We start from the raw sequence: 55872 nt of genomic DNA, 5'->3' as shown, positions 1-55872 counted from the left end.
GCGCGAGAGACGCGGCTTTTCATCGTACCGAGCGCGCAGTCGCAGATGCTGGCGGCTTCCTCGTAGGACAGTCCGCCGGCGCCGACGAGGATCAGCGCCTCGCGCTGGTCCTGCGGCAATTCCATGAGCCCGCGCTGGAGGTCGGCCATCTCGCCGCTGTCTTCCTGGCTGGCGGGGGTCGACATCGTGCGCTCGACCGCGGTCTCGTCATATTCGCCGACAAATTTATTGCGGCGCATCTGCGACAGAAAGGTGTTGCGCAGGATGACGAAGGTCCACGCCTTGATCGAGGTGCCGCGTTCGAACCGCTCGCGCGAGGCCCACGCCTTGACCATCGTGTCCTGCGTCAGATCGTCGGCGAGGTCGGGGTTGCCCGACAGGCTGCGGCCATAGGCGCGCAGGTGGGGGATGACACCGGCAAGCAGCGTCTTGAATTCGCTGTCGGACAGGGTTTCGGCCTGCGGCTGCGAAGCAGCGGCGGTGGGTCCGGTCATTATTGCTTCGGGCTTTTCTGATCGAGCTGAGAAAGAAGGTCGAGCATATTGTCGGGCAGCTTTTCGGCGACGACATTGCCATAGATCATGCGCAGCTTCGCGCTCACCGGCTCGGGCGCCTGCCGCCCGGTCAAGGTGCGATGCCACTGGTCGCCCGTCGTGCCGGGAAAGCTTCCCGGCGTGCGACGTGCATCGGCGCCGGGGGGGAGGGGGCCCTTGCCGTTCATCCTGTTGTTGCCTTGCGTAGCCATGCCGGAGCAACGACGAAAACGGCCGGGGGTTCCCCGCTTGCTGGTTTTTTCGACGAACGGTGTTGCGATAAAAGCACAATGTCAGGCCCGGCCGGCGTCGGTTACTGCCTCTTTGGGTGCGCTTTTGGTTCCCATAAGGGATTCAACCCGCTAAGCCCCTGGTCCATTCAGCGGTGCTTCAGGGCGCCCAAGCGATCAGGATTGTGTGACTAGCGACGAAACGCCTCAGCCGCTCGACGATGCCAGCTTCAAGCGTGAACTCGCGGCGATGTTGCCGCATCTGCGCGCATTCGGGCGCAGCCTGACGGGTAACGCCGACCTTGCCGATGACCTGGTGCAGGAAACGATGCTGAAGGCGTGGAAGGCGCGCGCGCAATATGTGCCGGGGCCCGCCAGCATGAAGAGCTGGGCGTTCGTCATCCTGCGCAATTGTTTCCTGTCGCAGATGCGGCGCAAGAAATTCACCGCCGAATATGACGAGCTCGCCGCCGAGCGGTTGCTCGTCGCGCCCGACGATCAGGACGACAGCCTGCACCTGGCCGACGTGCAGCGCGCGCTGATGATGCTGCCGGTCGACCAGCGCGAGGCGCTCGTGCTGATCGGGGCCGGGCAATTATCCTATGAGGAAGGTGCGGCGATCTGCGGCTGCGCGGTGGGCACGATGAAGAGCCGCGTATCGCGCGGCCGTACCGCGCTGCAAGCGATATTGGAGAGCGGCGAAATGCCGCGGCGCAGTACCGACGTCATGCCATCGAGCGAGGCGTTTCGCACGATCATGGACAATGTCGATCAGCTGACCGCGAACGGTCCCGCCGGCGATTGACGAAAATTGCCGTCATTCCCGCGAAGGCGGGAATCCCGCTCCTTGTGCCGCGTCTGGTAGGACGGCTACCCGTGTCGCAGGCAGGATAAAGCGGGATTCCCGCCTTCGCGGGAATGACGAATTGGGAGAAATGGGGCCTTTACGCCGCGAGCTGCGGGGTGAAGAGCAGGCTCTGGCTGATCGCCGCGCGCACGGTGTTTTCGCGGAACGGCTTTGAAATCAGGAAGGTCGGCTCGACGCGGCCGCCCGTGAGCAATTTTTCGGGAAAGGCGGTGATGAAGATCGCCGGGACCGGCGCGATCGCCAAAATGTCCTGCACCGCGTCGATCCCCGACGATCCGTCGGCAAGCTGGATATCGGCGAGAACGAGGCCTGCGTCGGTCCGTTCGAACGCGGCGACCGCATCCTCATGCGTCGTCGCGATGCCCGCGACGCGGTGGCCGAGATCGCGCACGATCTGTTCGAGCTCCATCGCGATCAGCGGCTCGTCTTCGATGATCAGCACCGAGGTTTGCGATTCGCGGTCGAGTTCGCCGACCGCATCGGCGAGCAATGTTTCGACCGTCGGCCCGTCGGTTCCGGTGATCAGCCCGGCCTCCTCGACCGAAAAGCCCTCGAGCGCGGTGAGCAACAGGATCTGCCGGCCGAGCGGCGTGATCTGGACGAGGCGCCGATGCGCGGCGCGGACGAGCGGGTGCTCGCCCTCATCGCTGTCTTCGCCCTCGTCGATATAGGCGCTTTCCCAGATGCGGTGAAAATTGCGGTAAAGGTCGATCCGGGTGCCGTCGCCGCTGTGGAATTCGTCGGGGGCAGCGACGATGACTTCGAGCGTCGTGTGGACGAAATTGTCGCCATGCTGCTGGCTGCCCGTCAACGCGCGCGCGTAGCGGCGCAGGAAAGGCAGGTGCCCGCGAAGTTCCTCACCCAATGTCATCAAAATTGCTCCCTCTTGTGACCAGTCATACGCCTCCCGGCGCGGGTCGGTTCCGCCTGGCGGCGCAAAGAGCGACGCCGGCCGTTGCAACTTGTCGCGCCCCAATGCGTAGAGTCAGCCGGGACGCGATAAAAATGCGGCGTAAGTAAGTGGAATATCACCGCTTTCCTGTATCGCCGCAAGCATGCTTTTGTAGGGACCATTTTCATGGCAGAGCGGCGCCCCGAGGATATGAGCGATGCGGGGCCATCAGCATCGCAGGGCAGCGAGGGACGAGGTTTGGCGGAAGGGGGAGACGAAGCTGCAGCACGCGCCGAAAGGCTGCGTCTCGACACGCTTCGCGAATATCGCATCATGGACACTCCGCCCGAACAGGCGTTCGATCGTGTGACGAAAATGGTCGCCGACCTGTATGGCGTGCCGATCGCGCTGGTCTCGCTGGTCGACGATTGCCGCCAATGGTTCAAGTCGGCCTATGGCCTCGATACCCCCGAAACGCCGCGCGAGTGGAGCTTTTGCCAATATGTCATCGCCGACGACCGGCCGGTGATGGTGACCGACGTGCTGGGCGATCCGCGCTTTCGCGACAATCCGCTGGTGACCGGCGAACCGCACATCCGCTTCTATGCCGGGGTGCCGCTGCGCGCTTATAACGGCGCGATCCTCGGCAGCCTTTGCGTGATCGACCGCGATGAGCGCAAAGCGCTCACCGATATCGAGCTCGAACGGCTCGAGGATTTCGCCGGGATCATCATGGCCGAAGCCGACCTGCGCCGGATCGGCGCCGAGCGCGACGAGGCGCGCCGCACGCTCGAACGCGCGCTCGATTTTTCGGGAATCGCGTCGTGGCAATATGATCCGCGGACCGACCGGCTGCGCACGCAGGGCGCCGGCGCCGAACTATGGGGTTCCGAATTCCAGGCGATGCTGGCGACCGGCAACGGATTTTTCGACCTGGTGCATCCCGACGACCGCGCCGCGTTGCGCGAGATATTGAAGGAAGCGATCGCGAACGGCACGCCCTATGCGGCCGAATATCGCGTCCTCAATCCCGAGCGCGGGCTGCGCTGGAATGCCGTGCGCGGCGACTGGGACGTGCGGGCGGACGATGCGATGCTGACCGGGGTGAGCATCGACATCACCGAACAGAAAAGCCGGCAGGAAAATGCCAATCTGCTGATGCGCGAACTGCACCACCGGATGCGCAACCTGTTCGCGACGGTCAGCGCGATCATCTCGTTGACCCGCCACGCCGCGCGTGACGTCGACGATTATGTCGAACGGATCAGCAGCCGGCTCGACGCGCTCAACCGCGCACAGAATGTGCTGCTCGGCGCCAATTTCATGACCGGGTCGATGCACGCGCTGATGCGCGAGGTCGAGGCGGCCTTTCCGCGCATCCGCTGGTCGGGCCCCGACCTGCTGCTGCCCGAAAATGCGCTGGTCGCGATGGCGCTGGTGTTCAACGAACTCGCGACCAATGCGGTCAAGCATGGCGCACTGATGAACGACGGAGGACGCGTCGAGATCCACTGGTCGCAGGACCCGGAAGGCAACGAGTCGCGGATGTTTCGCCTGACCTGGACCGAAACCGGAACGCAGGGGTTGGTCGGGCCGCCCGACCGTACCAGTTTCGGCACGTTGCTGATGGAACGCAGCGTGCGCAACAATCTGGGCGGCTCGATCGCGCGCCACTGGGAGCCGACCGGGCTGGTGGTCGACATCGCGCTGCCCGCAAAGTGGCGCGAGGCCTAAACGCGCCGAACCGATTTGTTCTCTCTATGTTCTCATGCTAAACATGGGACATGTCCGCTAAACCGATTCTGGAAAAGCTGGCCGTGCTGGCCGATGCGGCGAAATATGACGCGTCGTGCGCGTCGTCAGGGACGGTAAAGCGCGACTCTGTCGCGAGCAAGGGCATCGGGTCGACCGAGGGCATGGGCATCTGCCACAGCTATGCTCCCGATGGCCGATGCATTTCGCTGCTCAAGATCTTGCTAACCAACTTCTGCATTTACGACTGCCGTTTTTGCATCAACCGCGCGTCGAGCAATGTCGAGCGCGCGCGCTTCAGTCCGCAGGAGGTCGTGCGGCTGACGCTCGATTTCTACAAGCGCAACTATATCGAAGGGCTGTTCCTGTCGTCGGGGATCATCCGTTCAGAAGATTATACGATGGAGCAGCTTGTCGAAGTCGCGCGTATCTTGCGCGAGGAGCATCGCTTTGGCGGCTATATCCATCTGAAGACGATCGCGGGCGCCGATCCCGGACTGATCGCGCTAGCGGGACTCTATGCCGACCGGCTGTCGACCAATGTCGAATTGCCGACCGAGGCGGGCCTGTCGAGCTTCGCGCCCGAGAAAAAGCCCGAGACGATCCGCAAGACGATGGCATCGGTGCGCGTCGGCGCCGAGGATGCGATCGAGGCGGCGAAGAGCCGGCTGATCGGTAAGGCGACCCCGCCGCGCTTCGCGCCCGCCGGGCAATCGACGCAGATGATCGTCGGCGCCGACGCATCGCGCGACGACGATATTTTGAAGACCGCGACGAACCTCTATTCGGGGTATCAGCTTCGCCGCGTCTATTATTCGGCGTACAGTCCGATCCCCGATGCGAGCAGCGACCTGCCGCCGGTGCGTCCGCCGTTGATGCGCGAGCACCGCTTATACCAGGCTGACTGGCTGCTGCGTTTCTATGGCTTCGAGCGCGCCGAGATCATGGAGGGTGCGAGCGGCGGCATGCTCGACCTCGCGATCGATCCCAAGCTCGCGTGGGCGCTGATGCGGCGCGAGGCGTTTCCGGTCGATATCAATCGTGCGCCGCGCGAGCTTCTGCTCCGCGTGCCGGGGCTCGGCACGCGGGCGGTCGACCGAATCGTCGCGGCGCGGCGGCTGGGCAAACTGCGGCTTGGCGATCTCGCGAAGCTCACAGCATCGGTAAAGAAGTTGCTGCCCTTCATCGTTGCGCTCGATTGGCGGCCGGGAATGCTCACCGATAGCGCCGACCTGCGCGCCCGTTTTGCGCCGCCGCCGGAACAGCTGGCGTTTGCGCTGTGAGGGAGGTGGTGCTGGCCGAGCCGGGCGATTTTGCCGAATGGCGGAGCGCCGCGCGCGGACTTCTTGCGGGCGGCGTGGCGCCCGAGAATGTGAGCTGGCGCGGGGCCGAGGATGGCGCGTCGTTGTTTGGCGATGCGGGTGCTGCGCCGCCCGGAGGCGCCGTGTCGCTGCCGCGCGAACTGCTGGAGATCGCCGAGCGCGTGATCTGCCATCGCGATCCCGAGGTCCCGGCGCGGCTTTATCGCATCATCTGGCGCGCGGCGCGTGATCGGCAATTGCTTGCGCGAACGACCGATGCCGAGGTCGACTGGCTGCGCAAGGCCGACAAGGCGATCCGCCGCGATGTGCATAAGATGCACGCGTTCGTTCGCTTTCGTCGCTTGGGTGAGGAGGGCGGCCGCGAGAGTTTCGCGGCGTGGTTCGAACCGTCGCACCGCATCCTGCGGCTGACCGCTCCCTTCTTCCAGCGCCGCTTTTACGGTATGGACTGGGCGATCTTGACGCCCGACGCGCGCGCGATCTGGCGGGAGGAAACACTGGTTTACGGCCCCGGCGGGACGAAGGACGAGGTGCCCGACAGCGATGTGGTCGAGGATCAATGGCGCACCTATTATGGCGCGATCTTCAACCCCGCGCGGGTGAAGATCGACGCGATGCGCGCCGAAATGCCCAAGAAATATTGGAAGAACCTTCCCGAGGCGCAGGATATCGCGCCGTTGCTCGCGGGCGTCGGGGCGCGGGTGGAACGCATGCGCGAAGCGGCCGTTTCCATGGCGAACCCTCTGACCGACAAATGGCGGACGCGCGTGCCCGACGAATTGGCCCTCGACGACGATGTGAAGACGCTGAGTGACGTCGCGCGCGCGGTTGATCGCTGCACGCGCTGCCCGCTCTATTGCAACGCGACGCAAGGCGTGGCGGGCGAGGGGCCGAAGGATGCACGCATCATGCTCGTCGGCGAGCAGCCGGGCGATCAGGAGGATTTGCAGGGGCGGCCGTTTGTAGGACCCGCGGGGCAAGTGTTGAACGAGGTGCTGGAGGAGGCGGGGCTCGACCGCGCGCGGCTGTTCCTGACCAACGCGGTCAAGCATTTCAAGTTCGAGCCACGCGGCAAGCGCCGCCTGCACCAGAATCCGACGACGGGCGAGATCGATATCTGCCGCTGGTGGCTCGACAAGGAACGCGCATTTGTTCAGCCTGACCTGATCGTGACACTGGGCGCGAGCGCGCTGCGCGGGGTGACGGGCAAGAGCGCGAGTATCAAGTCGATGCGCGGTGCGGTGCATGAACTGGAGGGAGGCGGCAAGCTGGTCGCGACGATCCATCCCTCGTTCCTGCTACGCCTGCCCGACCGCGAGCGCGCCGCCGAGGAACGCGCGGCGTTCGTCGCCGACCTGATCCGCGCGCGGAAACTCGCCGCCTGATGGCGAAGGTCAAATCCTGGATCGAGCCGCATCCGGGCGGCATCTATGTAAAGCCCGCCGACCTGTGGATCGACCCGTCGCGCCCCGTCGAGCGCGCCGCCGTGACGCATGGCCATGCCGATCATGCGCGAAGCGGCCATGGCGCGGTGTTCGCCACGCCCGAGACGCTCGCGATTATGGCGCTGCGTTACGGCGTCGATGCCGAGGCGAGCCATAATCAGGCGTATGAATATGGCGACGGGTTCGAGAGCGGGGGAGTGCAGTTCAGCTTTCATCCGGCGGGGCATGTGCTCGGCAGCGCGCAGATCTTGATGGAGTATGCCGGCGAGCGGATCGTTGTGACCGGCGATTACAAGCGCCGCCCCGACCCGACCTGCACGCCGTTCGAGGTTGTGCCCTGCGATATCTTCATCACCGAGGCGACCTTTGGCCTGCCGGTGTTCCGCCACCCGCCGACCGCCGACGAGATCGCCAAGCTGATCGGCGCGGTGCGCGCCGAGCCCGACCGCTCGGTGCTCGTCGGCGCCTATGCGCTCGGCAAGGCGCAGCGCGTGATCGCCGAACTGCGCGGTGCCGGGTGGGACGCGCCGATCTATATCCACGGCGCGCTTGAGAAGATGTGCGAGCTCTATGCGGTGCATGGCGTCGATCTTGGCGAGCTCCGGCTCGTTTCCGAAACCGACAAGGCCGAGATGGCGGGGCAGATCGTCCTCGCGCCGCCCTCGGCGCTGAATGATCGCTGGTCGCGGCGGCTGCCCGATCCGGTGACCGCGATGGCCTCGGGCTGGATGCGCGTGCGCCAGCGCGCTCGGCAGCGGATGGTCGAACTGCCGCTGGTGATTTCGGACCATGCCGACTGGGATGAACTGACGACGACGATTTCGGAGGTGAACCCAAAGGAAAGCTGGATCACGCACGGCAGCGAGGACGGGCTGCTGCGGTGGTGCGAGCTGCATCAACGCAAGGCGCGCGCGCTGCACCTCGTCGGCCGCGATCTGGAGGAGGAGGCGTGAAGCGCTTCGCGGCCCTGATCGACCGGCTGATCTACACGCGCTCGCGCAATACGAAGCTCGCGCTGATCGTCGATTATCTGCGGCATACGCCCGATCCCGACCGCGGGTGGGCAATCGCCGCGCTGACCGAGAGCCTCGATTTCCCGGCGGTGAAAGCGGGGACGGTGCGGATGTTGCTGGCGACCCGCGTCGACGAGGAATTGTTTCGTCTGTCGCGGCACTTTGTGGGGGATACGGCGGAGACAGCGGCATTGCTCTGGCCCGATGCGCCGGGGAAGAAGGAAGACCTCACAGTTTCGGCGGCGGTCGACGCGCTGTCGGCCGCGAGCCGCAGCGATGCGCCTGCGGTCGTCGCCTCGCTCCTCGACCGCCTCGACGCCGACGGGCGCTATGCGCTGCTGAAACTGGCCTTGGGCGGGATGCGCGTCGGGGTGTCGGCGCGGCTTGCGAAACAGGCGTTCGCGCAGGCGTTCGACGTGCCCGTCGACGATGTCGAGGAGCTGTGGCACGCGATCCCGCCGCCCTATGCGCCGCTGTTTGCGTGGGGCGAGGGACGGGCGGAGCGGCCCGACCTTGCCGACGTCGCCTTCTTCCGTCCTTTCATGCTCGCGCATCCATTGGAAGAAGAAAGCGTCGACCTCGCCGACTATGCCGCCGAATGGAAATGGGACGGCATCCGCGTCCAGATCGTGCGCGGTGGCGGTGAGACGCGGATCTATAGCCGCGGCGGCGAGGAGATCAGCGGCGCGTTCCCCGAACTGGTTTCGGCGTTCGATCAGGATGCGGTGATCGACGGTGAACTGCTTGTGCGCGGCGAGGTGCAGGGCGGCGAAGCCGCGAGCTTCAACGCGCTGCAACAGCGGCTCGGGCGAAAGACGGTCTCGAAGAAGATGCTCGCCGATTATCCGGCGTTCGTGCGCGTGTACGATCTGCTTGCGGTCGACGGCAATGATCTGCGCGGGCTGCCGTGGACCGAACGGCGGCGGCAGCTCGAAGCGTTCGTCCCGCGGCTCGCCGACAGCCATTTCGACCTGTCGCAAGTAATCGATGCCGCCGATTTCGGCGACCTCGCCGAGCGCCGCGCGGGCGCGCGCGATGCGGCGATCGAGGGGGTGATGCTCAAGCGCCGCGACGCGCCCTATGTGGCGGGGCGCCGCGCGGGGCTCTGGTATAAATGGAAGCGCGACCCGCTCACCGCCGATTGCGTGATGATGTACGCCCAAAGGGGCAATGGACGCCGCGCGAGCTTCTATTCGGACTATACCTTCGGTTGCTGGTCCGACGCGGGCGAGTTGCTACCCGTCGGCAAGGCCTATTCGGGCTTCACCGACGAGGAATTGAAGTGGCTCGACAAGTTCGTGCGCGACAACACGCTGAACCGCTTCGGCCCGGTGCGCGAGGTTGAAAAGTCGCTCGTGCTCGAAGTCGCCTTCGATTCGATTCACGCGTCCAAGCGCCACAAGTCGGGGCTCGCGATGCGCTTTCCGCGTATTTCGCGCATCCGCCGCGACAAGCCCGCCGAAGAGGCCGACCGGATCGCGACGTTGCAGGCAATGGTGACGTAATTCTCCCCTCCCTTTTAGGGAGGGGGTGTTGCGAGGCACGTGACTCGCAGCACGGGTGGGTAGGCGGCCAAGGAAGAACGCCTGCGGCGACCCACCCCTATCCCCTCCCTAAAAGGGAGGGGAGCAATAGGAAAATTTGCGGTCACAGGGTTGCAACCCGCGGCCGCGATACCGAGTTTAAGGCCGCAAACCCCCTCGATAATAAAATGGAGACTGCCATGACGATCGCCCATCCTCCCCTGCCGTACGCCCAGGACGCGCTCGAGCCGCATATCTCGGCCGACACGCTGGCGACGCACCATGGCAAGCATCACAAAGCCTATGTCGACAAGACCAACGCCGCGATCGAAGGCACCGAGCTGGCGTCGAAGCCGCTCGAAGAAATCGTCCACCACGCCGAAGGATCGGGCAACAAGGGCCTGTTCAACAATGCCGCGCAGGCGTGGAACCACGCTTTCTATTGGGAAAGCCTGAGCCCGTCGAAGACCGCGCCGAAGGATGATCTGCTCGCCGCGATCGAGCGTGATTTCGGTTCGCTCGATGACCTGAAAAAGAAGCTCAAGGAAACCGCGGTCAACCATTTCGCGTCGGGCTGGGCGTGGCTCGTCTCGCGCGACGGCACGCTGTCGGTCACCGACACGCACGACGCGGGCACCGAGCTGGTTGCGGGTATCAAGCCCTTGCTCGTGATCGACGTGTGGGAGCATGCCTATTATATCGACCGCAAGAACCTGCGTCCGGCCTATGTCGACGCGGTGGTCGACGACCTGCTCAACTGGGATTTCGCGGCGGAGAATTTCGCGCGCGATACGACCTGGACCTATCCGGCCTGATCTGATGATCCTCCCTGTGGCGAAGCGATGGGGAGGTGGCGGCGCGAAGCGCTGACGGAGGGGCAATGACGCACCGTCGCTGCCCCTCCACCACCTTCGGTGGTCCCCCTCCCCATCGCTGCGCGACAGGGAGGATTTATTGCAAGCCGTAACGAAAATTGGCCCGCGTGGGCCTATCGGGATCGTCCGCCTTCTCCTATAGCGCCGCCATGACGATCAGCCTGTTCGAACTCTTCAAAATCGGTGTTGGACCCTCCAGCTCGCATACCGTGGGCCCGATGGTTGCCGCCCGGCGTTTCACCGTCTGGCTCGACGAGGCCGGGCTTCTTGGCAAGACGGTGCATGTCGAAGCCGACCTTTATGGCTCGCTCGCGTTGACCGGCAAGGGCCACGCCGCCGACACCGCGATCGTTGCAGGTCTCGCCGGCGAAATCCCCGCATCGACCAGCCTCGCCGCGATCAAGGCGCATTGGGACCGGGCGGAGAGCGAAGGCTTTATCTACCTGCTCGGCCGCCAGCGCGCGCGCTTTCAACCAAAAAGCGACCTGCATTTCCAGATGCGCCAGCGCCAACCGTTTCACAGCAATGCCATGAGTTTCACCGCGCGCGACGGCGATGGCGAAATCCTCGCCAAGCGCATGTATTTTTCGATCGGCGGCGGCTTCGTCGTCGATGAGGATGAGGCCGGGCGCAACAGCCGCGGTGCCGAGGATGAGGTCGAGCTGCCTTTCGCTTTCACTTCAGGCGCTGATCTGCTCGACATGGGCGCGGCGTCGGGCAAGAGCTTTGCCGAAATGATGCTCGAGAATGAGCTCGCGCATCGCAGCCTCGACGAGGTGAACGCGGGGCTCGATGCGATCGCGGCGGCGATGGACGCGTCGATCGATGCGGGCTGCTGCAGCACGGGGGTCCTGCCCGGCGGGCTGAAGGTCAAGCGCCGCGCGCCGCAGATCGCCGACGACATTCGCAACCGCCACGAGGCGAATCTGACCGACCCGCTCGCGATGATGGACTGGATCAATCTGTGGGCGATGGCGGTGAACGAGGAAAATGCCGCGGGCGGCAAGGTCGTCACCGCGCCGACCAATGGCGCGGCGGGGATCATTCCGGCGGTGATCCGCTTCTACCGGCGCGGCTATCGCGGCGACGATGCGGGGGTGCGCACCTTCCTGCTCGCCGCGGGCGCGGTCGGCGCGCTCTACAAGCGCAACGCCAGCATCTCGGGCGCCGAGGTCGGCTGCCAGGGTGAGGTCGGCGTCGCCTGCTCGATGGCGGCGGCGGGGCTGACCGCGGCTTTGGGGGGCACCAACGCACAGGTCGAAAATGCCGCCGAAATCGGCATGGAGCATAATCTCGGCCTGACCTGCGACCCGATCGGGGGGCTCGTCCAGATCCCGTGCATCGAGCGCAACGCGATGGGGTCGATCAAGGCGATCGACGCGAGCCGCATCGCGATGATCGGCGACGGCACGCATGTCGTCAGCCTCGACACGGTGATCGCGACGATGCTGCAGACCGGACGCGACATGCGCGACAAATATAAGGAAACGTCGAAGGGCGGGCTCGCGGTCAGCGTGGTGGAGTGCTGACGCGCTGATCTTCTGACAGCGATGCCATAGCTATGTTTCCGCGGGCTTGCTCTTGCATTGCGGCGGCGTTTGCGGGATGGGAACGCGCGAAAGGGAGATACGCCATGAAGACCCGTGCCGCCGTTGCGTTCGAAGCGAAGAAGCCGCTCGAGATCGTCGAGCTGGACCTCGAAGGCCCCAAGGCGGGCGAGGTGCTGGTCGAGATCATGGCGACGGGGATCTGCCACACCGACGCGTACACGCTCGACGGCTTTGACAGCGAGGGCATCTTCCCGAGCGTGCTGGGGCATGAGGGCGCGGGCGTCGTGCGCGAGGTCGGCGCGGGCGTTACATCGGTGAAGCCCGGCGACCATGTGATCCCGCTCTACACCCCCGAATGCCGCCAGTGCAAAAGCTGCCTGTCGGGCAAGACCAACCTCTGCACCGCGATCCGCGCGACGCAGGGCAAGGGGCTTATGCCCGACGGCACGACGCGCTTTTCCTACAAGGGCCAGCCGATCTTCCATTATATGGGCTGCTCGACCTTCTCGAACTTCACCGTGCTGCCCGAGATCGCGGTCGCGAAGATCCGCGAGGACGCGCCGTTCCAGTCGAGCTGCTACATCGGCTGCGGCGTCACCACGGGCGTTGGCGCGGTGATCAATACCGCGAAGGTGCAGGTCGGCGACAATGTCGTCGTCTTCGGGCTCGGCGGCATCGGGCTCAACGTGATCCAGGGCGCACGGCTTGCCGGTGCCGACAAGATCATCGGCGTCGACATCAACCCCGCGCGCGAGGAATGGGGCCGCAAGTTCGGCATGACCGACTTCCTCAACACCAAGGGTATGAGCCGCGAAGACACGGTCGCCGCGATCGTGCAGCTGACCGACGGCGGCGCCGATTACACCTTCGACGCCACGGGCAATACCGAAGTGATGCGCACCGCGCTCGAAGCCTGCCACCGCGGCTGGGGCACCTCGATCATCATCGGCGTCGCCGAGGCGGGCAAGGAAATCGCGACGCGGCCGTTCCAGCTCGTCACCGGGCGCAACTGGCGCGGCACCGCGTTCGGCGGCGCAAAGGGCCGCACCGACGTGCCGAAGATCGTCGACATGTATATGACTGGCAAGATCGAGATCGACCCGATGATCACGCACGTTATGGGGCTCGAAGAGATCAACAAGGGCTTTGACCTGATGCATGCGGGTGAGAGCATTCGTTCGGTCGTGGTGTTCTGAGGTCGGCATGTTCAGCCATGTGGCGCTGGGCGCCGACGATATCGAAGCCGCGCGCCGTTTCTATGACGCGGCGCTGGGCGCGCTCGGGGTGTCGCCGGGCGTCGTCGACGAATGGGGCCGGCTCATCTATTCGCACGCCGGCGGGCGCTTTTTGCTGACGAAGCCGCTCAATGGCGAAACCGCGAGCGGGGCCAATGGCGGAACGCTGGGTTTCGTCGCGGCGTCGACCGGGGCGGTCGATGCCTGGCACGCCGCGGGCGCGGCGAACGGCGGCACGATGATCGAGGACCCGCCGGGCATTCGTCAGGTCACCGCAGGACGGACGGTCTATCTCGCCTATCTGCGCGATCCCGCCGGGAACAAGCTGTGCGCGACGCACCGGCTGGCGTGATGGAAATGGACCAGCCCGCCTTTGTCCTGACTTTCAGCTGCGTCGATGCGGTCGGTATCGTCGCGGCGGTGACCGGGCTGCTCGCGGAACGCGACGGCTTCATCCTCGACAGCCAGCAATATGCCGACCTCGATTCGGGGCGCTTTTTCATGCGCGTCGAGTTCCGCGGCGCGGGGCCGCGCTTTCCGGGCGAGCTGGCCGCGGTACAGGAAGCCTTCGCGCCGATCGTCGATCGTTTCGCGATGGACGCGCGGATCAGCGACCGACGCATTAAGCCGCGCTTCGTCATCGCGGTGTCGCAGGGCAGCCATTGCCTCAACGACCTGCTCCACCGCTGGTCGACGGGCAATCTCGCGATCGACATCGCCGCGGTGGTGTCGAACCACGAGCATCAGCGGCGGCTGACCGAATGGCACGGCGTGCCCTTCCATCACCTGCCGGTCAGCGACGCCAATCGCGCCGAGCAGGAAGCGGCGATCCTGCAGATCATGGCCGATGCGGGCGCCGAGCATCTGGTGCTCGCGCGCTATATGCAGGTGCTGTCGCAGGATCTGTCGGCGAAGCTGTCGGGGCGCTGCATCAACATCCACCACAGCTTCCTGCCGGGCTTCAAGGGCGCCAAACCCTATCACCGCGCGCACGAGCGCGGGGTCAAGCTGATCGGCGCGACCGCGCATTTCGTGACGAGCGACCTCGACGAGGGGCCGATCATCGAACAGGCGGTCGAGCGCGTCGATCACCGCGATTCGGTGGACGAACTGATCCGCATCGGCCGGGATACCGAGGCGCAGGTGCTGGCGCGCGCGGTGCGCTGGGTCGCCGAACAGCGCGTGCTGATCGATGGCCGCAAGACGGTGGTTTTCCGTTAGGAGCCCCGGTTCATCATTTTTGACGAATCCCGGACAGAATGGCGGCTGGTCCTGCCCGGCGGGACAGCGTAGGTATCGATTCGCAACCAAAATCAGGAGGAGCAAAAGGCGATGTACAGTCACAATATGGTCGGGGCGAACGACCTCGAAGCCGCCAAGAAATTCTATGACGCGACCTTTCAGGCGATCGGCGGCAAGCCCGCGATCACCGACGACAAGGGCCGCCTGATCTATATGTACAATGGCGGGCTGTTCCTCGTCGGTGCGCCGATCGACGGCGAACCCGCGACCGCGGGCAACGGCTGCACGATCGGCTTTGCGATGGAAGGTCCCGAGCAGGCCAAGGCGTGGCACGACGCCGGCGTCGCCAACGGCGGCACTTCGATCGAAGATCCGCCGGGCGTGCGCGAAGGCGGGTTCGGCCAGCTCTATCTCGCTTACCTGCGCGATCCGTCGGGCAACAAGCTCTGCGCGCTCCACCGCGTCGTCTGAGCCGATAATATGATGCGAGGCGAAGCGGGATTGCTGGCCGATTTGGGCGTGCTCGCGATCCCCTTTGCCGCGCACGAACATGAAGCGGTGTTCACCGTTGCCGAGAGCGACGCGGTGCACGCCGCGATGCCGGGGGCGCACACCAAGAATCTGTTCCTGAAGGACAAAAGCGGCGCCTTCTGGCTCGTCACCGTGCCGTCCGACGCGCGCGTCAATCTGAAGGCACTGCCCGGCGCGATCGGGTGCAAGCATGTGAGCTTCGGCAAGGCCGAGGATATGGAGCGATTGCTCGGCATTTCGCCGGGGTCGGTGACGCCGCTCGCGGCGATCAATGCGGTGCCCGGAAGCATCACCATCGTGCTCGACGAAGTGCTGGCGATAGCGGAAACGGTCAACGTCCATCCGCTGCGCAACACCGCGACGCTCGGGCTGCCGGGCGCAACGATCCTCGACCTGCTGCGTCATTGGGGGCATCAGCCACTTGTCGCCGCCATCCCTGTGCAGGAAGAATCATGACCCTCGAAACCCTCTCCACCGTTCGCAGCCATGGCGGCACGCAGGCCGTGTACAAGCATGCGAGCACGACCACCGGCACCGACATGATTTTTGCGGTCTTCGTTCCCGACCATGCGGAAGGCGCGAAGCTTCCGGTTCTCTGGTATCTGTCGGGGCTGACCTGCACCCACGCCAATGTGATGGAAAAGGGCGAATATCGCGCTGCGTGCGCCGAACATGGCGTGATCTTCATCGCGCCCGACACCAGCCCGCGCGGCGAGGGTGTTCCCGACGATCCCGATGCCGCATGGGATTTCGGGCTGGGCGCGGGTTTCTATGTCGATGCGACCGAAGAGCCGTGGGCGAAGAATTACCGCATGCGCTCGTACATCGAGGATGAGCTGCCTTCGCTGGTGCTGCGCAATTTTGCGGCCGCGGACCTGACGCGGCAGGCGATCACCGGCCACTCGATGGGCGGGCATGGCGCATTGACAATTGGTCTCCGCAATCAGGATCGCTTTCGTTCGGTCTCGGCCTTCTCGCCGATCGTCGCGCCGCTGCAATGCCCGTGGGGCGAGAAGGCGCTCGGCAATTATCTCGGGAACAACCGCGAGGACTGGCACGCCTATGATGCGTGCGCGCTGCTCGATCAGGGGCTGCGCGTGCCCGACCTGCTCGTCGATCAGGGTGACGCCGATAATTTCCTCGCCGAGCAGCTCAAGACCGAATTGCTGGTCGCGGCGTGCGAACGCGCGGGGCAGAAGGCCGAGATCCGGATGCAGCCGGGATATGACCACAGCTATTACTTCATCTCGACCTTTCTGGCCGAGCATGTCGCGTGGCATGCGGAGCGGTTGAAGGCGTAACGTCGCCCCCCGCGAAGGCGGGGGCCGCTATCGGCCTTTTGCTACATCTCCAGCGGCCCCCGCCTTCGCGGGGGCGACGGTTAGGAATGCTCCGGAATCAACAGCGTCGACCCCGTCGTGCGCCCGGCCTGCAAATCGGCGTGGGCGCGCGCGGCGTCCTGTAGCGAATAGCGCTGGCCGACGGTGATCTGCACCGCGCCGCTTTCGATCATCTCGAACACACGCGCGGCGCCCGCGGCGCGCTCGCCAGGAAGGTGGTAATAATCGAACAGCGTCGGGCGCGTGACGAACTGCGATCCGTGCTGTGCGAGGACGCCGAGATTGACGCCGGTCACCGGGCCGCCGGCATTGCCGTAGCTGACGATCAGCCCGCGCCGCGCGGTGGCCTTTAGCGACACCTCCCACGTCGCCATGCCGATGCCGTCGAAGGTCACCGGCACCCCTTGACCGTCGGTGATCTCGCGGACATGCGCCGCGACGTCGTCGCTCTTGTACATCAGCACATGGTCGGCGCCGGCTTCGCGCGCGGTGTGCGCCTTGGCCTCGGTGCTGACGGTGCCGATCACCGTTGCGCCGATCGCCTTCAGCCACTGGACGAGGATGAGCCCGACCCCGCCCGCGGCGGCGTGGACGAGCACGGGCGAGCCGGCCTGAACCTTCGCGCAGCGTTCGACGAGCATTTCGACGGTGCAGGCTTTCAGCAGCGCGGCGGCGGCGGTTTCATCGTCGATGTCGGCGGGGAGCTTGAACAGCGAGGCCGCGCCGACGATCCGCGCGCTGGCATAGGCGGTGCGTTCGGGGCCGAAGGTCGCAACGCGGTCGCCGGGCTGGAGGCCGTGGACGTCGGCGCCGACGGCGATGACTTCACCCGCCGATTCGACGCCAAGCCCGCTCGGCAGCGGAACGGGATAGGTGCCGTCGCGGTGATAGGTGTCGAGATAGTTGAGCCCGACCGCGGTCTGTCGCAGCAGCACCTGGCCGGGGCCGGGTTCGCCAAGCGTCACCTCGCGCCAGTCGATGACCTCGGGTCCGCCCTGGCTTTCGATAAAGGCTTCGATCGCTTGCATGCGCCGCTCTCCTGCTGTCCGGACCATCTGGTGGGCCGGACGGAAGAGCGCAAGGGCGGTGCGATAAAAGCCCCTCCCCGTCGGGGGAGGGGTTCAGGGTTTATTTCGACGGACGGCGCGGACTGCGCTGACCGAAGGGCTTGGGCTTGTAGCGTTCATTGCCGCCGGGACCGCCGGGGCCACGCGGGCCGCGCGGACCCGAACGATCGCCGAAACCGCGGTCGCCGCCCGGCGCACGGCCGAGCGTGCTGCGGGGCGCGTTGTCGCGCGGACCCTTGTCGCGGCGCGGCGGATAGGTCGGGCCGTCGGGCGCTGGCGTGATCGACACGCCGCTGTCGTCCTCGCCATCGGCGTTGGCGCTGCGCACCACCGCTTCGGCGAAGCGATCGGCTATGCCACGCGGGATGTTGAACATCGTTTCCTTGGGACCGATGCGGATCGCGCCGATCTCGTTCTTGCTCACATGGCCGCGGCGGCAGAGCAAAGGCAGGATCCAGCGCGGGTCGGCATTCTGGTGGCGGCCGATATTGAGGCGGAACCAGACGCTGTCTTCGAAGCCCTCGCGGTGATCGCCACCGCGCTCCGGACGTTCGAAACGTTCGCCGCGCTCGGGGCGACCGGCAGCATCGCGGCCACGCGGGCTGTTGTCGAGGAGATCCTCGGGCGGCGGCATCAGCGCGCGGTGCGCCTGGACGAGCGATGCCGCGATATCCTCGGGGGTGCGCTCGGCCATCAGGCGCTGCGCGAGTTCGATATCCTCGGGCTCATGCTCGACCGGCGTGAGCAATTTCTCCATCAAACGTTCCTGATCGCGCTTGCGCACGTCGGCGGCGGTCGGCGCGTCCATCCATTCGGCTTCGATGCGCGCCCCGCGCAGCATGCCGTCGACGCGGCGGCGGCGCGGGTAGGGGACGATGATGACCGCGGTGCCCTTTTTGCCCGCGCGGCCGGTGCGGCCCGAACGGTGCTGGAGCGCTTCGGCGTCGCGCGGAATTTCGACGTGGATGACGAGACTGAGCGTCGGAAGATCGATACCGCGCGCGGCGACGTCGGTCGCGACGCAGACCTTGGCGCGGCGGTCGCGGAGCGCCTGCAGCGCGGCGTTGCGCTCATTCTGGCTATGCTCGCCCGACAGCGCGACCGCGGCGAAACCGCGTTCTACCAGGCTGGCGTGGAGGCGGCGGACATTGTCGCGCGTCGCGCAGAACAGCATCGCGGTTTCGGCGTCGTGGAGACGAAGCAGGTTGACGACGGCGCCCTCGATGTCGGCGGGGGCGACGGTCACCGCCTGATAGGCGATGTCGCCATGGCCGCGGTCTTCGCCGACGGTCGAGATGCGCAGCGCATCCTGCTGGTAACGCTTGGCGAGCTGGACGATCGGCTTCGGCAGCGTCGCCGAGAAGAGAAGCGTGCGGCGCGTTGCGGGGGTGCCGTCGAGGATTTCCTCAAGGTCGTCGCGAAAGCCCATGTCGAGCATTTCGTCGGCTTCGTCGAGGACGGCGACGCGGAGCGCGGTGAGGTCGAGCGCGCCGCGTTCGAGGTGATCGCGCAGGCGACCCGGGGTGCCGACGACGATCTGCACGCCCTGACCCAAAGCACGGCGTTCCTTGCTGGCGTCCATGCCGCCGACGCAGGTCGCGATGCGCGCGCCCGCCTTGGCATAGAGCCAGCCGAGTTCGCGGCTGACCTGCAGCGCGAGTTCGCGCGTCGGCGCGACGATCAGCGCTAGCGGCGAGGTCGCGAAGGGCAGGCGGCCATCCTCGATCAGCTCGTCGGCCATCGCGAGGCCGAACGCGACGGTCTTGCCCGAGCCGGTCTGCGCGGAGACGAGCAGGTCGCGGCCTTTGGCCTCGCCTTCGGTGACTTGCGTCTGGACGGGGGTGAGCGCTTCATAGCCGCGCGCGACAAGGGCGTCCGAAAGGACGGGAGAAAGATTTTCGAAAGGCATTTTTATCTCAATAATATGGGCGGTCACCGGTGCGGTGACGGGCCGACGGAAAAGGGGCTCAATGGGCTTAAATCACCTGTCCGGCAGCGTGTCCGCTGGCCCAGGCCCATTGAAAATTATAGCCGCCTAACCACCCTGTGACATCTACGGCTTCGCCGACCGCATAGAGGTTCGGGACGGTTTTGGCCATCATTGTTTGCGAGGATAGGTTTGCAGTCGAGATTCCGCCGACCGTGACCTCGGCTTTGGCGAAGCCTTCTGTGCCGTTCGGACGGAAAATCCAGCCCGCTAGCTGCGCCTCTGCATCGGCGAGCTTGCGGTCGGTCTGGGCGCCGAGTTCGCCGGGAAGCGCAAGGCGTTCGGCGAGGGTTTCGGCGAGTCGGTCGGGAAGCAACGCGCCCAAGGCCGCGCGCAGGGTGATGCGGGGACGGGTGTGTTTGGCGTCGTGCAGCCAGCCTTGCGGGGCATCGGGCAAGAGGTCGATCGTCACGGGTTCGCCGTGACGCCAATAGCTGCTGACCTGCAGGATCGCGGGGCCGGAGAGGCCGCGGTGGGTGAAGAGCGCGGCTTCGCGGAAGGCGGCCTTGCCCGCGCGCGCTTCGACGGGGGCGGCGATTCCCGACAATTCGCGGAACAGCACATCGTCGCCGCCGAGCGTCAACGGAACGAGCGCGGGGCGTGGCTCGACCACTTTCAATCCGAACTGGCGCGCAAGGTCATAAGCGAAGCCCGTCGCGCCCATCTTGGGGATCGACGGCCCGCCGGTCGCGATGACGAGCGCCGCGGCGGTGAAACTCTGATCGCCGAAGCGGACGGTGAATTTGCCGTCGGCGTGGGTGACATCGCTCACCGGCTGGCCGGTGCGGACGTCGACGCCGGCTTTTGCGGCCTCTTCGAGCAGCATCGCGACGATCTGTTTCGCCGAGCCGTCGCAGAAGAGCTGGCCGAGCGTCTTTTCATGATAGGCGATGCCGTGGCGTTCGACGAGCGCGATGAAATCGGCGGGAGTGTAGCGTGCGAGCGCCGATTTCGCGAAATGCGGGTTCGCCGAGATGAAGCGGTCGGGCGCGCTATTCACATTGGTGAAATTGCAGCGCCCGCCGCCCGAGATGAGGATTTTCTTGCCCACCGCGTCGGCGTGGTCGAGCAGCAGCACGCGGCGGCCGCGCGCGCCCGCGACCGCGGCGCACATCAGCCCGGCCGCGCCGGCACCCAGCACGATGGCATCAAATTCATTGGAGGACATGGTGGATCAGTGCAGCTTTGCGATCGGAAGGCTGTCGGCCTTGGCGCGCGCCTTCACCGACTCCTCGCTGCGCGTCAGCGCTTTCGCGATCGACTTCAGCGGCATGCCCTTTTTGGCGAGCGTGTGGAGCTTGTCGATCTCGGCCGGGGTCCACGGCTGTTTGTGGCGTTCGAACTTGTCTTTCATGTCTGCGTCTCCGGATCGGCTTCGGCGGCGAGGATCGCGATCGCATCCTCGCGGTCCTGATATTCGACGCTCTCGCCGGTCTCGGCGCCCATCAGCGCACGCGCGAGCGGAGCGGAAAAGGCGATATGGCCGCGTGCCGGGTCGGCTTCGTCGCCGCCGACGATGGTGATCGTCTTTTCGGCCTTGTTCAGCCGGTACGTCACGCGGCTGCCGATGCCGACGCTGCCATCGGCGGGCGGTGCCTGCACCTCGGCGGTCGATTGCCGCGTATGGAAATAGCGCAGGCGGCGCTGCAACTTCTTGCGCGCGTCCTCGTCTGCGGTTCCCGCGATCTCGCGCTCAAGCCGCGTGACCTCTTCGCCAAGCAGGCGCAGTCCGCGCGGGGTCACCAGGTTCGGGCCGACCGCGATGGGCAGCTCGAATTCGGGTTCCTTATGCTCGTCGTCGCTCTCGCGGCGAAAGGCTACGCTCATGGTCGGGCTTTCGGTTTCGGGGAGAAATTGCCCTCTGGACGCCGAAGGTGGCGACAAGATGGCAGACCGCTGGACAGCGACGACGATCGTGTGTTATGCAAGCAATACACAGAGGAGATTGATGATGCGGAACTGGATGATGGCGATTTTGCCGCTGGCGCTTGTGACCGGCTGCAACGGCGCGGCGCCGAGCAACGACAAGCCGGCCGAACGGGGCGGGCCGCCGGCCAGCGTCGGTCCGATCACGACGCAGACCTATGATCTGACCGGCTTTACCGCGGTCGAGGTTTCGGGTCCCGACGACGTCACCATCCGTCAGGGCGACAGCTTCTCGATCAGCGCGCGTGGCCGCAAGGAAGCGCTCGACCGGCTCGAGATCAAACTCGACGGTCCCGATTTGAAGATCGGCCGCAAGCGCGAGGGTTTCAGCTTTTCGAGCAACGACGAGGATGACGTCGATATCGCGATCACCCTGCCTCGGCTGAACAAGGTGCGCCTGACCGGATCGGGAACGATCGACGCCGACGCGGTCGACGGTGACGCGGTTGAGGCGGTGGTCACCGGGTCGGGCGACCTGAAGGTCGCCAAGCTGACCGGCAAGCGCGCCGACATCACCGTGTCGGGATCGGGCGATATCGAGATCGGCAGCGGCACGATCGGGTCGGGCGAGCTCAGCGTCACCGGGTCGGGCGATATCGACGCCGACGGGCTCGTCGCAACGACGCTCGAGGTATCGGTCACCGGATCGGGCAATGTCGACGCACAGGCGACCGGAAAGGCCGATATCCGCATCCTCGGGTCGGGCGATGTGACGCTTGGCGGCGGCGCGAGCTGTTCGACGCGGCAAATGGGTTCGGGCACCGCGACCTGCAAATGATGCCACGCTGGTGCCGCCTGCCCGGACGGGGTAAGGCGGCACCATGACGCTTGCCACAAGATGCGCCGCGATCGCGGCCGCCGCCCTGCTTGCTGCCGGCCCCGCATGGGGCGCCGAAAAGCGTTTTGGCCTCACCAGTTTCGAGACGATCGACGTCAGCGCCGATGTGACGGTCGAGGTCGTGACGCGGGCGCCGGTCAGCGCCGTGGCCACCGGGCCGCAGGACGCGCTCGACCGGCTGAGCGTCGAAGCGCGCGACGGCAAGCTGGTGATCAGCGAGCGCCAGTTCGCGGGCGACGAGAAGCGCCGCGGGCCGCGCGGTCCGGTGACGGTTCGCATCAATGCCGCGAACCTGCGCGCGGCGACGCTTTCGGGCGCGGGGTCGCTCCAGATCGACAGACTGAAAGGACAGCGCGCGATGGTCGGCCTGCGCGGGCCCGGGCGGCTGGCCGTCGGCCAGATTAGTACCGATCGGTTGCAGGTCGCGATGATCGGAAACGGTACGATGACCCTCGGCGGCGCCGCCAAGAACGCGCAGATGACATTGTCGGGTGCGGGCGCGGTCGACGCGGGCGCGCTGGCGGTCGACGAGCTGATCAGCGACAGCGAGGGGGCGGGCGATCACATCCTGCGCGCGGTGAAGAGCGCGGCGATCACCTCGCGCGGGATCGGCAAGACCGTCGTGCTGGGTAGGCCGGTCTGTACGGTGCGCAATGTGGGTAGTGGGTCGGTGACGTGCGGGAACGCAAAATAGCCGGCAAGTTTTCGACCTGACCTATCTATCATCGTCATCCCGGACTTGATCCGGGATCCATGGCCGCACCATCGTCGTGGATCCCGGATCAAGTCCGGGATGACGAAGTGGGTGGGGGAACCGCACCTGCTCACCCCGAAGCCGGCGCCACTGCCGAATAGCTCAGTGCGCCGCGGCGCCCAGCCCGTCGATCTTCTTCGACTGGCGGACGATCAGCCCGGGGAACCAGCGCGCGAGGCGTGACAGGCGCTTCGCCATCTTGCCGACCGTGGTGTGGACGCTCGTCCCGTGCACCGCGTCCCACGCCGCCTCGGCGACACGCTCGACGGGGACGATTTCGAAGCCGCTGTCGGACAGGCGGGTGCGCGCGGGTTCGTTGCTGTCGGCGCTGACCTGATCGAGCAGGGGCGTGTCGATGAAGCCCGGCATCAGCGAACGGACCTTGATGCAATGTTTGGCGAATTCGATTTCGAGCGCTTCGGTGAGGCCGCGTACCGCGAACTTGGTCGCCGAATAGATGGCGAGGCCCGCGACCCCGTAGAATCCCGACGCCGATCCGGTGTTGAGGATTGTCGATCCCGGGGTCGCGCGCAGGAGCGGCAGCGCCATATAGATGCCGTTGACGACGCCGCCGAAATTGATCGCGATCAACCGATCGGCCTCGGCCGGGGGCATATCGGCGAACTGCCCGCCCGTGCCGATGCCGGCGTTGTTGAAGAGGACGTCGAGGCGGCCGCCGCTGGCTTTCGCAAATTCGTCGAGTGCGGCCTTCCACTGGTCGCGATCGCGGACATCCATCACATGGCGCGACGACGCGCCTTCGGGAAGCAGCGCGGCGGTTTCATCGATCCCGGCGCGGTTGACGTCGGCGATGCCGACAAACCAGCCCTGCCCGGCGAAATGGCGCGCAACCGCACGGCCGATCCCCGATCCACCGCCGGTGATGAAAATCGCCTTTCGTGCCATGGGCCCCTCCTTACATTGATGTCAGCGCGACAAGATGCGAAGTTGACGTTTCCGTCAAGCGGCAATCGCGGCTTGGCAAGGCGAAGCACGGCTCGCTAAGAGGGCGCCGATGATGACCCGCGGCCTTCGCTTTTTCTTCCTGTCGTTGCTGATGCTGTGCGCGGGCCTCACCGCCCCGGCGCGCGCCGAGGTGGTCGTGAGTTTCTACAGCCATGATTTCGGCGACCGGTTCCCGCATGCCTTCATCGTGATGAAGGGCACACTCGATGCGACGGGCGAGGTGGTCGACGCCAATTACGGTTTCACCGCCGTTTCAGTCAGCCCCGCGATTCTGCTCGGATCGGTGAAGGGCAAGGTGGAATCGTCCGAGCCCGATTATATCGCCAAGAGCGATCGCCAGTTCGACGTGACGGTCGACGATGCGACCTATGCGCTGGTGATGGCCAAAGTTGCCGAATGGCGCGACCGCGAGCAGCCGAGCTACAGCCTGAACAAGCGCAACTGCGTTCATTTCGTGATGGAGCTGGCCGAAGTCGTCGGGTTGAGGGTCGACCGGAAGAGCAAATTGTTCAAGAAGCCGAAGAGCTTTCTGATCGAAGTAAAGGGCTTGAACCCGCAATTGGGATGAAGGGGGAGGGGGCAATGTTGCAATCGGGGATAGCGATCGTGCTGGCGCTGGCTGCGGCGCAAGGAGACGCCGCAGACGTGGAAAAGGGGATGGCACCGGCGACCAATCCGGGAAGCTGGGTCACGAACGACGACTATCCGGCGAGCGCGATGCGCGAGGAGCGCGAAGGAACGACAGGATTCAAACTGACGATCGGCGCTGACGGTCTGCCCACGGGCTGCGACATCATCGCGCCGAGCGGCCATGGCGATCTCGATGCGCTGACCTGCCAGCTGATCCTGCAACGCGCGCGCTTTACGCCGGGGCGCAACGCGCGCGGCGACGCTGTCGGCGGGACATACAGCAACCGGATACGCTGGCAGATCCCCGGGAAAGGCACCTATCCAGTAGCGGTGGCTGGCTTCGACCTCGACCCGGCTCAGGAAAGCTGGCCGCGCGGTGCGATCCCCGACGATGCGTTCAAGCGCATCGACCCCGCCGCCCACTATCCCGCGGCAGCGCGCGCTGCGCGCGAGGAGGGCGTGGTCCACATGGAACTCAATATCGACAGTGCCGGGCAGGTCGCGGGTTGTAAGGTCAATGAAAGCAGCCTGTCCGCCACGCTCGACGCGGCAGCATGCGCGTTGATGCGCAGCGACGGCAAATTCTTGCCGGCGCTCGACAGCGAGGGAAAGCCGACGAAGGGGGTCGTCGCGGCGAAATTCCAATGGGCGCTGCCACGCGACGCCGGGGACGGTGGCGCCGGCGTATCGATTCCGTCCGGTCCGACTTTCCCGTTGGGAGAGCCGGGCAGCGCGACGATGACGGTGCTGCTGGGCGCCGACGGCCGCGTCGAGGAATGCCGCTTTTCGAACACCGGCAAATTCGGTGCTGCACCGAACGGAATGACGCCCTGCGACATGTTCGGCTCGCAGGCGCGCTTCACGCCTTTCGTCGACGCCAATGGGACGAAGGTTGCGAAACGGGTGATTCTGCGAAGCGACCTGACGATCGAGGATGCTCCGGCGGTCGCCAAATGAGCCGCCAGCCCTAGACGGCACACGACTTTCACCCTATGTTCAGGGAACGGGGCGCAATAATCAGGGCTCCGGATGTAGTTAGGGGCGATTCTTGCGGCTGTTGCTGACCCTTTTGGCATTACTGACCGGCCTGGCGACCGCCGACCGGGCCGTTGCCGCGCCTGCCGTTCCGGCGGCGATGGGGTCGCTGGTGATGTTCGCCGAAACCGCGGGCAAGGCCGAAACGAGCGACGTTGAGCGTCGCCCGACCACCACGACGCCGACCCGCCGCGTCTCCAGCGGGAGCGGCAAGCCGCGCAAGGCGGCACCGCCGCATCTTCCCGGCCTGCTCACCGGCAGCGACCGCGCGCTCGAATAGAGCGGCTTTTTCGCGCCTTTCTTGAGGCGCCGCCCCGCAAAGGGGCCTTTTTCATATGTTCGCGCGGTCGAAGCGCCGCCAATTCATTCTAATCCCAAGGGAAATTCCATGTTTTCTGGCCTTGCCAAGAGCCTGTTCGGCTCGTCCAACGACCGTTATGTCGCCTCGATCCGCAAGATCGTCGACAAGATCAACGCGTTCGAGCCCGCGATGCAGGCGCTCGACGATGCCGGGCTGCAGGCGCAGACGCAGGCGTTCCGCGATCGGCTCGCAGCCGGCGAGACGCTCGACGACATCCTGCCCGAAGCCTTTGCGACGGTGCGCGAGGCCGCGGTCCGCACGCTCGGCATGCGCCATTTCGACGTGCAGATGGTCGGCGGCGTCGTCCTCCACCGCGGCGAGATCGCCGAAATGGCGACGGGCGAAGGTAAGACGCTGATGGCGACTTTGCCCTGCTACCTCAACGCGCTCGAAGGCAAGGGCGTCCATGTCGTCACCGTCAACGACTATCTCGCGACGCGCGACGCCGAATGGATGGGCACCGTCTATGGCTTCCTGGGCCTGACGACCGGGATCATCGTCCCGAACCTCAACGAGACGCAGCGCCGCGACGCCTATAACAGCGACATCACCTATGCGACGAACAACGAGCTGGGGTTCGATTACCTCCGCGACAATATGAAGTTCGACCGCCAGCAGATGGTCCACCGCACCTTCAACTTCGGCATCGTCGACGAGGTCGATTCGATCCTGATCGACGAAGCGCGCACCCCGCTGATCATCTCGGGTCCGACCGACGACAAGTCCGAGCTTTATATCCGCGTCAACGAAGTCGTCCTCAACCTGACCGATGATGATTATGAAAAGGACGAAAAGTCCAAGTCGATCAACCTGACCGAGGACGGCACCGAGCATGTCGAGCGCCTGCTCGAAGCCGCCGGCCTGCTCCAGGGCAACAATCTCTACGACATCGAAAACACGCAGGTCGTGCATCACGTCAATCAGGCGTTGAAGGCGATCCAGATGTTCCGGATCGACACCGACTATATCGTCAAGGACGGCAAGGTCGTGATCATCGACGAATTCACCGGCCGCATGATGGACGGGCGGCGCTGGTCCGACGGCCTGCATCAGGCGGTCGAGGCGAAAGAAGGCGTGCAGATCGAGCCCGAGAACCAGACGCTCGCGTCGATCACCTTCCAGAATTATTTCCGTATGTACCCCAAGCTTTCGGGCATGACCGGCACCGCGGCGACCGAAGCGGCCGAATTCTTCGACATTTACAAGATGAATGTCGTCAACATCCCGACCAACCGTCCGATCGCGCGCGTCGACGACGAGGATGAATTCTACAAGAATATCACCGACAAGTTCGGCGCGATCGCCAAGACGATCCGCGAGGCGAACGAGCGCGGCCAGCCGGTGCTCGTCGGCACCGTGTCGATCGAAAAGTCCGAGCTGCTGTCGTCCTTCCTTGAAAAGGACGGCGTGCCGCATAGCGTGCTCAACGCGCGTTTCCACGAAAGCGAAGCGCATATCGTCGCGCAGGCGGGCCGCACCGGTGCGGTCACGATCGCGACGAACATGGCGGGCCGCGGCACCGACATCAAACTCGGCGGCAACGAAGAATTCCGCATCGGCGACGAATTGAAGGACCTGCCCGAAGGCGCCGAGCGCGACGCCGCGATCGCGCGCATCCACGAAGAGGTCGCCGCCGAGCGTGAGGCGGTGCTCGCCGCGGGCGGGCTGTTCGTGCTCGCGACCGAGCGTCACGAAAGCCGCCGCATCGACAACCAGCTGCGCGGCCGTTCGGGGCGCCAGGGCGACCCCGGCCTGTCGAAATTCTACCTCTGCCTCGACGATGACCTGCTGCGCATCTTCGGCCCCGACACGCTCTTTTCCAAGATGATGAACAAAAATCTGGAGGACGGCGAGGCGATCGGGTCGAAATGGCTGTCGAAGGCGATCGAGACCGCGCAGAAGAAGGTCGAGGCGCGCAACTACGACATCCGCAAGCAGGTCGTCGAATATGACAACGTCATGAACGACCAGCGCAAGGTCATCTATGAACAGCGCGGCGAGATCATCGACAGCGAGACCGTCGACGAGGTGATGACCGCGATGCGCGCCGAAACGGTCAATTCGATCGTTGCCGATGCGTGCCCCCCCGGCAGCTATCCCGAACAGTGGAACGTCGAACAGATGAAGGAGCGGGTAGAGAATATCCTCGACCTTTCGCCGCCGATCGATGCGTGGATGCAGGAAGACGCGGTCGACGCCGAAATGTTCGAAGAGCGCATCCAGGCCGCCGCCGACGCGGTCGCCGCCGAAAAGGCTGCGCTCGTCGATCAGGAAACGTGGAAGGGGATCGAGAAATCGGTGCTGCTCCAGACGCTCGACCATCATTGGAAAGAGCATTTGTCGACGCTCGACGCGCTGCGTCAGGTCGTGTTCCTGCGCGCCTATGCGCAGAAGCAGCCGATCAACGAATATAAGCAGGAAGCCTTCGCGCTGTTCGAACGCATGCTGCAGAATATCCGCGAGGATGTGACGCGCACCGTTGCGCGGATCGACCTGCGCTTCGAAGAGCCCGAGCCGATGCCGCTGCCCGACCTGCCCGATTTCCTGACCACACACATCGACCCCTTCACGGGCGAGGACAACAGCGCCGATCTCGACGGTGGACAGTTGGGCGTGATCGCAAACACGCTGCCGCCGATGCAGATCCCGCGTCCGGACATGCCCGAGGGAGACAATCCCTATGCGACGCTCGACATCAGCCGCAACGCGCCGTGCCCGTGCGGTTCGGGCCGCAAGTATAAGCACTGCCACGGCGCGATTTGACGCGCTCGCCGCACGCCTTCGGGCGCGCGGCAAGTGTTTGATGTTACGGTAACACCACGGCTTACGCGCCCGCTTGCCAAGGCCCGCGGGCGCGATTAGCATTGGCCTCACAAGCCTGGTGGCCACGTAGCCGTCAGGTAGCGCAGCAGCAGGAACATGAGTGCGCCGCTCGCTCTCGCGCGGCGGATGCTGGCATGTTGCGTGGAAAGGGCAGGCGCATTTCATTTTTCGACGAAATGACGAGCCAGGAGGGCGGAACCCGGTCGCCCTATCGCGAATATTGCGGGTGGTTCGAGGCCGAGGATGCGACGCGCATCCAGCGCAAGGCGCAGCAGGCCGAGGCGCTGTTCCGTACCACCGGGATCACCTTCAACGTCTATGGCGCCGCCGACGGCGACGAGCGGCTGATCCCCTTCGACGTCGTGCCGCGCATCATCTCGGCGAGCGAATGGCGCCGCCTGTCGCGCGGCATCGAACAGCGCGTGCGCGCACTCAACGCCTTTCTCCACGACATTTATCACCGGCAGGAGATTTTGCGCGCCGGGCGCGTGCCGACCGACCTGATCGCGGGGAACGAGGCGTTCCTGCCGATGATGATGGGGCTCGACCCGCCGGGCGGCATCTATACGCACATCAGCGGCACCGACATCGTGCGCACCGGCGCCGATGAATTCTATGTGCTCGAGGATAATGCGCGCACCCCGTCGGGCGTGTCCTACATGCTCGAAAACCGCGAAACGATGCTCCAGATGTTTCCCGAGCTGTTCGCGAAAGTGCCGGTGCGCGAGGTCAGCGACTATCCGATCAACCTGCTGAAATCGCTCGCCGCCTGCGCGCCGCCCGCGTGCGGCGGCACCCCGACCGTCGCGGTGCTGACCCCCGGTATCCACAACAGCGCTTATTATGAGCACAGCTTCCTCGCCGACCATATGGGCGCCGAACTGGTGGAGGGGCATGACCTGCGCGTTATCGACGGGCGCGTCGCGATGCGCACGACGCAGGGCTATAAGGCGATCGATGTCGTCTATCGCCGCGTCGACGATGATTTCCTCGATCCGCTGAATTTCCGCCCCGATTCGATGCTCGGCGTGCCGGGGATATGGGACGTGTATCGCGCGGGCGGCATCACCATCGCCAACGCGCCCGGCACCGGCATCGCCGACGACAAGGCGCTCTACAGCTATATGCCCGACATCATCGAATTCTATACGGGCGAAAAGGCGCTGCTTCCCAATGTGCCGACGTGGCGCTGTTCGGACCCCGAGCATTTGCGCGAAGTGCTCGACCGGCTGCCCGAACTCGTCGTCAAGGAAGTCCACGGGTCGGGTGGTTACGGGATGCTCGTCGGCCCCGCCGCGAGCAAGAAGGAGCTCGCGGCCTTCCGTGCCAAGCTGGAGGCGAACCCCGGCAATTATATCGCGCAGCCGACGCTGTCGCTATCGACCGTGCCGATCTTTACGAAGAAGGGCCTCGCGCCGCGCCACGTCGACCTGCGCCCCTTTGTGCTGATGTCGCCGCAGGGGGTCACGATCACGCCGGGTGGGTTGACGCGCGTCGCGATGACCAAGGGATCGCTGGTGGTGAATTCGAGCCAGGGCGGCGGCACCAAAGACACCTGGGTATTGGAAGACTGATGCTGGGCAAGACCGCAGGCTCGCTCTTCTGGATGGCGCGTTACCTCGAGCGTAGCGAGAATAATGCGCGCCTGATCGACGCGGGGTTTCGCATCGCGCTGACGCGGTCGAGCACGGCGGCGGCCGAATGGAAGTCGGTGCTGGTGACCGCGGGGGTCAATCAGGCATTCAAGGCGGCGCACGGCGATTACAGCTCGGCGCGCGTGATCGACTTCCTGCTTCGCGATCCCGCCAATCCGTCGAGCATCCTTTCGGTGATCAAGCTCGCGCGCGACAATGCCCGCACCGCGCGCACCGCGCTGACCCGCGAGACGTGGGAGGCGGTCAATACGAGCTGGATGACACTCGTCGCGTTGCTGAAGCGGCCGGTGCGCGAGGACGATCTGCCCGACGTGCTGACGACGATCCGCCAGCAGAGCGCGCATGTCCGCGGGGCATTGAACGGCACGATGCTGCGCAACGACGGCTATCATTTTGCGCTGCTCGGTACGTTTCTGGAGCGCGCCGACAACACCGCGCGCATCCTCGACGTCAAATATTATCTGCTGCTGCCCTCGGTCGCGCATATCGGCACGTCGATCGACAATGTGCAGTGGGAAACGATTTTGCGGTCGGTGTCGGCGCACCGCGCCTATCGCTGGCTTTACGGGGCCGAGATCAGCGCGCTCAAGATCGCCGAATTCCTGATCCTCTATCGCCAGATGCCGCGCAGCCTCGCTTTCTGCTGCGAGCGGATGGAGGATCATCTGGCGCAGCTGCAGCGGCATTATGGCGAGGAGACCGAGGCCTGGCGGCTGGCGCATGCGCTGAGCCATGAGAAGCTCGCCGGGCCGATCCAGTCGATCTTCGACGGCGGCCTGCACCAATATGTGACCAGCTTTCTTCGCGACACCGCCGCCCTCGCCCGGCAGGTCGAGCGCGATTACAGGTTTGTGGAATGAAACTGCGCGTCGAACATACCACCCGTTATCAATATGATGCGCCGGTCAGCTATGCACTGCAGCAGCTGAAACTCACGCCGAAGGACCGGCCGGGGCAGCAGCGTGTCCATGGCTGGACGATCGAGGTCGAGGGCGGCGCGCAGCAACTGCACTACACCGACCACCACGGCAACGGCGTCAACCTGATTGCGGTGCAGGGCGGGGCGAGCGAGATGGTCATCCGCTGTCATGGCGAGGTCGAGCTGGAAACCTGGGACGGCGTGATCGGGCAGCATCGCGGCGCGATGCCGCTGTGGACCTTTCTGCGACCCACGCCGCTGACGCGCGCGGGGCGGCACGTCCGCGCGCTGACCGCACAGCTCGGCCGCGACTACAGCAATGATATCGAGCGCGCGCATGCGCTGTCGGCGCTGATCATCGACCGGCTGGCGTACCGGATCGGCTTTACCGATGCCGAGACGACCGCCGAACAGGCGCTCGGCAGCGAGGGCGGGGTGTGCCAGGACCATGCGCATATCTTCATCGCCGCGATGCGCCACCTTGGCCATCCGGCGCGTTACGTGTCGGGCTATCTGATGATGAACGACCGCACGCATCAGGATGCGACGCACGCATGGGCCGAGGCGCATTTCGAGCATATCGGATGGATCGGCTTCGACGTCAGCAACGGCCATTCGCCCGACCAGCGCTATATTCGCGTCGCGACGGGGCTCGATTACCGCGACGCTGCCCCGGTTCGCGGCATGCGCTATGGTGCGGCGCAGGAAAATCTGGTTGTTCAATTGCAGGTCCAGCAATAAGCGGGCCGGACGATCAGGACTTTCCGGGCGGGGAAAACGGGATTCGATGACTTATTGCGTTGGCATGCGTTTGAACAAGGGACTGGTGTTCATGTCGGACACCCGCACCAACGCGGGTGTCGACGACATTTCGCAGGTCCGCAAGATGCGCAGCTGGCACGTGCCCGGCGAGCGCGTGATCACATTGATGTCGGCGGGCAACCTCGCGACGACGCAGGCCGTGGTGAGCCTGCTCGACGAGCGCACCAAGGCGCCCGAGGAACGCCAACCTTCGATCCTCGCCGCGCCGTCGATGTTCGCGGTCGCGACGATCGTCGGCGAGACGCTGCGCAACATCGTGATGCGCCACAGCGACGAAGGGCCCGCGGCGGAATCGCTCTTCCGCGCCTCGCTGATCGTCGGCGGGCAGATCAAGGGGTCCGAACCGCGGCTTTTCCTCATCTATCCCGAAGGCAATTTCATCGAGGCGGGCGAGGATAATCCGTTCTTCCAGATCGGCGAGACCAAATATGGGCGGCCGATCATCGTGCGCTCGTACGACCCGGCGATGTCGTTCGAGGATTCGGTGAAGCTGCTTTGCGTCTCGTTCGATTCGACGATCCGCGCCAATGCCGGCGTCGACCTGCCGATTGACCTTCGCGTCCATGAGCGCGACGATTTTGCCACGGTGCGCGAACGGCGGTTCGAGCGCAACGACCCCTATTTCGAAAGCGTCGCCGACGGCTGGGCCGAGGCATTGGGCATCGCGCTCGCGGAGCTTCCCGACTTCCATTTCTGACCGCCTTCGGCCACCGTCCCCTTTCGTGGTTGAACAGGAGGGATCGCCATGTCGCGCTGGATTGCTGCCGCACTTGTTCTGATAGCCAATCCGGCGGCGGCCGAAGAGTCGCGCTTCGACGCGGCGCTTGGCGATTTTAGCGAGCTGCACCGCAGCGAAGCCGGCCGGGCGAAGATCGCGGGAAGCAGTTTCTACGTTGTACGTGACGGCCGGACCGTCGTTGCCGACCATCTGGGCGAGCAGGATGCCGACGCGCATGTCCCCGTCGATGCCGACACCATCTATCATTGGGCATCGATCACCAAGACGATGACCGGGATCGCGATCATGCAATTGCGCGATCGTGGGCTGCTGTCGCTCGACGATCCGATCACCCGCTATGTGCCCGAACTGGCGGCCGTCCACAATCCCTATGGCGACACGGGCGCGATCACGCTGCGCCAGCTGATGAGCCACAGCGCGGGCTTTCGCAGCGGCACCTGGCCGTGGCGCGATCATGACTGGCAGCCGTTCGAGCCGAAGGGCTGGGCGCAGCTCGTGGCGATGCTGCCGTATACGCAGGTCGAGTTCAAACCCGGCACGCGCTTCGGCTACTCCAATCCGGGCATCGTCTATCTGGGTCAGGTCATCGAGCGGCTGTCGGGCGAGGATTATGAAGTCTATGTCGACAAATATATCCTGAAGCCGCTGGGCATGCATGCCAGTTATTTCGATCGCACCCCGCCGCATCTGCTGCCGCACCGGTCGCACAGTTACTATATTCGCGACGGCCGGCGCGTCGCCGCGCCGTTCGATGTCGATACCGGGGTGACGGTGTCGAATGGCGGGCTCAATGCGCCGATGCCCGACATGGCGAAATATGCGGCGTTCCTGCTCGGCGATCCGGCGCGCCAAGTCGACTATGATCTGGTGCTGAAACGGTCTTCGCTCGAGGAAATGTGGGCGCCGCAAATCGCGGCGGGCGAGGATTTCACGCAGGGGCGTATGACGAAGACGACGCAGAGCGGGCTGTCCTTCTTTATCGACCGCGGTGCGGGGGTGCGGTTCGTCGGACATAATGGCGACCAGAACGGCTTTCGCGCCTATCTGAGCCTCTGTCCCGACCAGCGCGTCGGCAGCCTGCTGGCGTTCAACACCGAAACGCGCGGGGTCGAGAATAGTGCGGCCAATCGCAAAACGGCGGAATCGCGCATCGCGCTCGCGACCGATCGCCTGTGCGAGGCGCTGGCGAAATAGTCCGACTTTCTCGTCACCCCGGACTTGATCCGGGGTCCAAGGACGCGCCGTCGCAATGGATCCCGGATCAAGTCCGGGATCCCGATTGAGGCTATTTGTTCTTCCGTCCTTCGATCAGCCCGTCGACGAGGCTCGGATCGGCGAGCGTCGACGTGTCCCCCAGCGACCCGAAGTCATTCTCGGCGATCTTGCGCAGGATGCGGCGCATGATCTTGCCCGAGCGCGTCTTGGGAAGCCCGGGCGTCAGATGGATATGGTCGGGGGTCGCGATCGGGCCGATTTCCTTGCGCACCTGCTGCTTCAGCGCCGCGGCGACCTCGTCGGTCGGCTCGACCCCGGCGTTGAGCGTCACATAGGCGTAGATGCCCTGGCCCTTGATGTCGTGCGGGAAGCCGACGACCGCGGCCTCGGCGACGAGGTCGTGGAGGACGAGCGCGCTTTCGACCTCGGCGGTGCCCATGCGGTGGCCCGAGACGTTGATGACATCGTCGACGCGGCCGGTGATCCGCCAATAGCCGTCGGCGTCGCGGCGGCAGCCGTCGCCGGTGAAATATTTGCCCTTATAGGTCGAAAAATAGGTTTCGGCGAAGCGCTGATGATCGCCATAGATCGTGCGCGCCTGACCCGGCCAGCTGTGCGTGATGCACAGATTGCCCTCGGCCGCGCCGCCGGTCTGCTCATCGACGAGCACGCCGCCCTCGGCGTCGACGAGTTGCGGGCGGATGCCGAAGAAGGGGCGGCCGGCGCTGCCCGGCTGCATCGGATGCGCGCCGGGCAGGGTGGTGATCATGATGCCGCCAGTCTCGGTCTGCCACCAGGTGTCGACGACGGGAACGCGGCCTTTGCCGACGATTTGGTGATACCAGCGCCACGCCTCGGGATTGATCGGCTCGCCGACGCTGCCGAGCAGGCGGAGCGACGACAGGTCGTGGCGCGTCACATACTCGTCGCCCTCGCGCATCAGCGCGCGGATCGCGGTCGGCGCGGTGTAGAGGATGTTGACCTTATGCTTGTCGACCACCTGCCAGAAGCGGTCGTGGCCGGGATAGTTCGGCACGCCCTCGAACATCAAAGTCGTCGCACCATTCTGGAGCGGACCATAGACGACGTAGCTGTGGCCGGTGACCCAGCCGATGTCGGCGCTGCACCAGAAGATTTCGCCGGGGCGATAATCGAAGCCGTAATAGAAGGTGCTCGCGGTCCAGACGCTGTACCCGCCGACAGTGTGGAGCACACCCTTGGGCTTGCCCGTCGAGCCCGAGGTGTAGAGGATGAAGAGCGGGTCCTCGGCGTTCATCGGTTCGCACGGGCAGTCGGCGCCGACATCGGCCGACAGCGCGTCGTACCAATGGTCGCGGCCTTCCTTCATCGCGATATCGCCGCCGGTGTGCGCGATGACGAGCACCGCCTTCACGTCGACGCGTTCGAGCGCCTTGTCGACATTGGCCTTCAAGGGAACGGTTTTGCCGCCGCGAAGCCCTTCGTCGGCGCAGATCACCCAGTCGCTCGCGCAATCCTCGATCCGGCCATGGATCGCCTCGGGCGAAAAGCCGCCGAAGACGACGCTGTGGACCGCGCCGATACGCGCACAGGCGAGCATCGCCACCGCGCCTTCGGGGATCATCGGCATATAGATGGTAACGCGGTCACCCTTTTGGACGCCCATCTTCTTCAGCGTGTTCGCGAAGCGGATGACGTCGGCGAGCAGCGCGGCATAGCTGATCGTCCGCGTCTCGCCGTCGGGAGCGTCGGGTTCGAAGATGATCGCGGTGCGCTCGCCATGCCCCGCCGCAACATGGCGGTCGACGGCGTTGTGGCAAAGGTTGAGAACGCCATCCTCATACCATTTGATTTCAACGGGATCGTACGACCAGTTGCCGATCGTGGTCGGCGGCGTGATCCAGTCGATCCGCTTCGCCTGTTCGGCCCAGAAAGCATCGGGGTCGTCGATGCTCTGCGCGTAGAGCCGGTCGTAATCGGCGGCGCTGCAGTGCGTGTTCGCCGCGGCATCGGCCGGAACGGGAACAAAGGGCTCGGACGGCGACAATTCGGACAAGGACGACTCTCCCATTCGGGTTTGCATTGTTCGCCCGCTGCGATAACCCGCGAGCCACAAACTGCAAGGGCGTGTCGGCCCAATGAAGGGACAGATGATGGTTCAATTGGGCCAGGATATTGATGGGCTCCTCGGCAGGCTGGGGGTCGACCGCGCATTGTGGACCGAAGGCTCGATGCCGTCGGTCACGCCGCTGACGGGCGAAGAGCTGGGAATGGTGCGGGTCGCCGATGCAGCGGCAATTGATGAGACACTCGACAAAGCGAGGGCAGCCTTTCGCGCATGGCGCAATGTTCCCGCCCCGCGCCGCGGCGAACTCGTTCGATTGTGGGGCGAGGAATTGCGCGCGGCAAAAGACGATCTGGCGAAGCTGGTGACGATCGAGGCGGGAAAGATTCCGTCCGAGGGCGCGGGCGAGGTACAGGAAATGATCGACATCTGCGACTTCGCGGTCGGGCTGTCGCGCCAGCTTTACGGGTTGACCATTGCAACCGAACGGCCGGGGCACCGGATGATGGAGGTCTGGCATCCGCTGGGTGTCGTCGGGGTGATCTCGGCGTTCAATTTCCCGGTCGCGGTGTGGGCATGGAACGCCGCGATCGCGCTGGTGTGCGGCAACAGCGTCGTGTGGAAGCCTTCCGAAAAGACGCCGCTGACCGCGCTGGCGACGCAAGCGATTTTCGAGCGCGCGCTGGCGCGCTTCGGCGATGCGCCCGAGGGACTGGCGCAGCTCTTGATCGGCGGGCGCGAGGTGGGTGAGGCGCTGGTCGACGACACGCGCGTGGCGCTGGTATCGGCGACGGGTTCGACGCGGATGGGCCGCGCGGTCGCGCCGCGGCTGGCGCAGCGGTTCGCGCGCGCGATCCTCGAACTTGGCGGCAACAATGGCGTGATCGTCACGCCGTCGGCCGACCTCGACCTCGCGCTGCGCGGCGTTGCGTTCGGGGCGATGGGGACCGCGGGACAGCGCTGCACGACGACGCGGCGATTGTTCCTGCACGACAGCATTTACGATGGCTTCGTCACCAAGCTGAAGGCCGCCTACAACAGTGTCGGCGTGGGCAATCCGTTGACAAGCGAGGTGCTCGTCGGGCCGCTGATCGACCGCGCGGCCTATGAGATGATGCAGGACGCGCTGGACGCGGCGCGCGCCGCGGGCGGGGGCGTCCATGGCGGCGAGCGGATCGGCGAAGGTGCGAGCTTTTACGTGAAGCCGGCGCTCGTCGAGATGCCGGGGCAGGTCGGACCCGTGCTCGAAGAGACCTTCGCGCCGATCCTTTATGTCATGCGCTATTATGATCTGGACGGGGTGATCGAGCTGCACAACGATGTCGCGGCGGGGCTGTCGTCGGCGATCTTCACGACCGACATGCGCGAGGCCGAGCGGTTCCTGGTCGCGAGCGACTGCGGTATCACCAACGTCAATCTCGGCACCTCGGGCGCCGAGATCGGCGGCGCGTTCGGCGGCGAGAAGGAAACCGGCGGCGGGCGTGAAAGCGGCTCCGACAGCTGGAAGGCCTATATGCGGCGGGCGACGAATACGCTGAATTATTCGGACACGCTGCCACTGGCCCAGGGGGTTTCATTCGAAATCTAGTTCCCCTCCCGCTTGCGGGAGGGGCTAGGGGAGGGCATGTCGCGCTCCTGCATTTCGGTCCCGGAACAGGCCCTCCCCCGACCCCTCCCATAAATGGGAAGGGAGAGGCTTAGGCCCGCCAGCCGAAGCCTTCTTCGAGCGCGAAGACCTGCCCCGCCGTCCCGACCGGCTCCTGCGTGCCGTCGGTGAGGAACGCCAGCATCGTCGTATCGCTCACATCGACATGCGCCAGCGTGCGCTTTCCGTCGGGCGTCCGCGCCACCACAACACCCGCTTTCGGCGCGCCATCGCGGCCGTAAAACACCGTATAGCTCTCGATCGTCGCCGGCCCGGCATAATCTTCCACCAGCTCGGGCACCGGCCCGCGCTTCGCCTCGGCCTCGGCCTGATAGTCGAAGTCCTGCGGAAAACTCGCCGCCGCAATCGGCCGGTTCCCCAGCACGATGCAATGATTGTCGGTTGCGAAGCCGCCATTGGCGAAGAGGAAGCCATAGCGGCCTTCCTCGCGCAGTTTCTCGACCATCGAAACGATCGCGTGGCTCATATAATTCGCGATCGGCCCGCCGCCGAAGGTGAGGCCGCCGAACACCGTCGCGGGCCGGTCCCACGGCCAGCCGAGGATACGCCGCGCCATCTTGGGGACGCACGGGAAGCAGCTGTAAAGCTCGACGAAATCGAAGTCCGCGGCGGTCATCGCGTTCAGTTCGAGCGTGCGGTTGATCGAGGTCTCCATACTGACGCTGCCGTCATAGCGGTCGCGGTGAAGGATGCTTGCGGGCTCCTTCGCCGCGGCGCCCATGCCGATATGGATCAGGCGGTCTTCGGGGATGCCGCGGCGCCATGCTTCGGCGAGGCTCGCTACGATGAAGCCCGCGCCCTGGTTTACCGATGAATTGGCGACCATCAGCTTCGAATAGGGGAAGGCGATCGGGCGGTTGCGCTCGTCGACCTTGAGGATGTCTTCGGGGCTGGCGGGTTTGCGAATCCACGCGCCGTCGTTTCCGGCCGCGACCTCGGAAAAGCGCGACCAGATTTCGGCGCTTTCGAATTGGGCTTCGGCGAGGCTTTGGCCCCACGCCGCGCGTGTCGCATTCTCGTAGAGGGGATAGACGTCTACCGGCGCCGCCAGCCCGTGAAGCTGGGCGTAGTTCGGCTCGCGGCGTGTCGCGACCTTGCGGATCGCATTATAGCTTTTGTCCTCGCCGCTCGCGGCCTTCGCGGCGCGGCCTGCGGCGGTGCGGAGCGCTTCGGCGCCGACGATCGCCGCGAGTTTCACTTCGCCTGCGCCGATGCGGTTCGCGGCCTCGTTGAGCAGGCGAACGGGCGTGTCGCCGTGCGGAGCCGCCGACTGATAGTTGATCGCGGGCGTTGCGCCGATCGCGGCGGCGAGCGGTTCGGGAAGCTTGCCGAGGCTGTGGAAGCTGATCTGGTCGACGATCGCAAGGCTGTCCAAGTCGGTCAGCAAGCCGCCGCCGGCATCGGCATCGGCTTGCCTTAGCGCCGCGACCATCAGCCCGAGCGAGTCGAGCCCCTCGTCGGGGTCCGCGGGCCGGTCATTGACCTGCCCCACGCCGATGATGACGGGAATGCGCTCGGGATCGGTCATCGTCACGATCAGCGCGCCTTCCACTCGGGCTTGCGCTTCTGCGCAAAGGCCAGCGGCCCCTCGCGCGCGTCTTCGCTGCGCATCAGCACGCCGCGCTCGCGCGTGTTATGCTCCCAGAACGGCGCGTCGGCGGCGATGCGGCCCTCGTCGATGCCGAGCGCGACGCGCTTTGACGCCTGCACCGACAGCGGCGCGTTGGCGGCGATCTTTTCGGCGAGCGCGATCGCGGTGGGGAGCAAGTCGACGAGCGGGACGACATGGTTGACGAGGCCCAACTCGGTGGCGCGTGCGGCGGGGATCGGATCGCCGGTCAGCATATATTCCATCGCGAGCTTGCGCGGCAGCTGCTGCGCAAGCCGGAAGGCCCCACCGGCGGCGGCGAACAGCCCGACCTTGACCTCGGGCAGGCCGAATTGCGCATGGTCGGCGGCGATAATGATGTCGCTCATCAGCGCGATCTCGCAGCCGCCGCCGAACGCGAAGCCATTGACCGCGGCGATGATCGGTTTCGAGATCGGGTGCGACACCATGCCGGCAAAGCCCCACGCCTGCTGCGCCGGATCGTCGGGATAGAGGCTTTCGCCGCGCGAGAGTGCGACCAGGTCGGCGCCCGCGCAGAAGCTCTTGTCGCCCGCGCCGGTGATGACGACGGCGCGGATTTCGGGATCGGCTTCGGCGGTTTCAAGCGCGGTGCCGATGCCGATATGGACCGCGGCGTTGACCGCGTTGCGCGCCTCGGGCCGGTTGATCGTGACGATCAATATGTGGCCGCGGCGTTCGGTGAGGATGGTGGTGTCGGTCATCGCGAATCTCTCCCTTTCGGGGGAGTATCGCGATGACTTAACGTTTACGTCAACTGCTAAGAGAGTGAGGCGTGTCTCAGATCGACTGCCCGGTCTTCGCCCAGTCGGCGAGGAAGCCTTCGATGCCCTTTTCGGTCAGGATATGCTTGAACAGCCCCTTGATCACCGACGGCGGCGCGGTCATCACGTCGGCGCCGATCTTGGCGGCTTCGAGCACATGGATGCCGTGGCGCACGCTCGCGACGAGGATCTCGGTTTCATAGCCGTAATTGTCGTAGATCAGCCGGATGTCGGAGATGAGCTGCATCCCGTCGAAGCCATTGTCATCGTGACGGCCGACAAAGGGCGAGACGAAGGTCGCGCCGGCCTTGGCGGCGAGCAGCGCCTGCGCCGCCGAGAAGCAGAGCGTGACATTGACCATCGTGCCATCGCCGGTCAGCGCCTTGCACGTCTTGAGGCCGTCGATCGTCAGCGGCACCTTGATGCAGACGTTCGGCGCGATCTTGCGAAGAATCTCGGCCTCTTTCATCATCGTTGCATGGTCGAGCGCGACGACTTCGGCCGACACGGGGCCGGTGGTCAGCGCGCAGATTTCCTTCGTGACTTCCTTGAAGTCGCGGCCCGACTTGGCGATCAGCGAGGGGTTGGTGGTGACGCCGTCGAGCAGGCCGGTTGCGGCGAGCTCCTGGATATCGGCGATTTCGGCGGTGTCGGCGAAGAATTTCATGGCGCGGTGCTTTCCTGTGGGAAGGTGATTCGGGTGTTGCTGCTCCCCTAGAGCAACGCGCGCACAAAATGAACCGTCGCTACGAGTTTGGGAAAGGGCTGGCGTTCCATCTTTGTTCCGATTATGCGAGCCGCATGGCCAAAGCGAAACGTCAATATGTCTGCCAGAATTGCGGCTCCGCAACCTATCGCTGGCAGGGGCAATGCGCCGATTGCGGCGAGTGGAACACGCTGATCGAGGAGGCTGGCGAAACGGTGTTTTCGGCCAAGCACGACCTCAGCCGCGGCGGGCGGACGCTCGCGCTCGAAACGCTCGATGCCGAGAGCAAGATGCCCGAGCGCATGCTGTGCGGGATTGCCGAATTCGACCGCGCGCTCGGCGGCGGTTTCGTCGCGGGGTCGGCGACGCTGATCGGCGGCGATCCGGGGATCGGCAAGTCGACGCTGCTGCTGCAGGCGGCGGGGCGGCTCGCGAAGGCGGGCAAGTCGGTCGTCTATATCAGCGGCGAGGAAGCCGCGGCGCAGGTGCGGCTGCGCGCGCAGCGGCTCGGACTCGGCGATGCGCCGGTGGCGCTCGCCAGCGCGACATCGGTGCGCGACATCCTTGCGACGCTCGACAAGCAGACCGCAGATTTCGTCGTGATCGATTCGATCCAGACGATGCACAGCGACCTGATCGACAGCGCGCCGGGAACGGTGAGCCAGGTGCGTGCGAGCGCGCAGGAACTGATCCGCTACGCCAAGGACAGCGATGCCGCGATCGTGCTCGTCGGCCATGTCACCAAGGACGGGACGATCGCGGGGCCGCGCGTGCTCGAGCATATGGTCGACACGGTGCTGGCGTTCGAGGGCGAGCGCAGCCATCAATATCGCATCCTGCGCGCGGTGAAAAACCGCTTTGGCGGCACCGACGAGATCGGGGTGTTCGCGATGGGCGAGGAAGGGCTGGGCGAAGTCAGCAACCCGTCGAGCCTGTTCCTGACCGACCGCAGCCGCGATGTGCCGGGATCGGTGGTGTTTCCGGCGCTCGAGGGCACCCGCCCGGTGCTCGTCGAGGTGCAGGCGCTGACCGTGCGGCTCGCGAGCGGCGCGACGCCGCGCCGCGCGGTTGTCGGCTGGGATAGCGGGCGGCTCGCGATGGTGCTCGCGGTGCTGGAGGCGCGCTGCGGGCTGCAAATGGGCGCCGCCGAAGTCTATCTCAACATCGCGGGCGGCTATCGGCTCACCGATCCCGCCGCCGATCTGGCGGTCGCGGCGGCGCTGATCTCGGCATTCAGCGAGCGGCCGGTGCCCGCCGACGCAATCGTATTCGGCGAGCTGTCGCTGTCGGGCGACGTGCGGCAGGTTTCGCACGACGGCCTCAGGCTGCGCGAAGCGGCGAAGCTCGGTTTTTCGCGCGGCTGGGGTCCCAAGGGCATGAAGGCGGTCGGCGGGATTTCGGTCACCGGTTTCGAACGCCTCGGCGAACTCGTTGACCTGATGCTCGGGCGCGACTAGCGACCGGCCTATGGGAAGTCTGACGGCTCTGGATATCGTCGTGCTGGTGCTGGTTGGCGGCGGCGCGGTGCTCGGTTTTTCGCGCGGCCTCGTGCAGGAGGTGACGACGCTGCTCGCGTGGATCCTCGCGATCGCGGCGGTGCGCTTTTTTCACCTGCTGGTGACCGACCTGCTCGCGGGCTGGGTCGGGACCGAGGGCGGCGCCGCGGCGCTCGCCTTCGTGCTCCTCTTCGGCGGGGTGTTCGCGCTCGCCAAATGGGGATCGCGCGCGATGGGACAGCGCAGCCGCGCGTCGCTGGTCGGCGGGTTCGACCGCGGATTGGGCGCGGGTTTCGGTGCGGTGAAGGGCCTGTTGATCGCCTCGATCGGCTTCATGCTCCTCACTTTGCTCTATGATATCGGTTATGGCGTCATGCAGCGCCCCGCGTGGATGACCGACAGCCGCTCCTATCCGGCGCTCAATGCAACGAGCACTGCAATGAGCAAGGTGATCGCCGAGCGCCGCGCCGAGGCGCGCGAAGCCGAAGCAGCCGGGGCCGACAAGCCATGAGCGCGCCGCTCTATAATCGCGACATATTGGCGCTCGCGGTTGCGACCGCGGAATATCTGCCGATCGCGGATGCGCGGCACCGGGTGAGCAAGCGTGCCCCGCTGTGCGGCAGCGCGATCATCCTCGATCTCGATACCGACGATGCGGGCCGGGTGACGCGCGTCGGCATGCATGTCGAGGCGTGCGCGCTGGGTCAGGCATCGGCGGCATTGCTCGCGCGCCACGCGCCGGGACTCGGCCTCGTCGAACTGCGCGCCGCGCGCGACGGGATCGCCAGCTGGTTCGCGGGCGCGGACGCCCAGCCCGACTGGCCGGGGTTCGACCTGCTCGCACCGGCACAGGGCTATCCGGCGCGCCACGGCGCGATCTTGCTGCCGTTCGACGCTGCGATTGCGGCGCTTGAGGAGCGGGCGGCGGCGGCATGACGTTGCTCGCGCTCACCGCGGCCGCCTCGGAAGCGGCCGGAAAGGTGGCCGAAACCGCGACCGATACTGCACTGGTCGAAGGCGCGATCCTCCTCGGCGTCGCGACCTTGTTCGTGCTGATCTTTCGCCGGCTCGGCCTCGGCGCGGTGCTCGGCTATCTGATCGCGGGGGCGATCGTCGGGCCGCACGGCCTGGGACTTGTCGGCGGCGGCGAATCGAAGCTCGCCTTTGCCGAGCTTGGCATCGCCTTCCTGCTCTTCCTCGTGGGGCTCGAACTGTCGCCGCGCCGGCTTTGGGACATGCGCCGCGCGATCTTCGGCCTCGGCCTGGCACAGGTCGTCGTGACGGGGCTCGTGCTCACCGGGCTCATCCATCTGACCTTGGGGTTCAGCCCCGCGGCCTCGCTCGCGCTCGGCCTGCCGCTCGCGCTGTCGTCGACCGCGCAGGTGCTTCCGGGACTCAAAAGCTCGGGGCGGATCAACTCGCCCTTTGGCGAGAAAGCCTTCTCGATCCTGCTGTTCCAGGATCTGGCGCTCGTGCCGATGATCACGATCGTCGCGGTGCTGTCGCGCGCACCCGCCGATCCGTCGGCGCCGCCGGGGTGGCAGATGGCCTTCTTCACCTTGTGGGCGATCGTCGTGCTCGTGCTCGCCGGCCGCTTCGTCGTCAATCCGCTGCTCCGCATCATCGGGCGGTATGGCGAGCGCGAATTGTTCGTCGTCGTCGGGCTGCTCACTATCCTTGCGAGCGCGGCGTTGATGCACAGCCTGCACCTGTCGACTGCGCTCGGCGCTTTTATCGCCGGGGTGATGCTCGCCGACTCGCCCTATCGGCACGAGATCGAATCGGATGTCGAACCGTTCCGCCTGATCCTGCTTGGCCTCTTCTTCCTTGCGGTCGGCATGGTGCTCGACGTCGGGGCGGTGATCGAGCGGCCGTTGCTTGTCCTCTCGCTCGCGCTCGGCCTCGTGGCGGTGAAGGTCATCGTCCTCACGCTAATCGTGAAGTTGTTCGGCAAGCCGTGGCCGGTGGCGCTGGGGCTCGGCCTGCTCCTCAGCCAGGGCGGCGAGTTCGGCTTCCTGCTGTTCGCGCAGGCGGCCGACGCGCTGCTGATCGATCCCGCAGCGGCGAGCCTGTTCAGCGCGGTGGTGACGCTGTCGATGGTGACGACGCCGTTCCTGATGCTGTTCGCGCGCAACCTCGAATTTTCGCCTGCCGCTGAGCCCGCCGACCTCGATGATCCGGCGGGCGCGCCGCGCGGGTCGGCGATCGTCGTCGGCTATGGACGGTTCGGGCAGATCGTGTCGCAGATGCTGCACGGCGTCGCCTGTTCGGTGACGCTGATCGACAAGAAACCGAGCCAGATCGAGCTGTCGAGCCGCTTCGATACCAAGGTCTATTTCGGCGACGGGCTGCGCGTCGACCTGCTCCGCCGTGCGGGCGCCGACGAGGCGCGGCTGATCATCTTCTGCATCGACGATGCCTCGGTCGATGCCGCGGCGTTGAAGCCGATCGTCGACGCCTTTCCGAATGCGAAGGTGCTGATGCGCGTCTTTGACCGCCGCCAGCTGCTCGCGGTCGAGGGGGCCGGGGTCGATGGGGTTATTCGCGAGGTCTTTGAAAGCTCGGTCGCGATGGGCCTCACCGCGCTGCGCTACCTCGACGTCGATCCGCGCGAGATGGAAGATGTCGAGGCGACCTTGCGCCATCTCGACGAGACGCGGCTGCAGGCGCAGATCGACGAGGGCGATATTTCGGCGGGCATGGACCATCGCTTCAAGCCAGGCGGCGGACGCGAGGCCGAAAGCGTGCTGGAGAAATTCCGTTTGCGGCGTCTGGCGGCGAAGGCCCAGAAAGACGATCCGAAAGACGAAGAAAACGAGCAGGCGTCAGCGATCAGCTGACGCCCGGCCGTCGAGGAACGCCGCGACGGCGTCGAGCCCATAGTCTTCGGTGACGAAACTCTGTCCGATACCGCGGGTCAGGATCAGCGGCAGCTTGCCGCCGCGCACCTTCTTGTCGTGCGCCATATGCCCCGCGAGGGTCGCGCCATCGGTGTTGACGCCCGCGCTGGCGAGGCTGTGCGGCAGGTCGACGCTCGCCAGATGCGCGCGCACCCGCTCGGCGTCGGCCGCGGAGCAGAGGCCATTCGCGGCCGAAAACTGGTGTGCGAGGACCATGCCCGCCGCGACCGCTTCGCCGTGGAGCAGCCGGTCCGAATAGCCCGTTTCGGCTTCGAGCGCGTGGCCGAAGCTGTGGCCGAGGTTGAGCAGTGCGCGAATGTCCTGCGTCTCGCGCTCATCGGCGGCGACGATGCGCGCCTTGGCCGTGACACTATGCGCAATCGCTTTGTGGCGGGCCGCGCTGTCGCCCGCGAGCAGCGCCGCGCCATGCTCTTCGCACCAGGCGAAGAAACCGGCGTCGTCGATCAGGCCATATTTGACGACTTCGGCATAGCCGGCGCCGAGTTCGCGGCGCGGCAGCGTTTCGAGCGTCGTCGGGTCGATCACGACCAAGGCGGGCTGATGGAAAGCGCCGATGAGGTTCTTGCCCGCGGGGACGTTGATCGCGGTCTTGCCGCCGACGCTGCTGTCGACTTGCGCGAGCAGCGTGGTCGGGATCTGGATGAAGTTGCAGCCGCGTTTGACGATGCTGCACGCGAAACCGACGAGGTCGCCGATCACGCCGCCGCCAAGCGCAATGACATGGTCGCCCCGCTCGACGCCTTCGCCGATCAGCCATTCGGTCAGCCGCGCGAGCCCCGCCCAGCTCTTCGTGCCTTCACCCGGATCGAGCACGAAGGAGGAAAAGGAGATGTCGGCCATCGCGAGCGAGGTGCCGAGCGGAATCAGATATTGTTCGGCGACGTGGGTGTCGGTGACGATCATCGTGCGCGGGCGTTTCAGCAGCGGCGCTACATGATCGCCGATGCCCTGGATCAGCCCGTCGCCGATCAATATCGGATAGCTGCGGCTGCCCAATTCGACGGTCAGGCTTTTCATTTCGGATCTTCCCACTTTGACAGAGCCTCGAGGATCGCGCGCACCGTATGGTCGTGCGGCGTGCTTGCCGAACTGACGCGAATATGCGCCTCGGCATAGATGGGGTTGCGGACCGCCGCCAGTTCGCGGAGCACCTCGCCGGGGTCGCGATTCTTGAGCAGCGGGCGATGGCTGCGGCGGCCGACGCGTTCGACGAGCGTTGCGATATCGGCGTCGAGCCAGATGCAAAGGCTGCCCTGCAGGATCAGCGCGCGCGTCTCTTCATTGACGAAGGCGCCGCCTCCCGTCGCGAGCACCATCGGCTTTTCGCCGAGCAACCGCGAAATCACGCGGCGTTCGCCGTCGCGAAAATGCGCCTCGCCGAAACGCGCGAAAATGTCGGAGATCGTCATGCCTGCCGCACGTTCGATTTCGTCGTCGGCGTCGGCGAAGCGCATGCCGAGGCGTTGCGCGAGGCGGCGGCCGATCGTCGATTTGCCCGACCCCATCAGCCCGACGAGCACGATCGACCGGTCGCGGATCGACGCGGGGATGGCAGCAGCCGGGCTTTTCGGGTTTCGCGACATGGTGCGCGCGGCTATACCGAAGGGGCCGCGCGGAACAATGGTTTTGCTGCGGTTCAAATGAGACGAACGGCAGGCATTGGATATTGCGCGCGCGGGGCAGATCGGGAAAGAGCCGCTGGATTGCACGATTGATCGTGCTGGCGCTGGTGCTGGTGGCGTTCTTCCTGTTCCTGCTGTTCCTGGGCCGGCCGATCGAGCCGCGAATGATTGAGGTGGACGTGACAGACAAGATTGCCGAAAGCGCTCCACGATGAAGATGAAAACGCTTTCGCTGACGCTGGGCCTGTCGGGCACCGCGCTCGCCGCGGCGCTGGTCCTGCCCGCACTCGCGCAGGAATCGCTGCTGCCCGAAGGCTTTGGCAACCCCGCCGAGACGCCCGCGCCGCGACCGACCCCCACGCCGTCGCCGACTGCGACGCCAACCCCGGGTTCGGCGCCCGCTAATGGCAGCGCCCCGCCGCCTGTCGTGCCGACGTCCGGGACCGCTAGCGCGAGCGCGCCGGCCGAAACCGGCGAAGAGGGCGAGGAGGACGAAGAGGTCGAATCGGGCGGTCTGAAATACGACCTGCCGCCGGGCGCGCGCCGCCTGCTGACGCGGATCGGGCCGCTGACGCCCGAAACGGGCGGGCTTGCACCCGATGCGTTCGGCGTGCGCGGCCAATATGCCGCCGCGATCATGGGCAAGACGAATGGCCAGTTCGCATCGCGCTGGGGGCAGATCCTGCTTCGTCGCTCGCTCGCGTCGGCGATCGACACCCCCGACACGATCAACGGCGCCGACCTTGCCGCCGCTCGCACGGCGCTGCTGCTGCGCATGGGCGAATCGATCATAGCGCGCCGGATCGTCCAGTCGGTCGACTATGACCGCGCGAGCCCGCGCCTCGTCGCCGCGGCGCAGCAAACCTATCTTGCCAACGCCGACCCGGCGGGCATGTGTCCCTATGTCCCCGCAGGCCTCGCGCATGGCGACGAGCAGGCGTGGCGCCTGGCGTCGGCGATCTGTTCGGGGCTGTCGGGCGAAGCCGGGCCGGCGGGCTGGGCGATCGGCCGCGTGCGGTCGAGCGGTAAAATCTCGAACTTCGACATCCTGCTCACCGAACGCGTGCTCGGCGCGACGGGCGCCGGGCGCCGCTCGACGACGATCGAGTGGGACAATATCGACCGGCTGACGAGCTGGCGCTTCGGCATGGCGACCGCCACCGCAATCCCGGTGCCCGAGGCGCTGCGCACCGCGGCGCCGTCCAATATCAAAAGCTGGACGGTGCTCGCGCCGATGACCGACATGGCCAGCCGCATCGCCGCCGCGCCCGAAGCCGCCGCGCGCGGCGTGCTGTCGAGCGAAGCCTATGTCTCGCTCTTGAGCGCCGCGGCGAGCGAAGAAGAGCCCGCCGAGGCGCTCGTGACCCAGACCGATCGGCTGCGCGGTGCGTTTCGCCTCGCGGCCGGCGCCGACCGCTATGCCGCGATGCAGCAACTGTGGGGCACGGGCGGCACGCCGACGCAAAGCTATGCCGCGATGGTCGCAACCGCGCGCGCCGCCGCGGCCTTGCCGGTCAATACCGACGTGGGCGGCGATCCCTGGCAGCTGCTGGGATCGATGCTCGCGGGCGGATATGACGAAAATGCGATCGCGTGGGTTCCGACCGTTTCGGTGGGCAGCCGCGCATGGGCGGTGCTCGCGGTGGGATCGCCGCGGCCGCTTACGGGCATGAGCGCGGGCGCCGTCGGCCAGTTTGCGGGCGACGATGACAGCGCCGACGCCTTGCGATCGAAATTCCTGCTCGCGGGGCTCGCGGGCCTCGGGCGGCTCGACGCGAGCGCAGCAGCTTCGGCGGCGAGCGATCTCGAGGTCGATCTGGGCAAACAGACGCGATGGTCGCGCGCGATCATGGCGGCGGCCGAACGCCGCGAGCCCGGCATGGTGGCGCTTCTCGCGGCGGCGGGGATGCAGGGCGAGTGGTCGGAGGTCCCGCCCTATCATCTTTATTATATCGTTCGGGCGCTGCGCGACGTGGGGCTCGCGGCCGAAGCGCGGATGATCGCGGCCGAAGCGCTGGTGCGTGTCTGAGGTTATCAGGCTGCCGGACATCGGCGATGTCTGACGCGGCGCTGATCGACCGCTTCCTCGAAATGATGGCGGCCGAGCGCGGTGCGTCGCGCAATACGCTGGCTGCCTATCGCCGCGATCTGGAACAGGCGGCGGAGTGGGTGAAAGGCCGGCTGGTCGACGCCGATGCGGGCGACCTGCGCAAATTGATGGCGGATTATCAGTCGCTTGCGGCAAGCAGTGCGGCGCGCAAGCTGTCGGCGCTGCGCCAGTTTTTCGCCTTCCTGCTTGATGAAAGCGAGCGGACGGATAATCCGGCGCTCGATATTGCGCGGCCCGCGACGCGTCGGCCGCTCCCGCGCATCCTGACCCACGACCATGTCGAGCGATTGTTCGAGCAGGCCGAGGAGGAAGCGGCGGGAGAAGCGCCGCCCGCCGCGGCGGTGCGGATGCTGTTGCTGCTCGAACTTCTCTATGGGTCGGGCCTTCGCGCCAGCGAACTGGTGTCGCTGGCCCGCCGCGCGATCGCCGGCGGGCGCGAATATCTGATCATCCGCGGCAAGGGCGACAAGGAGCGGCTGGTCCCGCTGTCCGAACGGGCGCGCACGGTGCTCGATCGCTGGCTGCCGCTCCTCGCCGATGGATCGCCCTGGCTGTTCCCGTCGGGCAAGGCGCATATCTCGCGCGTGCGGCTGTTCCAGATGCTGCGCGACCTTGCCGCGCGGGCGGGGGTCGACCCAACCGCGATCAGCCCGCACGTGCTGCGCCACGCATTCGCCACACATCTGCTCGAGGGCGGGGCCGATCTGCGCGCGCTGCAATTGATGCTCGGCCACGCCGATATCGCGACGACCGAAATCTACACGCATGTCGACAGCCGCCGCCTCGTCGAACTGGTCAACAAACGGCATCCGCTGGCGCGGATGGCCCGCCTCGACCCGGACGTTGACGTTGAGCCGCCTTCGTCCTAGCGCTCGCCTATGACAGCCTTTCTGGATTTCGAAAAACAGGTCGCCGCGCTCGATCGGCAGATTGCCGAGCTACGCGAGATGGGGGACGACCCCACGCTCAACATCGACAATGATATCGCGCAGCTTGAGGGCAAATCCTCGAAATTGCTCCGCGAAATCTATTCGAAACTGACGCCTTGGCAAAAGACGCAGGTCGCGCGGCACCCCGACCGCCCGCATTTCAAACATTATGTCGCCGGCCTGTTCGACGACTGGATGCCGCTGGCCGGCGACCGCAATTTCGGCGACGACCAGGCGATTTTGGGCGGAATGGCGCGATTCCGCGGCCGCCGCGTGATGGTCATCGGCCACGAAAAGGGCGACGATATCCCGTCGCGTATGAAGCATAATTTCGGGATGGCGAAGCCCGAGGGGTATCGCAAGGCGATCCGCCTGATGCAGCTCGCTGACCGTTTCGGGTTGCCGGTGGTGACTTTGGTCGACACCTCGGGTGCCTTTCCCGGAATCCAGGCCGAAGAGCGCGGCCAGGCCGAAGCGATCGCGCGCTCGACCGAACAATGCCTCGCCTTGGGCGTGCCGATGGTCGCCGCGGTGGTCGGCGAGGGCGGTTCGGGCGGCGCGATCGCGCTCGCCGCCGCGAACCGCGTGCTGATGTTCGAACATGCCGTCTATTCGGTGATTTCACCCGAAGGCTGCGCGTCGATCCTGTGGCGCACGTCGGACAAGGCGGCCGACGCCGCCGCGGCGATGAAGATGTCGGCGCAGGACCTGCTGGGGCTGAAAATCATCGACCGCATCGTCACCGAACCCGTTGGCGGCGCGCATCGCGCGCCCGAAGTCGCGATTGCCGCGCTCGGCGATGCGATCGAGCAGGAACTGGGCGCGCTGGCAGGATTGCCGCGTGAAACCTTGCTCGCGGCGCGCGAGGAAAAATTCCTCGCCATGGGCCGCGCTTGAGCGGCCCATAAATTCAGGCGCGCCGCGCCTGAACCGGAACCCGATCGCCGGGCTTCGCGTTTCTTTCGCCAAGGGCACCGCGGATGCGGCTTGCCTTGTGGTGAATCGGGGATATTCCTGAAAGAAGAAACGGATAGGGAGGCGCTTCGATGGTGCGGAAGACGAAAAACGGGCTGGCGATCAAGCTGGCGGCATCGGCAGCGCTCGGTAGCCTGGCCTTGACCGGCGCGGCCGACGCACAGCTGAAGGCGATCAAGACCGCGACGAGCATTTCGCCCGCCGAACGCAAGCAAGGCACCGACGCGCATCCGCAGCTGATGGCCGAATTCGGCGGCGCCTATAACGGCCCGCAGGCCGCCTATGTAAACCGCGTCGGACAGAATATCGCCGTTCAGTCGGGCCTGTCGCGTAGCCCAAGCGATTTTACCGTCACCCTCCTCAATTCGCCGGTGAACAACGCCTTCGCGATCCCGGGGGGCTATGTCTATGTCACGCGCCAGCTGATGGCGCTGATGAACGACGAAGCCGAACTCGCCGGCGTGCTCGGGCACGAGGTCGGGCATGTCGCGGCGCAGCACAGTAAGAAACGCCAGTCGGCGGCGACGCGCAACCAGATCCTCGGCGTGCTCGGCGCGGTGCTGGGCGGGGCGATCGGCGACAATGGCGGGCTGCTCGGCGGGCTGGGCGGGCTCCTTCAGAATAATTCGATGCGCGTGGCACAGCTTGCGACGCTGGGCTTTTCGCGCAGCCAGGAGCTGCAGGCCGACCAGCTCGGCGTCCAATATCTGCGCAGCGCGGGCTATGACACGATGGCGCTGTCGACGATGCTGACGAGCCTTGCGAACCAGACGACGCTCGACGCCCGTCTGTCGGGCGGCGACGCGCGCTCGCTGCCCGAATGGGCGAGCACCCACCCCGACCCCGCGTCGCGCGTCCGCAACGCGCAGACGCTGGCGAGCCGGGCGGGCGGTGGTGGCGGCAACCGCAATGCCGATGCCTTTCTCGCTTCGATCGACAATGTGCTTTATGGCGACGATCCGGCGCAGGGCGTGGTTGAGGGGCGCGATTTCCTGCACCCCGACCTCCGGCTGCGTTTCACGGTGCCGAACGGCTATGGCATGCAGAACGGTGCCGATGCGGTATCGGTCAGCGGCAATGGCGGGCAGGCGCAATTTACGACGGGGCCGTACAGCGGCGACATGAATGCCTATATCACCGCGGCATTCAGGGCGGTGGCGGGTAACGCGTCGATCAGCCCCGGCGCGATCCAGCGCACGACGGTGAACGGCATCCCGGCATCCTATTCGACCGCGCGGGTGAATACCCAGTCGGGGCAAGTCGATGTCACCGTCTTCGCTTATGAATTTTCGCGCAGCAGCGCGTTTCATTTCGTCGCGCTGACGCAGGCGGGTGGCGGCAGCGCGTTCAATTCGATGTTCAGCAGCGTCCGGCGGCTGAGCACGGCGGAAGCGGCGGCGATCAGGCCGCGGCGGATCGACGTCGTGACCGTGGGGCGCGGCGATACGGTTGCCAGCCTGGCGCGGCGAATGGCCTATAGCAATTATCAGACCGAACGGTTCCAGGTGCTCAACCGCCTGACAGCATCGAGCCGCCTGACCCCGGGACAGCGCGTGAAGATCGTCGTGTACGCCAGCAGATAATTGCTTTCAGCGCGCGCAAGAAAAAGGGCGGTGGATTGCTCCACCGCCCTTTCCGGATTTCCACCGCAATAGCGGCGCAAACCAACCCGATTACGGGGTGGTCGTCTTATTGTTGAGCTCGGTCGAAACCTTGTTGAAGGTGTTGCCGACGCTGTTGCCGACTGCGCCCATCGCGGCGATGCCGGCGACGGCGATGAGGGCCGCGATCAGGCCATATTCGATGGCGGTGGCGGCTTTGGTATCGCGAACGAACTTCTTGATGAACTTCATGACTGGTCTCCTGATTTCACTTACCCTGTTGACGGTCTGGTCTGGGTCAACATCTGGGGGTTTAGGGTGAATAGGTTTTGAAAATCTTAATGGCACCCGCCCGAAACCGGTGCGCGGCAGCCCCGAAAAGGGACGACCGTCGCGGTGCTACATATTTTTTTGGGCAGCGTTCGAGACGCTTCCCCACATGCTGTTGGTGGAGTTGGCGACATTGCCTACCGCAACGACGGCCGCCAAAAAGACAAGGGCCAGGATCAGCCCGTATTCGACGGCTGTGGCGGCCCTGGTCGACCGCATCAGCCTGTAAAAGTTTCGCATTGTTCCACCCCTGACTGAAATTATAGTTCCCGAGGGTGCCCATATTCACACAGGAAGGTTAACAATTTGTCCGTGCCAGACCCCGGAAAACCGCAGGAAACCTCGCTCGTTGTCGTGGCGGCCGCGCTCATCGACCGCGACGGAAGGCTGCTTGTCCAGCAGCGTCCCGAAGGTCTGTCGATGGCGGGGCTGTGGGAATTCCCCGGCGGCAAGCTGGAACCCGGCGAAACGCCCGAGCAGGCGTTGATCCGCGAACTGGGCGAGGAACTTGCGATCGATGTCGATCACGCCTGCCTTGCGCCCGCCTGTTTCGCGAGCGACATGCTCGGCAACCGGCATCTGCTGCTGTTACTGTTCGTCTGCCGCAAATGGCGCGGGACGCCGGTGGCACAGCACGCCAGCGCGCTGCGCTGGGTACGCCCCGTCGAACTGCACGGGCTCGACATGCCGCCCGCCGACAAGCCGCTGATCGGGCTTCTGGAGGCTTTGATCTAGTCCTTTGGTTTGAGCGCTTCGGCGAGCGAGGCGGTGCCGCTGCCGCGCCGTGCGGGCTGCGGCTGGTCGGGATGTGGCGCCCAGCCGCTGAAATGGACGATGCGGAAGCTTTCGGCGATCCGGCCGTCGGGATCGGCCTGGCCCGCGAAAGCGGCGGCAATCCGTGCGGTTTCTTCGCGCGTCAGGGGCGGCGGGGCGGGCGCGAGCCGGCTCGACAGGCTGGCGGCGCGCAGGTCGCGTACCAGCGCGAACCAGTCGCCGTAACGCACCGTCAGCGCGTCGACATCGACGACGGGCAGGGTGAAGCCGACGCGCTGGAGCAGATTGCCCATCGCGGCGAGGTCGATCTGCGGGTGCAGCCGCGCGATCGACCGCACGCCGTCGGTCATTACCGCGCGGCGCAGGCGGGGCAGGCTGCCGTCGCCGACGAAGGCGCCGAGCAACAGGCCGTCGGGGGCGAGCAGGGCGCGGAGGCGAAGGAGCGCGCCGGGCACGTCGTTGACGCTATCGAGCCCTCCGGGCCAGATGATGAGGTCGAAACTGGCGAAGGGCAGGTCGATGGCGTCGGCCTCGACCGCGATCGCGCCGGTTCCGGCGGCAAGGCGCGGCCCCGCCTCGGCGATGGTGAGGGCGGTGCCCGTTGCGCGCAGATGATCGGCGAGCGCGGCATCATGCGCGCCGATGAGCAACGTGCGCGGAAATTCGCGCGTCACCATCGCGAGCCGGTCGAGCAGGGTTTCGGCGATGAGCGGCGCGAGGAAATTGGCCGATGCGGGCAGGCGCGCCATGCGGTCGCGCTGGGCGCGGTGGCGGGCGGGGGAGAAAAGCGGGCGGAGAGGCTGCGACATGCGCCGCTTGTGCCGCCCCCGGCGATGCTTCACAAGCCGGTGATGGCGACGACGACGGGGGATGTCGAAAAAGACGGCGCGCCGGCCGGGGCCTGGCGCGGCACTTTGCGCGCCGCGGCGCGCGCGGTTGTCGATTATGCGCTGCCGCCGCGCTGTCCCGGATGCGGGATCATCGTCGGCGAAGACCGCCAATTCTGCCTGACCTGCTGGTCGTCGCTCCATTTTCTCGATGGGCCTTGTTGTTCGCGCTGCTCGATTCCGCTGCCCGCCGCCTTGCCCGGCGGGCCGACCCAATGCGGTGCGTGTCTGGCGAGCGCGCCGCCGTTCGAGGGCGCACCCGCAGCGGTCGCCTATGGCCCCGTCGCGCGCACGGTGGCGCTGCGCCTCAAATATGGGCGGCGGACCGGGCATGCGCGGCTGATGGCGCGGCTGATGGCACGGCATCTCGCCACGCTGGGGGATATCGACGCGATGCTGCTGGTTCCGGTGCCGTTGCACCGCTGGCGCCTGTGGTCGCGCGGGTTCAATCAGGCGGCGTTGATCGCCGACGAGTTGGCACGGTTGACCGGCGTACCGCGCGATCATCACCTGCTTTTGCGTACGAAGGCGACGGCATCGCTGCGCGGCAAGGGGCGGCGCGAGCGTGACCGGATCGTCGCCGGTGCCTTTGCGCTGGCGGGCGATGGCAAGGCGCGCGCGGCGGGACGGCATCTGGTGCTGGTCGACGATGTCCATGCCAGCGGCGCGACGCTGCGCGCGGCGGCGCGGGTGCTCGGGCGCAGCGGCGCCGCACAAGTGTCCGCTCTAACATGGGCGCGCGTCGTTCCCGAGGCCCTCATGACAAGCAACATATTTGACTTTGCTTCGTTGGATTCCGATATGGCGAGTGAAGGATGACAGGATAGCCGCATGGCCAAGATCGAAGTTTTTACGAAGTTCTTCTGCCCCTATTGCTCGCGCGCCAAGGCGCTGCTCGAACGCAAGGGCGTCGAATATCAGGAAATCGACCTGACGATGGACCGCGCCGGGTTCGATGCGATGGTTGAACGCGCGGGTGGCGCGCGCACCGTCCCGCAGATATTCATCGACGGAAAACATATCGGCGGCAGCGACGATATGGCGGCGCTCGATGCGCGCGGCGGGCTCGATCCGCTGTTGGGGCTGGGCTGACCTTGATCGTTTTCGACCTTTGCTGCGCCGCGGGCGATCACCGTTTCGAGGCCTGGTTCGCGAGCAGCGAGAGCTTTGGCGAGCAACAGGCGCGCGGGTTGATCAATTGCCCCGTGTGCGGCGATGACGATGTGAAAAAGGCGGTGATGGCGCCGCGAGTGGGGGCCAAGTCCAACCGTCAGGCGGTCGCTCCGCCGCCCGCCAAGCCGTCCGGCTCGGACGAGGCGTCGCCCGACCTGG

Annotated in this window: 56 protein-coding genes (2 of these 56 running past the window's edge); 39 read left to right on the top strand and 17 right to left on the bottom strand. The window is 65.8% G+C overall.

Features of this window, described 5'->3' with window-relative positions:
- Together ATE70_RS07910 and ATE70_RS07905 are read right to left on the bottom strand one after the other, a co-directional pair.
- Positions 1–494: the 5' portion of a sigma-70 family RNA polymerase sigma factor gene (locus ATE70_RS07910; protein ID WP_058537371.1), read on the bottom strand. It extends 142 nt beyond the left edge of the window; the window shows 494 of its 636 coding nt (coding positions 1–494); its start codon is at positions 492–494; its stop codon lies beyond the left edge, outside the window.
- A complete protein-coding gene (locus ATE70_RS07905; RefSeq protein ID WP_058537370.1) occupies positions 494–721 on the bottom strand; it encodes a NepR family anti-sigma factor in 228 nt (75 codons plus the stop codon). Before ATE70_RS07905 ends, ATE70_RS07910 begins: the two co-directional genes overlap by 1 nt.
- Before the next feature lie 292 nt (positions 722–1013).
- On the opposite strand from ATE70_RS07905, the gene ATE70_RS07900 reads away from it, so the two are divergent.
- Positions 1014–1568, top strand: coding sequence for a sigma-70 family RNA polymerase sigma factor (locus tag ATE70_RS07900; protein ID WP_082639700.1), 555 nt, complete (start codon positions 1014–1016; stop codon positions 1566–1568).
- A 139-nt stretch (positions 1569–1707) separates the two neighbouring features.
- Here the strand turns inward: ATE70_RS07900 and ATE70_RS07895 are convergent, their stop codons facing one another.
- Positions 1708–2502, bottom strand: a complete 795-nt coding sequence (locus ATE70_RS07895) for a response regulator (RefSeq protein WP_058537368.1) — start codon at positions 2500–2502, stop codon at positions 1708–1710.
- A gap of 207 nt (positions 2503–2709) precedes the next feature.
- On the opposite strand from ATE70_RS07895, the gene ATE70_RS07890 reads away from it, so the two are divergent.
- From ATE70_RS07890 to fghA, 13 genes are all read left to right on the top strand, one after another.
- Positions 2710–4257, top strand: a complete 1548-nt coding sequence (locus tag ATE70_RS07890; RefSeq protein WP_058537367.1) for a sensor histidine kinase — start codon at positions 2710–2712, stop codon at positions 4255–4257.
- Positions 4258–4307: 50 nt separating this feature from the next.
- Positions 4308–5558: a putative DNA modification/repair radical SAM protein gene (locus tag ATE70_RS07885; RefSeq protein ID WP_058537366.1), complete on the top strand. Its 1251-nt coding sequence runs from the start codon at positions 4308–4310 to the stop codon at positions 5556–5558.
- Entirely contained in the window at positions 5555–6982 is a 1428-nt protein-coding gene (locus tag ATE70_RS07880) for a UdgX family uracil-DNA binding protein (protein WP_058537365.1), read from the top strand. The genes ATE70_RS07885 and ATE70_RS07880 overlap by 4 nt, the downstream gene beginning before the upstream one ends.
- A complete protein-coding gene (locus ATE70_RS07875) occupies positions 6982–7995 on the top strand; it encodes a ligase-associated DNA damage response exonuclease (RefSeq protein WP_058537364.1) in 1014 nt (337 codons plus the stop codon). The genes ATE70_RS07880 and ATE70_RS07875 overlap by 1 nt, the downstream gene beginning before the upstream one ends.
- The gene (locus ATE70_RS07870; RefSeq protein ID WP_058537363.1) at positions 7992–9560 is read left to right on the top strand and encodes a cisplatin damage response ATP-dependent DNA ligase; all 1569 of its coding nucleotides are present in this window, start codon (positions 7992–7994) and stop codon (positions 9558–9560) included. The genes ATE70_RS07875 and ATE70_RS07870 overlap by 4 nt, the downstream gene beginning before the upstream one ends.
- 218 nt (positions 9561–9778) lie before the next feature.
- Positions 9779–10393, top strand: coding sequence for a superoxide dismutase (locus tag ATE70_RS07865; protein WP_058537444.1), 615 nt, complete (start codon positions 9779–9781; stop codon positions 10391–10393).
- A 209-nt stretch (positions 10394–10602) separates the two neighbouring features.
- Entirely contained in the window at positions 10603–11982 is a 1380-nt protein-coding gene (locus ATE70_RS07860; protein ID WP_058537443.1) for an L-serine ammonia-lyase, read from the top strand.
- Positions 11983–12086: 104 nt separating this feature from the next.
- Entirely contained in the window at positions 12087–13199 is a 1113-nt protein-coding gene (locus ATE70_RS07855) for an S-(hydroxymethyl)glutathione dehydrogenase/class III alcohol dehydrogenase (RefSeq protein WP_058537362.1), read from the top strand.
- 7 nt (positions 13200–13206) lie between these two features.
- Entirely contained in the window at positions 13207–13590 is a 384-nt protein-coding gene (locus ATE70_RS07850; RefSeq protein ID WP_058537361.1) for a VOC family protein, read from the top strand.
- Positions 13590–14459 (top strand): formyltetrahydrofolate deformylase, encoded by an 870-nt coding sequence (purU, locus tag ATE70_RS07845; protein ID WP_058537360.1) that lies wholly within the window; start codon positions 13590–13592, stop codon positions 14457–14459. The genes ATE70_RS07850 and purU overlap by 1 nt, the downstream gene beginning before the upstream one ends.
- A 111-nt stretch (positions 14460–14570) precedes the next feature.
- Positions 14571–14951, top strand: coding sequence for a VOC family protein (locus ATE70_RS07840; RefSeq protein ID WP_058537359.1), 381 nt, complete (start codon positions 14571–14573; stop codon positions 14949–14951).
- Positions 14952–14981: 30 nt separating this feature from the next.
- Positions 14982–15467, top strand: a complete 486-nt coding sequence (locus ATE70_RS07835; protein WP_443028786.1) for a prolyl-tRNA synthetase associated domain-containing protein — start codon at positions 14982–14984, stop codon at positions 15465–15467.
- Complete coding sequence (gene fghA / locus ATE70_RS07830; RefSeq protein ID WP_058537358.1) at positions 15464–16312, top strand: S-formylglutathione hydrolase; 849 nt, start codon at positions 15464–15466, stop codon at positions 16310–16312. The genes ATE70_RS07835 and fghA overlap by 4 nt, the downstream gene beginning before the upstream one ends.
- An 80-nt stretch (positions 16313–16392) precedes the next feature.
- Here the strand turns inward: fghA and ATE70_RS07825 are convergent, their stop codons facing one another.
- The 5 genes from ATE70_RS07825 to ATE70_RS07805 all read right to left on the bottom strand — a co-directional run bounded on the left by ATE70_RS07825 (position 16393) and on the right by ATE70_RS07805 (position 21232).
- Entirely contained in the window at positions 16393–17379 is a 987-nt protein-coding gene (locus ATE70_RS07825; protein WP_058537357.1) for a quinone oxidoreductase family protein, read from the bottom strand.
- 100 nt (positions 17380–17479) lie between these two features.
- Entirely contained in the window at positions 17480–19327 is a 1848-nt protein-coding gene (locus tag ATE70_RS07820; RefSeq protein WP_058537356.1) for a DEAD/DEAH box helicase, read from the bottom strand.
- 67 nt (positions 19328–19394) lie between these two features.
- The gene (locus ATE70_RS07815) at positions 19395–20573 is read right to left on the bottom strand and encodes an NAD(P)/FAD-dependent oxidoreductase (RefSeq protein WP_058537355.1); all 1179 of its coding nucleotides are present in this window, start codon (positions 20571–20573) and stop codon (positions 19395–19397) included.
- Between the two features lie 6 nt (positions 20574–20579).
- Complete coding sequence (locus tag ATE70_RS07810; protein ID WP_056368868.1) at positions 20580–20759, bottom strand: hypothetical protein; 180 nt, start codon at positions 20757–20759, stop codon at positions 20580–20582.
- Positions 20756–21232 carry a GreA/GreB family elongation factor gene (locus ATE70_RS07805; RefSeq protein WP_058537354.1) on the bottom strand — a complete coding sequence of 159 codons (477 nt, stop codon included), beginning with the start codon at positions 21230–21232 and terminating at the stop codon, positions 20756–20758. The genes ATE70_RS07810 and ATE70_RS07805 overlap by 4 nt, the downstream gene beginning before the upstream one ends.
- A gap of 121 nt (positions 21233–21353) precedes the next feature.
- Here ATE70_RS07805 and ATE70_RS07800 point away from each other — a divergent pair, with 121 nt between their 5' ends.
- Both ATE70_RS07800 and ATE70_RS07795 read left to right on the top strand, forming a co-directional pair.
- Complete coding sequence (locus tag ATE70_RS07800) at positions 21354–22109, top strand: head GIN domain-containing protein (RefSeq protein WP_058537353.1); 756 nt, start codon at positions 21354–21356, stop codon at positions 22107–22109.
- Positions 22110–22152: 43 nt separating this feature from the next.
- Positions 22153–22863 (top strand): head GIN domain-containing protein, encoded by a 711-nt coding sequence (locus ATE70_RS07795; RefSeq protein WP_058537352.1) that lies wholly within the window; start codon positions 22153–22155, stop codon positions 22861–22863.
- A 162-nt stretch (positions 22864–23025) separates the two neighbouring features.
- Here ATE70_RS07795 and ATE70_RS07790 read toward each other — a convergent pair whose 3' ends face one another.
- Complete coding sequence (locus tag ATE70_RS07790; protein ID WP_058537351.1) at positions 23026–23829, bottom strand: SDR family oxidoreductase; 804 nt, start codon at positions 23827–23829, stop codon at positions 23026–23028.
- 112 nt (positions 23830–23941) lie between these two features.
- On the opposite strand from ATE70_RS07790, the gene ATE70_RS07785 reads away from it, so the two are divergent.
- The 9 genes from ATE70_RS07785 (at position 23942) to ATE70_RS07745 (ending at position 34067) form a co-directional block, all read left to right on the top strand.
- Positions 23942–24457 (top strand): hypothetical protein, encoded by a 516-nt coding sequence (locus ATE70_RS07785; protein WP_082639699.1) that lies wholly within the window; start codon positions 23942–23944, stop codon positions 24455–24457.
- A gap of 14 nt (positions 24458–24471) precedes the next feature.
- Entirely contained in the window at positions 24472–25476 is a 1005-nt protein-coding gene (locus ATE70_RS07780) for a TonB family protein (protein WP_058799863.1), read from the top strand.
- A gap of 91 nt (positions 25477–25567) precedes the next feature.
- Positions 25568–25834 (top strand): hypothetical protein, encoded by a 267-nt coding sequence (locus tag ATE70_RS07775; RefSeq protein WP_058537349.1) that lies wholly within the window; start codon positions 25568–25570, stop codon positions 25832–25834.
- Positions 25835–25942: 108 nt separating this feature from the next.
- Positions 25943–28678 carry a preprotein translocase subunit SecA gene (gene secA, locus ATE70_RS07770; RefSeq protein WP_058537348.1) on the top strand — a complete coding sequence of 912 codons (2736 nt, stop codon included), beginning with the start codon at positions 25943–25945 and terminating at the stop codon, positions 28676–28678.
- 236 nt (positions 28679–28914) lie between these two features.
- Positions 28915–30312 (top strand): circularly permuted type 2 ATP-grasp protein, encoded by a 1398-nt coding sequence (locus tag ATE70_RS07765; protein ID WP_231732900.1) that lies wholly within the window; start codon positions 28915–28917, stop codon positions 30310–30312.
- A complete protein-coding gene (locus ATE70_RS07760) occupies positions 30312–31253 on the top strand; it encodes an alpha-E domain-containing protein (protein WP_058537346.1) in 942 nt (313 codons plus the stop codon). The genes ATE70_RS07765 and ATE70_RS07760 overlap by 1 nt, the downstream gene beginning before the upstream one ends.
- Entirely contained in the window at positions 31250–32053 is an 804-nt protein-coding gene (locus ATE70_RS07755; RefSeq protein WP_058537345.1) for a transglutaminase family protein, read from the top strand. Before ATE70_RS07760 ends, ATE70_RS07755 begins: the two co-directional genes overlap by 4 nt.
- Before the next feature lie 46 nt (positions 32054–32099).
- Positions 32100–32831 carry a peptidase gene (locus tag ATE70_RS07750; protein ID WP_037518395.1) on the top strand — a complete coding sequence of 244 codons (732 nt, stop codon included), beginning with the start codon at positions 32100–32102 and terminating at the stop codon, positions 32829–32831.
- A 48-nt stretch (positions 32832–32879) separates the two neighbouring features.
- Positions 32880–34067, top strand: a complete 1188-nt coding sequence (locus ATE70_RS07745) for a serine hydrolase domain-containing protein (RefSeq protein ID WP_058537344.1) — start codon at positions 32880–32882, stop codon at positions 34065–34067.
- Between the two features lie 91 nt (positions 34068–34158).
- Here ATE70_RS07745 and acs read toward each other — a convergent pair whose 3' ends face one another.
- Positions 34159–36138 (bottom strand): acetate--CoA ligase, encoded by a 1980-nt coding sequence (gene acs, locus ATE70_RS07740; protein WP_231740061.1) that lies wholly within the window; start codon positions 36136–36138, stop codon positions 34159–34161.
- Positions 36139–36217: 79 nt separating this feature from the next.
- Here acs and amaB point away from each other — a divergent pair, with 79 nt between their 5' ends.
- Positions 36218–37720, top strand: a complete 1503-nt coding sequence (gene amaB / locus ATE70_RS07735; protein WP_197411406.1) for an L-piperidine-6-carboxylate dehydrogenase — start codon at positions 36218–36220, stop codon at positions 37718–37720.
- Between the two features lie 109 nt (positions 37721–37829).
- Here amaB and ATE70_RS07730 read toward each other — a convergent pair whose 3' ends face one another.
- From ATE70_RS07730 to fsa, 3 genes are all read right to left on the bottom strand, one after another.
- Positions 37830–39326, bottom strand: coding sequence for an acetyl-CoA acetyltransferase (locus ATE70_RS07730; protein ID WP_058537440.1), 1497 nt, complete (start codon positions 39324–39326; stop codon positions 37830–37832).
- 8 nt (positions 39327–39334) lie between these two features.
- Positions 39335–40129 carry an enoyl-CoA hydratase-related protein gene (locus ATE70_RS07725; RefSeq protein WP_058537341.1) on the bottom strand — a complete coding sequence of 265 codons (795 nt, stop codon included), beginning with the start codon at positions 40127–40129 and terminating at the stop codon, positions 39335–39337.
- Between the two features lie 76 nt (positions 40130–40205).
- Complete coding sequence (fsa, locus tag ATE70_RS07720) at positions 40206–40856, bottom strand: fructose-6-phosphate aldolase (RefSeq protein ID WP_037518386.1); 651 nt, start codon at positions 40854–40856, stop codon at positions 40206–40208.
- A gap of 134 nt (positions 40857–40990) precedes the next feature.
- Here fsa and radA point away from each other — a divergent pair, with 134 nt between their 5' ends.
- Genes radA through ATE70_RS07700 form a run of 4 tightly spaced genes read left to right on the top strand, consistent with a single transcriptional unit; the run spans position 40991 to position 45231 of the window.
- The gene (radA, locus tag ATE70_RS07715) at positions 40991–42352 is read left to right on the top strand and encodes a DNA repair protein RadA (RefSeq protein ID WP_058537439.1); all 1362 of its coding nucleotides are present in this window, start codon (positions 40991–40993) and stop codon (positions 42350–42352) included.
- A gap of 10 nt (positions 42353–42362) precedes the next feature.
- Positions 42363–42902, top strand: a complete 540-nt coding sequence (locus tag ATE70_RS07710; RefSeq protein WP_082639676.1) for a CvpA family protein — start codon at positions 42363–42365, stop codon at positions 42900–42902.
- Positions 42899–43327, top strand: a complete 429-nt coding sequence (locus ATE70_RS07705) for an iron-sulfur cluster assembly scaffold protein (protein WP_058537340.1) — start codon at positions 42899–42901, stop codon at positions 43325–43327. Before ATE70_RS07710 ends, ATE70_RS07705 begins: the two co-directional genes overlap by 4 nt.
- Positions 43324–45231, top strand: a complete 1908-nt coding sequence (locus ATE70_RS07700; RefSeq protein ID WP_058537339.1) for a cation:proton antiporter domain-containing protein — start codon at positions 43324–43326, stop codon at positions 45229–45231. The genes ATE70_RS07705 and ATE70_RS07700 overlap by 4 nt, the downstream gene beginning before the upstream one ends.
- Here the strand turns inward: ATE70_RS07700 and aroB are convergent.
- Together aroB and ATE70_RS07690 are read right to left on the bottom strand one after the other, a co-directional pair.
- Positions 45217–46329 (bottom strand): 3-dehydroquinate synthase, encoded by a 1113-nt coding sequence (gene aroB, locus ATE70_RS07695; RefSeq protein WP_058537338.1) that lies wholly within the window; start codon positions 46327–46329, stop codon positions 45217–45219. The genes ATE70_RS07700 and aroB overlap by 15 nt on opposite strands.
- Complete coding sequence (locus ATE70_RS07690; RefSeq protein WP_058537437.1) at positions 46326–46895, bottom strand: shikimate kinase; 570 nt, start codon at positions 46893–46895, stop codon at positions 46326–46328. Before ATE70_RS07690 ends, aroB begins: the two co-directional genes overlap by 4 nt.
- Before the next feature lie 128 nt (positions 46896–47023).
- Between ATE70_RS07690 and ATE70_RS25635 the strand changes: the two genes are divergently transcribed.
- The 5 genes from ATE70_RS25635 to ATE70_RS07670 all read left to right on the top strand — a co-directional run bounded on the left by ATE70_RS25635 (position 47024) and on the right by ATE70_RS07670 (position 52531).
- A complete protein-coding gene (locus tag ATE70_RS25635) occupies positions 47024–47149 on the top strand; it encodes a hypothetical protein (RefSeq protein WP_269433259.1) in 126 nt (41 codons plus the stop codon).
- Positions 47146–48963 carry a hypothetical protein gene (locus ATE70_RS07685; RefSeq protein WP_058537337.1) on the top strand — a complete coding sequence of 606 codons (1818 nt, stop codon included), beginning with the start codon at positions 47146–47148 and terminating at the stop codon, positions 48961–48963. Before ATE70_RS25635 ends, ATE70_RS07685 begins: the two co-directional genes overlap by 4 nt.
- A gap of 26 nt (positions 48964–48989) precedes the next feature.
- The gene (locus tag ATE70_RS07680; RefSeq protein WP_058537336.1) at positions 48990–49913 is read left to right on the top strand and encodes a tyrosine recombinase; all 924 of its coding nucleotides are present in this window, start codon (positions 48990–48992) and stop codon (positions 49911–49913) included.
- Positions 49914–49922: 9 nt separating this feature from the next.
- Positions 49923–50870, top strand: coding sequence for an acetyl-CoA carboxylase carboxyltransferase subunit alpha (locus ATE70_RS07675; RefSeq protein ID WP_058537335.1), 948 nt, complete (start codon positions 49923–49925; stop codon positions 50868–50870).
- A 149-nt stretch (positions 50871–51019) separates the two neighbouring features.
- Positions 51020–52531, top strand: coding sequence for a M48 family metalloprotease (locus tag ATE70_RS07670; RefSeq protein ID WP_058537334.1), 1512 nt, complete (start codon positions 51020–51022; stop codon positions 52529–52531).
- Between the two features lie 90 nt (positions 52532–52621).
- Here ATE70_RS07670 and ATE70_RS07665 read toward each other — a convergent pair whose 3' ends face one another.
- Positions 52622–52801 (bottom strand): Flp family type IVb pilin, encoded by a 180-nt coding sequence (locus tag ATE70_RS07665; protein ID WP_058537333.1) that lies wholly within the window; start codon positions 52799–52801, stop codon positions 52622–52624.
- A gap of 384 nt (positions 52802–53185) precedes the next feature.
- Between ATE70_RS07665 and ATE70_RS07660 the strand changes: the two genes are divergently transcribed.
- Positions 53186–53614 (top strand): (deoxy)nucleoside triphosphate pyrophosphohydrolase, encoded by a 429-nt coding sequence (locus ATE70_RS07660; RefSeq protein ID WP_058537332.1) that lies wholly within the window; start codon positions 53186–53188, stop codon positions 53612–53614.
- On the opposite strand, the gene ATE70_RS07655 is transcribed toward ATE70_RS07660, so the two are convergent.
- Positions 53611–54462 (bottom strand): methyltransferase domain-containing protein, encoded by an 852-nt coding sequence (locus tag ATE70_RS07655; RefSeq protein ID WP_058537331.1) that lies wholly within the window; start codon positions 54460–54462, stop codon positions 53611–53613. The two genes, ATE70_RS07660 and ATE70_RS07655, sit on opposite strands and share 4 nt — an antisense overlap.
- 24 nt (positions 54463–54486) lie before the next feature.
- Between ATE70_RS07655 and ATE70_RS07650 the strand changes: the two genes are divergently transcribed.
- The 3 genes in view from ATE70_RS07650 to ATE70_RS07640 are tightly spaced (at most 12 nt apart) and all read left to right on the top strand, a layout consistent with a single transcriptional unit that may run on beyond the window.
- On the top strand, positions 54487–55359 hold the full coding sequence (locus ATE70_RS07650; protein ID WP_231732621.1) for a ComF family protein: 873 nt from the start codon (positions 54487–54489) through the stop codon (positions 55357–55359).
- Positions 55360–55371: 12 nt separating this feature from the next.
- Positions 55372–55632 (top strand): glutaredoxin 3, encoded by a 261-nt coding sequence (grxC, locus tag ATE70_RS07645; RefSeq protein ID WP_037518367.1) that lies wholly within the window; start codon positions 55372–55374, stop codon positions 55630–55632.
- 2 nt (positions 55633–55634) lie between these two features.
- On the top strand, positions 55635–55872 hold the 5' portion of the coding sequence (locus tag ATE70_RS07640) for a DUF1178 family protein (protein WP_058537330.1). It continues 230 nt past the right edge of the window; 238 of the gene's 468 nt are visible here — the first part of the coding sequence; its start codon is at positions 55635–55637; its stop codon lies off the right edge, out of view.

Source organism: Sphingopyxis sp. H053, from assembly GCF_001468225.1.
Taxonomy (GTDB): domain Bacteria; phylum Pseudomonadota; class Alphaproteobacteria; order Sphingomonadales; family Sphingomonadaceae; genus Sphingopyxis.
Note: the sequence above shows the minus strand (reverse complement) of the source record. Positions and strands in the feature narration are given on the sequence as shown.

Coding starts and splice junctions, on each gene's coding strand:
- acs (WP_231740061.1), bottom strand. CDS start 36,138: ATGGGAGAGTCGTCCTTGTCCGAATTGTCGCCGTCCGAGCCCTTTGTT.
- ATE70_RS07700 (WP_058537339.1), top strand. CDS start 43,324: ATGACGTTGCTCGCGCTCACCGCGGCCGCCTCGGAAGCGGCCGGAAAG.
- ATE70_RS07875 (WP_058537364.1), top strand. CDS start 6,982: ATGGCGAAGGTCAAATCCTGGATCGAGCCGCATCCGGGCGGCATCTAT.
- ATE70_RS07855 (WP_058537362.1), top strand. CDS start 12,087: ATGAAGACCCGTGCCGCCGTTGCGTTCGAAGCGAAGAAGCCGCTCGAG.
- ATE70_RS07705 (WP_058537340.1), top strand. CDS start 42,899: ATGAGCGCGCCGCTCTATAATCGCGACATATTGGCGCTCGCGGTTGCG.
- secA (WP_058537348.1), top strand. CDS start 25,943: ATGTTTTCTGGCCTTGCCAAGAGCCTGTTCGGCTCGTCCAACGACCGT.
- ATE70_RS07820 (WP_058537356.1), bottom strand. CDS start 19,327: ATGCCTTTCGAAAATCTTTCTCCCGTCCTTTCGGACGCCCTTGTCGCG.
- ATE70_RS07745 (WP_058537344.1), top strand. CDS start 32,880: ATGTCGCGCTGGATTGCTGCCGCACTTGTTCTGATAGCCAATCCGGCG.
- fghA (WP_058537358.1), top strand. CDS start 15,464: ATGACCCTCGAAACCCTCTCCACCGTTCGCAGCCATGGCGGCACGCAG.
- ATE70_RS07795 (WP_058537352.1), top strand. CDS start 22,153: ATGACGCTTGCCACAAGATGCGCCGCGATCGCGGCCGCCGCCCTGCTT.
- ATE70_RS07755 (WP_058537345.1), top strand. CDS start 31,250: ATGAAACTGCGCGTCGAACATACCACCCGTTATCAATATGATGCGCCG.
- ATE70_RS07785 (WP_082639699.1), top strand. CDS start 23,942: ATGACCCGCGGCCTTCGCTTTTTCTTCCTGTCGTTGCTGATGCTGTGC.
- ATE70_RS07900 (WP_082639700.1), top strand. CDS start 1,014: ATGTTGCCGCATCTGCGCGCATTCGGGCGCAGCCTGACGGGTAACGCC.
- ATE70_RS07760 (WP_058537346.1), top strand. CDS start 30,312: ATGCTGGGCAAGACCGCAGGCTCGCTCTTCTGGATGGCGCGTTACCTC.
- ATE70_RS07730 (WP_058537440.1), bottom strand. CDS start 39,326: ATGACCGATCCCGAGCGCATTCCCGTCATCATCGGCGTGGGGCAGGTC.
- ATE70_RS07665 (WP_058537333.1), bottom strand. CDS start 52,801: ATGAAGTTCATCAAGAAGTTCGTTCGCGATACCAAAGCCGCCACCGCC.
- ATE70_RS07655 (WP_058537331.1), bottom strand. CDS start 54,462: ATGTCGCAGCCTCTCCGCCCGCTTTTCTCCCCCGCCCGCCACCGCGCC.
- ATE70_RS07840 (WP_058537359.1), top strand. CDS start 14,571: ATGTACAGTCACAATATGGTCGGGGCGAACGACCTCGAAGCCGCCAAG.
- ATE70_RS07805 (WP_058537354.1), bottom strand. CDS start 21,232: ATGAGCGTAGCCTTTCGCCGCGAGAGCGACGACGAGCATAAGGAACCC.
- ATE70_RS07690 (WP_058537437.1), bottom strand. CDS start 46,895: ATGTCGCGAAACCCGAAAAGCCCGGCTGCTGCCATCCCCGCGTCGATC.
- ATE70_RS07815 (WP_058537355.1), bottom strand. CDS start 20,573: ATGTCCTCCAATGAATTTGATGCCATCGTGCTGGGTGCCGGCGCGGCC.
- ATE70_RS07650 (WP_231732621.1), top strand. CDS start 54,487: ATGCTTCACAAGCCGGTGATGGCGACGACGACGGGGGATGTCGAAAAA.
- ATE70_RS07865 (WP_058537444.1), top strand. CDS start 9,779: ATGACGATCGCCCATCCTCCCCTGCCGTACGCCCAGGACGCGCTCGAG.
- ATE70_RS07885 (WP_058537366.1), top strand. CDS start 4,308: ATGTCCGCTAAACCGATTCTGGAAAAGCTGGCCGTGCTGGCCGATGCG.
- ATE70_RS07860 (WP_058537443.1), top strand. CDS start 10,603: ATGACGATCAGCCTGTTCGAACTCTTCAAAATCGGTGTTGGACCCTCC.
- ATE70_RS07685 (WP_058537337.1), top strand. CDS start 47,146: ATGAAGATGAAAACGCTTTCGCTGACGCTGGGCCTGTCGGGCACCGCG.
- ATE70_RS07780 (WP_058799863.1), top strand. CDS start 24,472: ATGTTGCAATCGGGGATAGCGATCGTGCTGGCGCTGGCTGCGGCGCAA.
- grxC (WP_037518367.1), top strand. CDS start 55,372: ATGGCCAAGATCGAAGTTTTTACGAAGTTCTTCTGCCCCTATTGCTCG.
- aroB (WP_058537338.1), bottom strand. CDS start 46,329: ATGAAAAGCCTGACCGTCGAATTGGGCAGCCGCAGCTATCCGATATTG.
- purU (WP_058537360.1), top strand. CDS start 13,590: ATGGAAATGGACCAGCCCGCCTTTGTCCTGACTTTCAGCTGCGTCGAT.
- amaB (WP_197411406.1), top strand. CDS start 36,218: ATGATGGTTCAATTGGGCCAGGATATTGATGGGCTCCTCGGCAGGCTG.
- ATE70_RS07750 (WP_037518395.1), top strand. CDS start 32,100: ATGACTTATTGCGTTGGCATGCGTTTGAACAAGGGACTGGTGTTCATG.
- ATE70_RS07725 (WP_058537341.1), bottom strand. CDS start 40,129: ATGACCGACACCACCATCCTCACCGAACGCCGCGGCCACATATTGATC.
- fsa (WP_037518386.1), bottom strand. CDS start 40,856: ATGAAATTCTTCGCCGACACCGCCGAAATCGCCGATATCCAGGAGCTC.
- ATE70_RS07670 (WP_058537334.1), top strand. CDS start 51,020: ATGGTGCGGAAGACGAAAAACGGGCTGGCGATCAAGCTGGCGGCATCG.
- ATE70_RS07850 (WP_058537361.1), top strand. CDS start 13,207: ATGTTCAGCCATGTGGCGCTGGGCGCCGACGATATCGAAGCCGCGCGC.
- ATE70_RS07790 (WP_058537351.1), bottom strand. CDS start 23,829: ATGGCACGAAAGGCGATTTTCATCACCGGCGGTGGATCGGGGATCGGC.
- ATE70_RS07680 (WP_058537336.1), top strand. CDS start 48,990: ATGTCTGACGCGGCGCTGATCGACCGCTTCCTCGAAATGATGGCGGCC.
- ATE70_RS07895 (WP_058537368.1), bottom strand. CDS start 2,502: ATGACATTGGGTGAGGAACTTCGCGGGCACCTGCCTTTCCTGCGCCGC.
- radA (WP_058537439.1), top strand. CDS start 40,991: ATGGCCAAAGCGAAACGTCAATATGTCTGCCAGAATTGCGGCTCCGCA.
- ATE70_RS07810 (WP_056368868.1), bottom strand. CDS start 20,759: ATGAAAGACAAGTTCGAACGCCACAAACAGCCGTGGACCCCGGCCGAG.
- ATE70_RS07890 (WP_058537367.1), top strand. CDS start 2,710: ATGGCAGAGCGGCGCCCCGAGGATATGAGCGATGCGGGGCCATCAGCA.
- ATE70_RS07905 (WP_058537370.1), bottom strand. CDS start 721: ATGAACGGCAAGGGCCCCCTCCCCCCCGGCGCCGATGCACGTCGCACG.
- ATE70_RS07675 (WP_058537335.1), top strand. CDS start 49,923: ATGACAGCCTTTCTGGATTTCGAAAAACAGGTCGCCGCGCTCGATCGG.
- ATE70_RS07800 (WP_058537353.1), top strand. CDS start 21,354: ATGATGCGGAACTGGATGATGGCGATTTTGCCGCTGGCGCTTGTGACC.
- ATE70_RS07765 (WP_231732900.1), top strand. CDS start 28,915: ATGACGAGCCAGGAGGGCGGAACCCGGTCGCCCTATCGCGAATATTGC.
- ATE70_RS07825 (WP_058537357.1), bottom strand. CDS start 17,379: ATGCAAGCGATCGAAGCCTTTATCGAAAGCCAGGGCGGACCCGAGGTC.
- ATE70_RS07710 (WP_082639676.1), top strand. CDS start 42,363: ATGGGAAGTCTGACGGCTCTGGATATCGTCGTGCTGGTGCTGGTTGGC.